Source organism: Rhizobium sp. C104, assembly GCF_022354505.1.
In the GTDB taxonomy this organism is placed as follows: domain Bacteria; phylum Pseudomonadota; class Alphaproteobacteria; order Rhizobiales; family Rhizobiaceae; genus Rhizobium; species Rhizobium redzepovicii.
This window is the reverse complement of sequence record NZ_CP092348.1, coordinates 117,843-172,933: the sequence shown is the minus strand read 5'-3', so window position 1 is coordinate 172,933 and position 55,091 is coordinate 117,843. Positions and strand designations below refer to the sequence as shown.

Below are 55,091 nucleotides of genomic sequence, written 5' to 3'. Positions count from 1 at the left end.
GCGATTATGGAAAAGACCTCCAAGGCCGCTGTCGTCCCCTCGCCGTTCAAATGGTCGGACATGGGAAGCTGGGATGCCGTTTGGAAATCTGGCGTGCGTGATGACAACGGCAATGTCGCTGCCGCAAACACCACCGTCGTCAACACGCGCAACTCGTTGGTCATGACCCACGGCGTGCATCTTGCAGTACAGGGCATGGAGGATGTGGCCGTCATCGCCAGCGAGGACGCCGTCTATGTCGGACCGCTCAAAGACAGCCAGAATGTCGGGCAATTGGTCAAGATGCTGGCCTCCTCTTCCGCCACGGCGAAATTCACCGAAACCCATCCGACATCCTATCGTCCCTGGGGCGGCTATACCTCGATCTTCAACGGCGATCGCTTCCAGGTGAAGCGTATCTTCGTGACGCCGGGCAAGAAGCTCTCGCTGCAAAAACACCACCATCGCTCCGAACACTGGGTCGTCGTCAAGGGAACCGCCGAGGTGACGGTCGGAGAAACCGTGCGGATGCTGCGCGAAAACGAGAGCGTCTATATTCCGCTCGGCGAAGTCCATCGTCTGGCCAACCCCGGCAAGATCCTCCTCGAACTGATCGAGGTGCAGACGGGCTCCTATCTCGGCGAGGACGACATCATCCGCATCGTCGATGAATTCGGAAGAACGTGACGTCGCCGCCGGACTGGCGGCCCCAAACAATGCCGCCTTTTCCGGCGCGACCGCCATCGCTGTTGAATTCTCTATCGGACTTCTCGTAGAATGGACGCACCGAGAGACATGACCGGAGATATCCCCTGATGCGCATCCTGCCCGCCCTCGCCGGATTTCTTTTAATCATGGCCCCGGCAATGGCGTTTGCCGAAGCCGGAAAGATGCGAACCGCAAGCGAAGCTGAAATCCGCGAGCACCTGCCGGGCACGTCGGAGCTGAAAGAAAGCAGCAACGGTTACGAATATCGCCAGGGCAACAGCAATGGCTACAAGATAACCAATGGCCAAGTGTGCGTCCGGTTTGCCAATAAGTCGACCGACTGCGTCAGTGTGAAGACCGACGGCGAGAAATTTCAGATGATCGACAAGAAAGGCGGCAGGACGAAGTTTTGACTTTGACCGGCAGCTTATTTTGCCGGTGAAGTTTCACCGTCCCTGTCGAGAACGAATTCTGCGATCAGACCGGAATGGTTCGAGCCAAGATTGTCATCGAGATGTTTCAGCGATGTCAGATGAAGCGGCGCGCGCGCAAATATGTGATCGATGGCGATCCCCAATGAGCCGGCAGCAATCGGCCATGTCGCCGGTTCGGGCACGATTGTCTTCAGTCCCTGTTTGCGCAGGAAAGCCTGGATGCTCGGGGCAATCGACGAAGAGTTGAAATCGCCTGACAGCACCACAGGGCCGTCGATCGAGCCGAGCGTTTTCGCGAGATCTTCCAATTCAGCCATCTGGAAATCGTCGAAATATGGTTTGCTCAGATGCGCCGATACCAGATTGACGGTTTCGCCGCCGAAGTCGACGCTCGATATAACCAGCCTGTTTTTCCGCAGACTGCCCATGCTAACGACCTGCTGGTTGAGGAATGGGCGTTTGGACAGCACCAGCGTATCGCACGTATCCTTCCCGGTGTCGCAACCGATATGATAGGGATAGGCCTTGAACAATTGCTGCAGATGGAAGGCCAGCGGCTTTGCTTCAAGCAAATTGACGACATCGGCATTCGACGCGATCACCATGTCGGTAATGGCAGTCGAGTTTTTCCAGTTGTCGATCGCGATGTTGAACGACATCAGACGAAAAAGCGGCGGCCTGTCCGTGCCTCTACCGCCCTCCGAAAACTCGCCCAGCATGATGACGCCGTGAGCGATGAGAAGAAGCGAGACGAACAGAAGGACGAAGCCGTAAATCTGTCGCCTGACAGCCAGAATCACAAGGCTGGCGGCAACAAAGAGGACACCGAGGTGAAGCTGAAAGCTGTAGAGAAAGGACAGCAGCCAGAAGTTCGTGACATAGCGCAAGGATACGATCGCGATTGCAACGGTCAGAAACGCGCAGAGAATCCAATAAATTATCTCTCTCATCGATCCTGACCTGCTTGCAGACGACCCGCCGGCCATAACATGCAGGCCGGGATGTTGCAACGCAGCATAACGGCCGATGGCCGCGGCCGGGCTTTGGACGATACCGGCGGCCCTGCGTCATCCTGCAGGGCAGCGGGCAAAATGCCGTCAACCGCAGCAAAGGCCGCTGCCGCCTTCTCTTTCAAAGATCTATCGACTCGGCGTCTTCTTATCTTGTAAGTGGGGTCACGCGATACGGAATCGGCTTTTGCCGTCGGCAGCGAGCCGAGAGAAGGTGGGAATGCGCTACTTCATTACCGGGACGGCCGGCTTCATCGGTTTTCATCTGGCCAGGCGCCTGCTGCAGGAAGGCCACGAGGTCACCGGCTTCGACGGCCTCACTCCCTATTACAACGTCAAGCTCAAGGAGATGCGCCATGCAGCACTCTCCCAGTTCCCGGCCTTCAAACCGGTCATCGCTATGCTCGAAGATCGCGAAGCGCTTGAGGCAGCGGTTGTCGCGGCCAAGCCGGACATCCTGATCCACCTCGCCGCCCAGGCCGGCGTGCGATACAGCCTGGAAAATCCCGAGGCCTATCTTCGATCGAACGTCGAAGGCTCGTGGAACATCATGGAAATCGCCCGGCGCGTCGAAATCCGTCACCTGATGCTGGCCTCGACGTCATCGATCTACGGCGCCAATGCGACCGTTCCCTTTCACGAGACCGATCGCGCCGACGAGCCGCTGACCATCTATGCGGCGACGAAGAAATCGATGGAACTGATGGCGCACAGTTATGCCCATCTGCATAAAATCCCGACGACGGCCTTTCGCTTCTTCACCGTTTACGGGCCGTGGGGCCGTCCCGACATGGCGTTGTTCAAATTCACCAAGAACATGCTTGAGGGACAGCCGATCGAGATCTACGGCGAAGGCAATATGAGCCGTGACTTCACCTATATCGACGATCTCGTTGAGGGGATCGTCAGGCTGTCGGCAATCGCCCCTGGTGAGGATAACCGTCTGGACAACGTGGCTGTCGAAACGCTTTCGCGCCAGGCGCCCTTTCGGGTCGTCAATATTGGCGGCGGCCAGCCGGTCAGCCTGATGGATTTCGTCGAAACGGTGGAGAAGGCACTCGGCCGTCCGGCCATCCGCAAGATGCTGGCGATGCAGAAAGGCGACGTGCCGCGCACCTTCGCGGCCCCCGATCTGCTAGTTGCGCTGACGGGTTACAAGCCGGATACGACTTTGGATGTCGGCGTCAAGGCCTTCGTCGACTGGTATCTCGACGTCCGCGGCCAACTCGACGCCTAATTGGGTTACCTCAACGCCGACCCGAATTGTTCCCATAACCGGGAATATCAGGGGAGAAACGTCACCGCCGCAACCGCGTCGACCGCCTTCGAAAACACATAGTCGACGACAACGGTCAGCTTCTGCGAGCAGGTCTTGAGCTGATAACCCTCGCCTCCGATTTCAGCAGGGCTGCGCAGGACGAAAGGAACGCCCGGGCGCACGAAACCGGCGCGTGTCGTCAACGGAATTTCCGGCGAATGGCCAATGGCGGAGGTGTACATCAGGTCGCGGCCGAGGCTGGCGGGGCCGATGGCGAGCGCCGGCCCGGCAGCAGTGATGCTCAGAGTCAAAGCGATGGTGGCAACAATTTTGTGCATGTCGAAGTCCCCGTTTGCGGATCGGCGGGCTTCGCTTTGCCCGTCTCCAAACGATCGACGCGTCTGTCCACGCTTCGGTCGCTTTCATGAGACCACTCTACACATCAGTATTTGCAGGGCTTTTAAGCGGATCAGTCAAATTTTATGAAATTCGGCTTTCTGTCCCGATAGGGCACACGTGAAACGCCCCGAGGTCGCCAAGGCAAGATCGGCGGAATAACGAGGGACGCTGACCGCAATCTAGAGAACGCGATCCAGCTTCTTGTTGATATGCAGATTGGGCATCAATCCCGCACTTTGCGCGGCATGATAGGATTCGCGCGCCGCATCGAACGAGATCGACCACATGATGGCGCTCAGGAGCAGCGCAATAATATAAATTTGAATACGCATCTCATCGGCGATACGGAAAGAGCAAGGCAGTTTTGTGTCAAAAAATGACCGCGAAAATAGAAAAAATCGGCGGGCTTTTTCCCCGCGCGTTTGGCATCAGACATATTAGTATCGCGCGAATTTTGGCTACTGTTAGCAGCCAACCCCGAGGCTCGAGAGCCCTCGGAGGTCCCTCCGCCAGGGGCCTCTTTGCTTTTTTACCGACATTTACCGCAGGCGGCTGACATCCCCGATATATCGAGCTTGGCGAAAAATATATCAATCGATTGACTTATTTCGCGATCGGCGTTATAAAACTGTCATGAGTCAGGAACACGACACCCAAAACCCGCCAGCATCCGCCCGCGCCGAGGCCGCGCGCCAGAAGATGTTGGCCGCCGCTCTCGACGTCTTCGGCCGCTACGGTTTTGACGGCGCCTCGACACGGCAGCTGACCGAAGCCGCCGGCGTCAATCTGCAGGCGATCCCCTATTATTTCGGCAGCAAGGAAGGCCTCTATATCGCCACCGCCGAATATCTGATGGCCCGCATCGATACCCATGTCGGCGACATGAGAGCGCGCATCGGCACGCGCCTCATGGCGCTCGACGCCGCCGGCGAAAGGCTTGGCGAAACGCAAGCCCGTCTGTTCCTCACAGAAATTCTCCAGACGATGGTGACGCTTTTCGTCGGCAAGGAATCGGAATCCTGGGCGCGCTTCCTGATCCGCGAACAGATGGAGCCGACCGAAGCCTTCGCACGGATCTATCAGGGCATCATGCGGCCGATGATCGAGATGGGCCGGCGGCTGATCGGCGCCATCCTGGGTGAAGATCCCGCCTCGGAACACGTGCGCCTGCGCGCCTTCAACCTTATCGGCAGCATCCTTGTGTTTCGCGTCACCCACGCGGCCGTGCTTGCCCAGATGGAATGGGACGCCGTTGGTCCGAAACAGGTGGAAACCTTGCGCGGCCTCGCCGCCGAACTGGTCGATATGCTCGGTCCATCGACGAAGGGAGGCGTAGCATGAAACGCCTCGTCTTCGTCGCCCTCCTTCTCCTCGTTGCGGCAGGCGCCGCCGCCTGGTGGTACGGCCTGCCTGAAAAGTTCGGCTGGCTGCCCGAGACCCGCCGCGAATTCGTCCTTTACGGCAATGTCGATATCCGCCAGGTCTCGCTCGGCTTCCGCGTCAGCGGCCGCCTCGCCGAACTCGGCGTCGACGAAGGCGATGTTGTCAAGAGCGGTACGGTGCTGGCGAAGCTCGATGCCGCACCCTATGAATTCGCCGTCCGTTCGGGCGAGGCCAACGCCGCGGCCCTTCGGGCGACGCTCGACAAGCTGAAGGCGGGTCCCCGCCCAACCGAGATCGCCCAGGCGCGCGCCGCCTATGACGAAAGCCTCGCCGATCTCGAAAATGCCAACCTCGCCTATGACCGAGCCCGCCAGCTTCGTCCGCAGGGCACGATTTCCGAAGCGACGCTCGACCAGGCGACCGCTGCAAAGGCAATGGCCGCCGCCCGCTCCGAGTCCGCCAACGAGGCGCTGAAACTGCTGCAGGAAGGTTCGCGCGTCGAGGATATCGCCGCCGCCGATGCACAGCTGAAGGCTGCGGAGGCAACGCTGGCCTCGGCCCGCACATCGCTTGCCGATACCGAACTGCGCGCACCGAACGACGGCGTCATCCTCTCGCGTGTGCGGGAGAATGGAGCCATCGTCTCGCCGGCCGATACCGTCTTCGTGCTCTCCCTGACCGAGCCCGTCTGGGTGCGCAGCTATGTCGCCGAGCCCGATCTCGGCCGCATCCACCCCGGCATGAAGGTTTCCGTCGCTTCCGATACGGCGCCTGACAGGCCGTATGACGGCACGATCGGCTTCATCTCGCCGGTCGCCGAATTCACCCCGAAATCGGTGGAGACACCGGAACTCAGGACTGATCTCGTCTATCGCCTGAGGATCGTCATCGACAAACCAGGCCCGGATCTGCGCCAGGGCATGCCGGTCACAGTGCGTCTTCCGACACGTGCGGCAGACGGACGATGACCGCCGCCGAAACCGCCCCCCAGACAGAGCGGGACGACAGGCCGCTCGTCCGGATCGACGGCGTCACCAAACGCTTCGGCGAAGCGCCCGCAGCCCTCGACGCCGTCTCCGGCATCATCGGTGGCGGTGCGATCACCGGCCTCGTCGGCCCTGACGGCGCCGGCAAGACGACGCTGATCCGTCTGATGACCGGGCTGATGCTGCCCGATGCGGGGACAGTGGAGGTTCTCGGCTTCGACACCAGGAAGAACGCCGCCGGCATCCAGGCGGCAATCGGCTACATGCCGCAGCGCTTCGGCCTCTATGAGGATCTCTCGGTGCAGGAAAATCTCGATCTCTATGCCGATCTGCGCGGCCTGCCGAAAAGCGAGCGCGCCGGCGCCTTCGACGAACTGCTGACCTTCACCGACCTCAAGCGCTTCACCGGCAGGCTCGCCGGCAAACTCTCCGGCGGCATGAAGCAGAAGCTCGGCCTTGCCTGTGCGCTTTTGAAGAAGCCACGCCTGCTGCTGCTCGACGAGCCCGGCGTCGGCGTTGACCCGATCTCGCGCCGCGACCTCTGGAAGATGGTCGAGAACCTGACGAAGGAAGGCATCGGCGTGCTGTGGTCGACCGCCTATCTCGACGAGGCGGAAGCCTGCGACCATGTCCTGCTGCTGAACCAGGGAAAGCTGCTCTTCTCGGGAAAACCCGCGGAGATGACCGAGCGCGTCAACGACCGGGTCTTCAGGGTGTCTGATGTCGCCGGGCGCCGCCGGCAGGTGCTTGCCGAGCTCCTGCAGGCCGATGGCGTCATCGACGGCGTGATCCAGGGCGAAGCGATCCGCCTGGTGGCCGCCAAGGACAAAAAGCCCGATATCGGCAAGGCGGGCGATGGCGCATCGCTTAGCCCCGCCCCGCCTCGTTTCGAGGATGCCTTCGTCGACATGCTTGGCGGCGGCCCCGGCGGCCGCTCCAGCCTTGCCGAGGCGCAGGAGCCGCTCACGGCTGAGGGCGACCGGCCGGTGATCGAGGCCAAGAGCTTGACGAAACGCTTCGGCGATTTCACCGCCGCCGAGGATATCAGCTTCGATATCCGCCGCGGTGAGATCTTCGGCTTGCTCGGCCCGAACGGCGCCGGCAAATCCACCACCTTCAAGATGCTCTGCGGCCTGTTGAAGCCGACCGGCGGCGAAGGCCGCGTCGCCGGCTTCGACCTTCGCCGCGATGCCGGAAAAGCCCGCAACCAGCTCGGCTACATGGCGCAGAAATTCTCGCTTTACGGCGATCTCACCGTCATGCAGAATCTCGAATTCTTCGCTGGTGTCTATGGCCTGCGTGGGCAGCGCAAGCGCGAACGAATCGCGCTGATGGCCGGCATTTTCGATTTCGGCCGCCACGCCCGCGAGCCCGCCAAGGACCTGCCGCTTGGCCTGAAGCAGCGCCTGGCGCTTGCCTGCGCCGTCATGCACGAACCGCGCGCTCTCTTCCTCGATGAACCGACATCGGGCGTCGATCCGATCACCCGCCGCGAATTCTGGACGCATATCAACGCACTGGTCGAAAAGGGCGTCACCGTGCTCGTCACCACGCATTTCATGGACGAGGCGGAATATTGCGACCGAATCTCGCTGATCTATCGCGGCCGCTCGATCGCGCTCGGCTCGCCGGATGAATTGAAGGCGCGCGTGGCAACGAGAGAGCAACCGGACCCGACGATGGAGGATGCCTTCATCGCCCTGGTGCAACAATCGGAAGCGGAGGATGCCGCATGAGCGCCTCTTCCGGTCGGCGTCGGCGTCTTTTTGCCCTCGTGCGCAAGGAGAGTTTCCAGGCGATCCGCGATCCGAGCAGCATCCTCATTGCCTTCGTGTTGCCGCTGATCCTGCTCTTTCTCTTCGGCTACGGCGTCTCGCTCGACACGACCCGCACCCGCATCGGCCTCGTGACCGAGGAACTGACGCCGCTGACACAGGACCTGTCGGCGAGCTTCCAGGCCTCGCGCTATTTCGATGTTGCAATGGGCCGCGACCGGCGACTGTTCGAGGAAGATCTCGTACTCGGCAAGGTGCGCGGCATCGTCGTCATCCCGGCCGATTTCACCACGCGTTACACTGCAGCCAACCGTCCCGCCATCCAGGTGATCGTTGATGGTTCCGACCCGAACACCGCCAATTTCGTCCAGAACTACGCCCAGGGCGCCGTCGCCAACTGGGAAGAGCAGCGGCAGGCCGACGTCGCCTCCCGTAGTCCCGCCATCGCGGTCGAGCAGCGCTTCTGGTTCAATCCGGAGCTCAAGAGCCGCAATTTTCTCGTGCCCGGCTCGATCGCCATCGTCATGACGCTCGTCGGCACGCTGCTGACCTCGCTCGTCGTCGCCCGCGAATGGGAACGCGGCACCATGGAGGCGATGATGGCGACGCCGGTGACAGCGGTCGAACTGCTCACCGGCAAGATCCTGCCCTGATTTCCTGCTCGGCCTCACCTCGATGACGCTCTGCGTGCTACTCGCGGTCTTTCTCTTCGGCGTGCCGTTCCGCGGCTCCGTCGCCGCCCTTTACGCGCTTTCGGCCGCCTTCCTGATCCCGGCGCTGGGGCAAGGCCTGTTGATCTCGACCGCAACGAAGAACCAGTTCCTCGCCTCGCAGCTGGCGCTGATCTCAGCCTTCCTGCCGGCCTTCCTGCTCTCGGGCTTCCTGTTCGAGATCAATTCCATGCCGAGGATTATCCAGTGGATCACCTTCATCGTGCCGGCGCGTTACCTGATCCCCAGCCTACAGACAGTGTTTCTCGCCGGCGATATCTGGCCGATGTTCGCAAAGGCAATCGCCGTCATGCTGGCGATCGGAGCCGTCATGTTCGTGCTTGCGGCCCGCAGCACCCGGAAGAGGATCGGCTGAGATGGGATGGACAAGGCTCTACGCCCTCATCATCAAGGAGCTGCTCGCCGTGCTGCGCGACCCCAAGGGCCGCGCCATCCTGATCGGCCCACCGATCGTCCAGCTTCTGGTCTTCTCCTATGCCGCCACACTCGAAGTGCGCAATGTCGACGTGATGATCCTCAACCGCGACAGCGGTCACTGGGGCCAGGAGCTGATCGAGCGTATCGACGGCTCGCCGACCTTCCGCCGGATCGCGATGGCGGGAAGCCAGGCGGATATCAGGATGGCGATCGATAACCAGACGGCCATCGCGGCAATCGAGATCGGCCCGGACTTTTCGCGCAATATCGAGGCGGGAACGCCTGTTGATCTGCAGGTGGTGCTCGACGGTCGCCGTTCCAATGCCTCACAGATCGTCGCCGGCTACCTCTCGCAGGTCGGCGGCGCCCTTGCCGCCGAAACACCGGCAGGCAGACGCGCCGGCGCCGGCATTGTCTCGTCGGTGCCGCGCAACTGGTTCAACCCGAACCTCACCTACCAATGGTTCATGGTGCCGAACCTGATCGCCAGCATCGCGCTCTTGATTGGCCTGATCGTCACGGCCTTGTCGATCGCCCGCGAGCGCGAGCTCGGCACATTCGACCAGTTGATGGTCTCGCCGCTGCGCCTGCACGAAATCCTGATCGGCAAGCTGATCCCGCCGATGATGATCGGCCTCTTCCACATCACCGTCTATATCCTGGCCGCCGTCTTCCTGTTCGAGGTGCCGCTCCGCGGTTCGCTATTCCTGCTTTACGGCAGCGCGGTTTTCTATCTCGGCTCGGTCGCCGGCCTCGGCCTCTTCATTTCGGCGCTGTCGATGACGCAGCAGCAGGCGATCCTCGGCGCCTTCCTGTTCATGGTCCCGGCCATGCTGCTCTCGGGTTTCGCGACGCCGATCGAGAACATGCCGGCATGGCTGCAGCCGGTGACGCTGATCAACCCGCTGCGTTATTTCCTGGTGATCGTCAAAGGCGTTTTCCTCAAGGATATCCCCCTGAGCGAGGTTGTGAACCAGACGATCCCGCTGGCGCTGATCGCCGGCGTCACACTCAGCGCTGCCGCCTGGCTCTTCCGCCGGCGCCTGGAATAATCCAATACCGCCACATGCTTCGGTCGCCTCACAGAATGTGAACCGGCCTGCCAAAGCGTGATTCTCCTGCCGGAACCTCGGATTGGCGTGGTCGTTACCCAAACGCAACCCCAGCAAAGGAGAAGCAAAATGTACAAGATCCTACTTGTCTCCAGCGCCCTTGCGCTGTCGTCTTTTGCCACCAATGCGTTCGCTGATGGCGCCGTGACCGGTGCAGCCGGCGGCGCCATCACCGGCGCGATCGTCGGTGGCCCCGTGGGTGCTGCCATTGGCGGCGTGGCCGGCGGTGTCGCCGGTGCCGTTGTCGATCCGCCGCCGCGCGAGGTCGTCACCTATGTCCAGCAGCAGCCTGCCCCGACCGCCTCGGTGGTGGTCCAGGAGCCCATCGTCGTCGGCAAGCCGCTTCCGGCTGATGTCGTCGTGACGCCGGTGCCCGACAATCCGAAATATGCCTACACCGTCATCAATGATCGCCATGTGATCGTCGAGCCGCGCACCCACCGTGTGGTTCAGGTGATAGAATAATCAAGCAACCGAAGCCGCCTGCTGCGGCTCGGCAACTTCCGGCCCCGCCTCGGCGGGGCCCTTTTTCGTGAGATTGCGGAAACGCATTAATGCTTGTCGCCGGTTCATGCCCTGTAAGCGACGAGCACGGCGCCGCCGGCGATCATGATAACGCCGAGCCAGTTGGGAAGCGTCAGGCGTTCACCCAGGAAGAGCACCGCGAAGACGGCCACGAAGACGACGGATAGCTTGTCGATCGGGGCGACCCGCGCAGCATCCCCGAGCTTCAGAGCCCGGAAATAGCAAATCCAGGATGCGCCGGTGGCAAGGCCGGAGAGCACCAGGAAGAGCCAGCTCCTGCTCGACACCGAAGACGGTTCCTGCCAGTGATGGAGACCATCATTCCCGCCGCCAGCAGGATAACGATGGTGCGAATGAAGGTCGCGAAGTCGGAATTGACGTTCTCGACGCCGACCTTGGCGAAAATCGCCGTGAGCGCTGCAAACCCCGCGGAAAGAAGCGCCCAAAGCGGCCAGCTTGTCAGAAGGCTTTTCATCCCGCTTGTCCTTGCCCCGTTGCACCTCATCCTAAGGCAAATCAGACCTTCAGCTCGCGCCGCTCGCGCTCGGTCACCATGGCGAGATCCAGCACCTTCTGCAGGTTGGCGGCGTGGCGGAAGTTCGGGTCCGGCTGGACACCGGTTGCCACGGCCTCGGCAAAACGCTCGTAGTTGGTCGCCACCGGTTCAACCTCGATCTGCGTCCAGGTGGCGGTTTCGACACCCTCCCCAAGGCAGCCATGCAGTTCCGAACCGCTGGGGCGGTGGATGACCTCAAGGCTGCCTTTTTCGCCGTAGATGCGCAACTTCAGCTCGTTCAGATGACCTGTCGCCCAGCGGCTGGCGTGGATGACGCCGAGTGCACCATTGGCGAAATCGACCGACATGGTGAAGCTGTCATTGGCATCCAGCATATATTCGCCGATCTGTCCGCCCGGCGCCTTATTGAAGGTCTTCAATCGTGCAAAGACGTGGTCGATGTCGGTCGCTGCGCCATAGGCGGCGAAATCGAGGATATGGATGCCGACATCGCCAAGCACGCCGTTCGAGCCGTGGCCGGTGGAAAGCCGCCACAGCCAGGTCGATTCCGTGCGCCAATCGCCCCAGGCACGCGACACGAGCCAGCTCTGCAGATAGGAGGCTTCCACATGCCTGATCGTGCCGAGCTCGCCTGATAGCACCATCTCGCGGGCGCGCTGCAACGGCGCGACATTGCGATAGGTCAGGTTCACCATGTTGATGACGCCGGCCTTTTCCGCCGCCTCCGTCATCTCCAGCGCCTTCGCATAGTTCTCCGCCAGCGGCTTTTCGCAGAATACATGTTTGCCGGCAGCAATCAGCGCCATGGTCGTCGGGTGGTGGATCCGGTCGGGCGTGACATTCGTCGCCGCATCGAATTCACCCCAGGCGATCGCCTCGTCCAGTGAAAGAAACCGTTTTTCGATATTGAACTTGTCGGCGAAGGCGGAAAGCCGTTCGGGATCGGTGTCGACGGCGCCGACCACCGTCACGCCGTCGATGAGAGAGAAGCGGGCAAGCTGGTTTTTCGCCATCACTCCGGTGCCAAGAACGAGTAGTCGCATGGATGCTCCTCAGCGGTAACCGGCTTCGCCGGCCTGATGCAGTTTCGGGCCGCGTTCGACGATCGGCTCCAGGGCCCTTTCTACCGGCACATTTGGGGCGTCGGTAATTCCAGTCAACGACCCTTGCGGGTTGTACGCCCATTTGACGCCGTTGATCAGCACCTTCTGGATGGTGGCGTCGTGATAGGTCGGATAGGTCTCGTGGCCGGGCCGGAAGTAGAAGATGTTGCCGGCGCCGCGCCGCCAGGTCAGGCCGGAGCGGAACACTTCGCCGCCCTGGAACCAGGAAATGAACACCGTTTCGAGCGGCTCCGGCACCGAGAACTGCTCGCCATACATCTCCTCGTTCTCGAGCTCGAAATGCTCGCCGATGCCGGCGGCGATCGGATGGCGCGGATTGATCGTCCACAGCCGCTCACGCTCGCCCGCCTCGCGCCATTTCAGCGCGCAGGGCGTGCCCATCAGCCGTTTGAAGATTTTCGAGAAATGGCCCGAATGCAGCACAAGCAGGCCCATGCCTTCCCAGACGCGCTTGGCGACGCGCTCGACGACGACATCGGAGACAGCGCCGTGATCCTTATGGCCCCACCAGGTCAGCACGTCGGTTTCGGCAAGCCGGGCTTCACTCAACCCGTGTTCCGGCTCCTGCAGCGTCGCCGTCGTCGCCGAAATGCCGGGATCGGTGTTCAGCGCATTGGCGATCGTCGTGTGCATGCCCTCGGGATAGATCCCCCGGACGATTGCATTGGTAGTCTCGTGGATATTCTCTCCCCAGACGACGGTGCGAATGGCCATGATGTGCTCCTGCAGAAACTGGAAGTATCGATAGGCGGGAAGGCGGGATTCAAAGCGCTTTGGAAAACAGCGCTGGCTGCGCCTCGTCTCCTCCACGTCTCAGCAACACATAGACCTTTGTCAGGAATTTGACAAAGGGGAAAATTTATCGGTGGGATTCTGGTAATGCTGCACGCAATATCACAGCAATATCAATGGGAAACGGATTTGGAAAAGAGATTGACGACGACCACCCCTGAAATGATCAGTCCAAGCCCGACGATCGCCGGCAGATCAAGACGCTGCTTGAAGAATACCAGACCGACCGAGGAAATCAGCACGATTCCCAAAGCGCTCCAAATCGCATAGGCGATGCCGACGGGGATGCTTTTCAGCGTCAGCGACAGGCAATAGAAGGCGGCCGCATAACAGGCGACGACGAGCGCCGTCGGCCCGATTCGGGTAAACTGCTGCGACAGCTGCAGCGCGGTCGTGCCGATGACCTCGAGCACGATGGCAGCAAACAACAGCCCGTAGACGGCGGTTTGGCTCATGGCGAAATTCCTTCGGATTATTTCCCGGTCAGTTCGATAAGGCGATCGATGAGATCCCGTCTCAGAACGCCGTCGATATCATGGCTTTCCAGCGTATCCGCAAACCACAGCCCATCGGCGGCGAAACGCACGAGCTGTGCGTCGAGGGAAGAATCGGTGCCCACATATTCCTCCGCCCGCGCCTGCACCCATCGGCGCCAGCGAAGGCGTAGCCGGGGTTCGGCAAGAAGCGCGATCGTCACCTGCGTCCAACTCCTGGAATCCTCGGGACGATCCCTGAGACCGGATACGGCCCTCACATAGGCGCGGGTGAAGCGGCCCTGCGGCAGCGGATCGCCGCGCATCAGTTCCTCTATATCGGCGTCGAACTTTTCAAGCAGGCTCTCGAACAGGGCATCAAGCAGCGCATTCTTCGTCGGGAAGTGATGCAGCAGCCCGCCCTTGCTGACGCTGGAGGCGGCGGACACCGCATCGAGCGTGACGGCGGCCATGCCTTCGCTGGCAGCAAGGCGCGCCGCGACATCCAGCAACTGCTGGCGCACAAGGACGGGTTGCTTCTTGCGATGGTGAGCGTTCGACATGCGATTAAAAGATACCGTCCGGACGGTTTTGTCAAGGAGAATCGGTCGAAACCCCTGTGCTATAGGCATTATGTGCAAAATGCCGCGGCAGCTTGATGACAGTTGCGATCATTTTACCCCCGGTGCATGAAAGAGATTGTGTGGGGAATGACATTTGGGATGGTTTCGTGACGGAGAAGGTCACCACCCTATATGAAGCGATCGGCGGCGATCCCGTGGTGCGGGCGCTGACGCACCGTTTCTACGAACTGATGGACAAGCTGCCGGAGGCAGGCAACGTCCGCGCCGTGCACCCGCCGAGCCTTCACGGCAGCGAAGAGAAATTCTACGAATATATGAGCGGCTATCTCGGCGGCCCGCCGCTCTATACCGACAAGCGCGGCCATCCACGCCTGCGCAGTCGCCATTTCGTCGCCGAGATCGGCCCCGTCGAGCGCGACGAGTGGCTGCTTTGCTTCCGCCGCGCTCTCGACGAGACGATATCAAGCCAGGCGCTGCGCGACCTCATCTGGGCGCCGGTGGAGCGGCTCGCCTATCACATGCAGAACAAGGAATGACCATGAGCCTGAATGCGCGCCTGGAGCCAGTGCTCTATCTTTTTGCCGGCCTGTTCGGCGTCGCCGGCGTGGCTCTTGCTGCACTTGCCGCCCATGGCGGCGGCGAAGCCAACCTGGCGGCATCCGCATCCGCCATGTGCCTCGCGCATGCTCCTGCGCTGCTGGCATTGGCTCTTGGCACCGCCAAGCTCAAAACCGCCTGGCTGGCCGGTTTGCTCATGATTGTCGGAACGCTGCTCTTTGCCGGCGACCTCATGACCCTGCGTTTCACCGGCGCCGGCCTCTTCTCCTATGCCGCCCCGACCGGTGGCTGGGCGATGATGCTGGGGTGGCTGGCCGTTGCCGCCGGCGCCGTCTTGCGCGAACGGCGTTGAGGAAGTTGGGAAGCTTGACTTCCCGGTTCTGAGGATGGGCCACATCAGAGTAGCCATCCGCAAATTTGGCGGCTGTCGGGAAGCCCTACCTCTCCTCCCTGATTCCTGTGCTTGTCACAGGAATCCAGTGCGCCCAAGTCTTTGGGCGCGGGAGACCCAATTCAGGTCCTATATCATTCACGGCGCGGACGCGTCGTGGCTGGATTCCTGTGACAAGCACAGGAATGAGGGAGGGTGAGGAATGCCTCGCCTTCCCCTGCAAAATCGCTCGAACCCCGTTATATGCCCTCGACGACGTTGAAACCTTCGAAAACAGGCGGGCCCTTGTACATGGCCTTGCGGTCGCCGGCATTGCGGTGCGCCGCGCGAAAATTCTCGGACTTCGTCCAGTTCTGGAAATCCGCTTCGCTCGTCCAGACCGTGTGCGAGGAATAGAGCGTATAGCCCCCCTCTTCGCTGGCCTTGCCGCGCAGCAGGCGGAATTCGACGAAACCGGGTACCTTGGCCAGGCTGGAATCGCGATTGCGCCAGACTGTCTCGAAATCACCTTCGTTCCCGGCTGTGACCTTGAAGCGGTTCATTGCGATATACATGCGATCTCCTTACGCCTTCCTCTTGCCGGCCCTTGCCGCATACGAGGGAAAGGCGACAACATTATCGCCGTGTGCCGCCGCCGGGCCAAGCGGCCTCGTCGCCGCTTCTCCGGGCATGCGCGCTTCCCAGGTCGGGAACAGCGCCACATTCTGGTAGATCTCCTGGCGTTCGGCATGCTGCCGGAAAAGTTCGTGGAGCTCGGGCACGAGGCCCTCGCCCGTCTGCGCGGCAAGCTTGTGCAGGCCGATCATGGTGAAGCCGTCGGGACGCTGATCGCTCATCGGGAATTGTCTCGCTCGTTCATCGTCTGCAGCGCACGCTCAAGGCTGGACTTGCTGCCGTTGCGCAGCGGGATAAAGGCCTTGCCGAACTTTTTGCAGCCGGTCTTCACGCGCAGGCAGGCATCGTGGCTGATACAGTCGATCGGGCAGAAGACGCAGTCGACCGAAGGCAGCACGGTATCGATTCGGGACACCGCTTCGCGCAGGCCGCCGTCATGATGAAGGAGTTCGGCGCCAAAATTGCTGGCGATCTGGCGAAGATGCGCCACCTGGCAATCACGCCCGCCGACATAGAGGAAACTGCGGCCATCCAGTTTGGAACGCCCGGCGGACGCCTGAGCAACGCCCTCGCCCGCGACGTCGCGGACCTCCCGGTTCGATCCCTTCTTGCCCTTGCGAGCCATATACCCCCCAGTTCACTCGTTGATCGTCACACGATTCCTGCGTGTGCGGGTGGACCTTATTAAACTTGATTTTTGGAGTAAAGTATAAAGTTGATTATTTTTATCATATTTATCGCGAGGTGACCTGAACCTCCTGGATAAAGCTCCAACTGGCCTTACCCCACTCAGGCGGCAACGGCGGAAACGGCGCGGCGCGGCGCACACCATCGAGAGCAGCCTTGTCCAAATCTGGAATACCCGAGCTGCCGGCGACGGAGACTGACGACAACCTGCCGGTTCCATCGATCGTCAATCTGAGACGCACCGAAATCGCCTCGCCCATCCTCTTGTATTCGTCAGGCACTCGAACTGCGCGGCGAATACGCTTCTGCACTTTGCCAGGATAATTGGCTACAGCGGCGCTTCCAACGCCATCACCTCTGCCTGATGTCGTTGACATGCCATTAAATTCAGGCGCGTCCTGACCAGTCGTTACGCCTCTATCCGAATCCCGCCGGTCCGTGCCGTTTTTTCCACCTGTAGGCTCCGCCTTTTTCCGAGACGGCTTTTTTTCATCCGGCTTCGGCTTTTCGACCTTCTTGGGTTTCGGCTCCGGCTTTTCTTCGGGTTCGGGAGAAACTTCGGCAGTCTTGACGGGCTTCACTTCCTCTGGTCGAACTTCAGTTGGCGGCACCGCAACCGCCGTCTGTTCTGGTGCCGCAGTCGGCAAGATATCGGGCACCGGCTGTTCCGGCACCACCGTTGCCATGGGCTGAGCGACGAAAGTGTCGGCGGGATTCTGAGAAACAAGAATCTCCGGCTCCGCAGCCACAGCTGACTCAGGCGAAACACGCGTTACTTCTTGAGCAGGCTGAATCGCTTCTGCAGACTCGATCTTAACTGGTTGTGCCTGCTCGGGCTGCATCTCTGTCGGCTGAAGTTCGTCAGTCTCAGTCGTCGATTGAACCGTCTCCGGCTTGACTTCCTCCGCGGCAATTTCATCTGGCTTCAATTCCAGCTCTGGATCACCTGCCGAAGTCTGATCGACATCGGAGTCGCCATACACGATGACGCTGACGGCCTCCCCGGCGTCTTCAATCACTTCGGTCGGTGGCTGCGGCATGACCAAGGCAAGAGCGACCACCAAACTTACATGGAAGATCAGGGAGCAGATGCAGGTCAGCGTCAGCCGCCGTCGCACCGGCTTCTTCTCGTCATCCTGCTTTTCCACCGCCGCATCCATCGGCGGCGCGGAGAGCGGAGCGACCGGTGCGGTTTCCGGATGGTCGGGAAAGGAGGATATCTGCGCAAAACGCGTGTAGTGGATCACCGTTTCGCCGGCTGGCTGCAGCTGCGCATTGCGCAGTTCGGAAAGCTCATGGCCAGGATGCATGCCGGGCATATTGTCGTTCAGGCTACTATCGGCGTCCGCCTCCCCGATGAGCACCTGTCTCGATCTGGACTTCGCTGAAATCGCCATTGTGTACGCCTTAGACAGCCTGAAACATGTCCGCCGGAGATCATCCCCGGCGTTATCTTAGCCCTCGAAGGGAACCGAAATCTGCGAGCGGGTGACGAGACCCTTCATGCATTCGCCCGCAGCCGGCCCGTCGCAGACTGGCGTGTCGTTGATCAGGATGCGGGTCACGCTCTCGCATTTGACATTCGGCATATCGAACTGGCGCACGCGCTTCTTGCCCTGCGGCAGATCGCGGAAATCGAGCACGGTGATGCGGTCGACGGCATTCTTGTCGTTGAAGAAGGCTAGCTCGAAGGAGACCTTGTTGATGGCGGCGGGCAACTGATTCAGCGCCACGAAGGTCATCATGCAGCCCTTTTGCGAGGGCGCGAGCGCATTGAGTTCGACATCGAGGGAAGATGCCGGTGCCGCCTCCTGCGCCTGACATACGCTTGAAATCGCCATCGCCATGCCGGCTGCAACAGCCGCAAACCTACCTGTCATAAAACCTTCTCCGTCATCGGCCCGAGCCGCCCGCAGGCAGCTCCTATCAGCAATTTCGAAAACTTGACCGTAATAGTATCCTATTGCGTCTTTAAAAAACTATGAGTAAGAAAGTCAAGATAAATGTCATCGCAACCGGGCCTCAGATCCCCGGCCTCACGGAATTGCCAACCGAAATGATGGTTGAAAAGCCAGATAACTTTAAGCACGTGCCGCTGCCGAGCGAGCCCGCGGCGCAGCACCGGATCCTCGAAAGCGCAGATCTTTTCCGCGGCACGAACGAGATCATGATCAGACACGAGGGCGTGACCTATCGCCTGAAGATCACCCGTCAGGGCAAGCTCATTCTCAATAAGTAAGGCCAATAGTAGGTAAGACATGACCGAACAGACAAGACCGGCGCCAGCCGAAATCCGGGCGTTTCGCGCCAAAAATCCGAAGATGCGCGAGCGCGATATCGCCGCCCAGCTGAAGATTTCCGAGGCGGCCCTCGTCGCCGCCGAAACCGGCATCAGCGTCACCCGCATCGATGGCAGTGCGCTGAAATTTCTCGAACGCGTCGCGAGCCTCGGCGAAGTGATGGCGCTGTCGCGCAACGAAAGTGCCGTGCACGAAAAGATCGGCGTCTTCGAAAACATCAAAAGCGGCATACAGGCCGCAATCGTTCTCGGCGAGAATATCGACCTGCGCATCTTCCCGAGCCGCTGGGAACATGGCTTCGCCGTATCGAAGAAGGATGGCGATCAGCTGCGCCTTAGCCTGCAATATTTCGACAAGGCGGGCAACGCCGTGCACAAGGTGCACCTGCGCCCCAATTCGAATGTCGAGGCCTATCACGCGCTGGTCGCCGCGTTGAAGCTGGAAGACCAGTCGCAGGACTTCGTCGAGGCCGAGACCTCAGAGACCGTCGATGAAACCGCCGACGTCAGCCGCGACGAGCTGCGCGACAACTGGAGCAGGCTCACTGACACGCACGAGTTCTTCGGCATGTTGAAGCGCCTGAAGATCGGCCGCCAGGCGGCCGTGCGCAGCGTCGGCGACGACTATGCCTGGAAGCTCGATAACAGCGCGACCGCGGAGATGATGCATGCCTCGGTGAAATCCGGCCTGCCGATCATGTGCTTCGTCGCCAATGACGGCATCGTCCAGATCCATTCCGGCCCGATCTTCAACGTTCAGGCCATGGGCCCATGGATCAATATCATGGACCCGACCTTCCATCTGCATCTGCGCCAGGATCACATCGCCGAGACTTGGGCGGTGCGCAAGCCGACCAAGGACGGCCACGTCACCTCGCTTGAGGCTTACAATATGCAAGGCGAGATGATCATCCAGTTCTTCGGCAAACGGAAGGAAGGATCCGACGAACGCGCCGAGTGGCGCGAGATCATGGAAAACCTGCCGCGGGCAGCAAGTGTCGCCGCATAAAGGATTGCAACGATGACGATGCGTAACAATCTGCGCCGGATCCGCCCTTGGCAATTGGCCCTGACGGCGGCCGTCATGGCACTGCCGCTGATCCCGTCGGCACCGGCGCTCAAAGGCCTCGCCTTCGTCCGCCCCGCCCACGCCGAGGAAAAGAAGCTCGACACCTCGCGCCTGGTTTCCGTCGGCGGCGATATCACCGAGATCGTCTATGCGCTCGGCGAGGAAAGCCGGTTGATCGCCCGCGACACGACGAGCACCTATCCGGAGGCGGCGCTGAAGCTGCCCAACGTCGGTTACATGCGGGCGCTCTCGCCTGAAGGCATCCTTGCCATGAACCCGACGGCGATCATCGCCGTCGAGGGGTCAGGCCCGAAGGAGGCGCTGGCCGTCCTGAAAAATGCCAGCGTGCCCTTCGAGACCGTGCCGAGCCCTTTTACCCGCGATGGCATCATCGCCAAGATCGATCGCGTCGGCGCGCTGCTTAACGTGCCCGAAAAGGCGAAGACGCTTGAGGAAAATGTAGCGGCTGATCTCGATGCGGCGATCACTGAGGCCGAAAAGCGCCCGGAGGCCGAACGCAAGCGCGTTCTCTTCATCCTCAGCGCCCAGAACGGCCGGATCATGGCATCGGGCACCGGCACGGCGGCCGATGGCATCGTCAAGCTCGCCGGCGCCATCAACGCCATCGGCGCATTCCCAGGTTACAAGCCGCTGACGGACGAAGCGATCATCGAAGCCAAGCCCGACATCATCCTGATGATGAACCGCGGCGATGGCGCCGGCACCACGAACGAGGACTTGCTGGCTCAGCCGGCGATCGCGTTGACGCCGGCTGGCGAGAAGAAGGCGATCATCCGCATGGACGGCATCTACCTGCTCGGCTTCGGCCCGCGCACCGCAGCCGCCGCGCGTGAGCTCAACGCGGCGATCTACGGGGGCTGATCATGGCGCTGCCGCAAGCCATGATGGAACAAAGGCGACCACTGCCGATGGCGGAGGTCAGCGCAAACCGGCAGGCGGGCGACAGAACGAGGCTCTCCTCTTTGGTCATCGTGTTGCTCGTTATCGGCTCGGTCTTCTCGATGCTGTTTTCGGTAACGACGGGCGCCTCGGATGCCTCGATCCTCGACGTTGTCGGCAACATGGCCGGTTCCGAGGCAGCACTGAGCACACGTGACCGGATCATCATCTTCGACATCCGTCTGCCAAGAGCGATCCTCGGCTTCCTGATCGGCGCCTCGCTGGCCGTTTCCGGCACGGTGATGCAGGGGCTGTTCCGCAATCCGCTAGCCGATCCCGGCCTCGTCGGCGTCTCTTCAGGCGCAAGCCTCGGTGCGGTCACCATGATCGTGCTCGGCGGCAGCCTTGCAGCGCCGCTTCAGGCACTTCTCGGCATCTATGCCCTGCCGGCGGCCGCCTTTGGCGGCGGTCTCTTCACGACGCTGCTGCTCTACAGGATCGCTACACGTCACGGCCAGACCTCGGTGGCGACGATGCTGCTGGCCGGCATCGCGCTCGGCGCGCTCACGCTCGCCCTCACCGGCCTGCTGATCTACCTGGCCAACGACCAGCAGCTGCGCGACCTGACATTCTGGAGCATGGGATCGCTGGCCGGCGCCACATGGACGAAGATCGCCGCCGCCGTGCCGATCATCCTGTTGTCTTTCACCGCCCTGCCCTTCATGGCTCGCGGCCTCAATGCCATCACGCTCGGCGAGGCCGCCGCCTTTCATATGGGCGTGCCGGTGCAGCGGCTGAAGAATGTCGCTGTCGTCGGCGTCGCCGCAGCGACCGGTGCGTCCGTCGCCGCCAGCGGCGGCATCGGTTTCGTCGGCATCGTCGTGCCGCATATCCTGCGTATGGCGATCGGCCCGGACCATCGTTTCCTGCTGCCGGCCGCAGCTCTGCTCGGTGGCTCTCTGCTGATTTTCGCCGATGTCCTGGCGCGCACCTTGGTCGCCCCGGCCGAGCTGCCGATCGGCATCATCACCGCGGCAGTCGGCGGGCCGTTCTTCCTGTGGATTCTGCTGAGGCAGCGTTCGCGCCTTGCCCTGTGAGCGCTGTCGTGAGTGACGAGATGATCGAAGTGTCCGGCCTCTCCGTGCGCCTTTCCGGCAAGACCATCATCAGCGACGTCACTTTTACGGCCAAGGCCGGCGAGCTGACGGCGATCGCCGGGCCGAACGGGTCCGGCAAGACGACGACGATGAAAGCCATATCGGGCGAGCTTACCTATGGTGGCTCGGTGCGCATCGGCGGCGACGAGGTGAAGGAGCTGAAACCCTGGCAGCTTGCCGCCATTCGCGGTGTGCTGCCGCAGGCAAGCACCATCTCCTTTCCCTTCACCGTGCGCGAGATCGTCCGCATGGGCCTCACATCGGGCATCAACCTCAATCCCGACAAGGCCGAGCAGACGGCAGCCGCCGCACTTGCATCAGTCGACTTGACCGGCTTCGAAGGCCGTTTTTATCAAGAACTATCCGGCGGCGAGCAGCAGCGCGTTCAGCTTGCCCGCGTGCTCTGCCAGATCGCCGAGCCTGTCGTCGACGGCAAACCTTGCTGGCTGCTGCTCGACGAGCCGGTCTCAAGTCTCGACATCAGCCACCAGCTAACGATCATGACGCTTGCCCGCAATTTCTGCGAACGCGGCGGCGGCGTCATCGCCGTCATGCATGATCTCAACCTGACAGCGCTCTTCGCCGACCGCATCGTGCTGATGAAATCCGGCCGCCTCGCCGTTGCCGGCGGCATCGGTGACGTTTTGAGGGACGAGAACATGCTCTCGGTATTTGGCTGCGCGCTACGAATCAACCAGGTGCCGGCCGACGGCACGCCCTTCATACTCGCCCACAGCGCCGTTTCCCAGCGCTGACCGCCCGCGCGGCGGAACTTTTGCCCGCCCGGGACGTTTTTCGGCAGTGATTTGGGTCAATGCCGCGCGATATCTTTCATGCAACGGACGGTGGTGACCCCAGTGCGAAATAGGCGGGCTTGCGCGCGCCCCAGCCAATGGAGACAGCCATGAGCTATTCTATCTTCCAGTCCGGCCGCAGCCGCCGCAACGGCACCTTTCACAATCTGGAATCCGGCATCGAGGAGCAGGTCGAGGCGCTGCGCGACGAACTCGCGGAACTGACGCGCCTGGTCGGCAAGAATTCACGTCACCAGAGCGAGAAAATCCGCAGCCAGGCTGGCGCCGGTTATGAGGAACTGCTCAGCCGCAGCGAGGATCTCTTACGCGAATTGCAGCACGGCTATGAGCGCGGCACGACCGAAATGCGCGACACCGTGCGCAAACATCCGCTGGCAACCCTCGGTGCGGCAGCCGCTTTCGGCCTCGCCATCGCCTTCCTAGCCCGCCGCTGAGGAAGCGCAATGCTGTCGATCCTCAGTCTCGTGACGGGCGCAAGCGTGCACCGAACCGTTGCACGCGCCAAGCGCAATAGCATCATCGTCGCGCTCGCCGCGCTTTTTCTCCTCACCGCCTATGCGCTGGCTGTGACCGCCGGCGCCATCTGGCTCGCCGGCATCTACGGCGCGTTAGGCGCGGTTCTCTTTCTCGCCGCCTGCGCACTGCTGATCGCCATCATTGCGCTAGTGGTGATGGCGGTTATCAATACCCGGGAAAAGCGTCGCGCCCGCGAGCGCCGCGCCGCACTGGAATCGATGGCAGCAGTCGGCCTCGGCCTAATCCGCGCCCAGCCGCTCCTGACCGCCGGCGTACTGGCGGCCATCGTCGCGGCCAATCTGGTGGGGACGAAGCGGGAGGATTGACGGCTGGGACAAGGCGTCCACCCTGACCCCTTTGCCAAAACCAGGGAGAAGACCACTCAATTGGTATGGGATGGATGCTTTAACGGTTCATCCCATCTCTCCAGCCTTCAGTTTCCTGCTGTCCGGAGCGGCGCGCGAAGTCCACTCATGCGTCGGCCGTTGAGCATCAAGCCGGAGGAGTCTGGGGCAGGCCAGAGCCGGATAGCTGCTCTACACTCCGATTGCCAGCCCCTCGGGAGAGTTTTATCTCGAGTGGGTATTGGCTATGCCACGTTGTATGCGGTTTAACAGTTCGTGGAGAACTGCTCATGAACGCCGGTACTCCTCCTCGTGCGCCAGTGAAAAAATAGGCAAGGACGGTCAGCCCATCCTCCCTCATTCCTGTGCTCGTAACAGGGATCCAGCCACGGAGCGTCCGCGCCGTGAATGAATTGATCACCGAAAAAAGTCTTTCGCGCCCAAGGACTTGGGCGCGCTGGATTCCTGTGACGAGCACAGGAATTAGTTGGAGAGGGAGTGCCCTGATGGCGTCGGCCAAGCAGATGCTCGTTCTGCTCGGCAACCGACAACGCCAGAAAAGCCGGAGCCTAACAGGGCAACCGGCTTGCTCAAAACGCAAACGCCTTCGACGTCAGCGGTGCAGAGGTAGCATCCGGGCCGAAATCGGCTTCGCCTGAAATCTGCAGCAATTCCTGCAGCCGCTGGCGGGCGCGGTTGACGCGGCTCTTGATGGTGCCGACGGCGCAGCCGCAGATTTCGGCCGCTTCCTCGTAGGAAAAACCCGAGGCACCGACGAGGATGATCGCCTCGCGCTGATCCGGCGGCAGCTGGTCGAGCGCCTTCTTGAAGTCCTGCAGATCGAGGGCGCCGTATTGCGAGGGGTGCATCGCCATCGATTCCGTGAACAGCCCGTCGCTGTCTTGGATCTCGCGGCCGCTCTTGCGCATCTGGCTATAGAGTTCGTTACGCAGGATCGTGAAGAGCCAAGCCTTCATATTGGTGCCCATCTCGAAATGATCCTGCTTGGCCCAGGCCTTCATGATGGTGTCCTGGACGAGATCATCGGCACGATCATGCCGCCCGATCAGCGAAATGGCGAAGGCGCGGAGACTTGGGAGGGCCGCCAGCAGTTCCCGCTTGAAGCTGGGTTGCGCTTTATCTTCCATGCGCATGATCCTATTCGGCCATCTTGGCAGAAGCCATCATTTCGGCATGGTCAAGCTTTTCGAGAAGGTCGAGGAAACGATCGGGAATCGCCTCCTCCTGCGCGGAGGCATAGAGCGACCGTAGCCTGACGCCGATCTGATTGTTCGGGTCCAGGATATCGCTTGCCCGCAGCTCCAGCTTGCGCTGATCGGCTGCATCTTTCTTGCGTGTCGTCATCAATTCGTCTTCTCGCCGGTTGTCTGTTGGGGCGCGCACGGGGCTGATCGCGATTTCAACCATCGACACCGAGCCTTCGCTTGTCGATGTCGCTGGCATATTTTGCTGGATGGGTCAAAACGCTACGCCCTTTCTTCGTCGGCTTGATAATGCGGCGCGACAAAAAAGTTCCTGCCGTTCCGGAACTTTTTTATCAAGGCGGCGTTAATCGGTCATTGGAGCCAATGACCGGCCTGCATACGGGAGCCCTTAATGACACTTTCCACTCGAATTGCGCCGCACCTGCCTTATCTGCGCCGCTATTCCCGCGCCCTTACCGGCACTCAGACTTCGGGCGACGCTTATGTCGCCGCCGTCCTCGAAGCTATCATCGCCGATCTCACCATTTTCCCGGATACGGCGAATGACCGGGTGGCACTCTACAAACTGTTTACACAATTGTTTGGTTCCACCGCCGTCCAGATTCCAGAGCCGACTTCGCCCTATGCCTGGGAACAGCGCGCCACCCTGAACCTATCCAAGGTTTCGCCGGGCGCCAGACAGGCCTTCCTGCTTGCCTCCGTGGAGAATTTCCGCGTCGCCGAGATCGGCGAAATCCTGGAACTCGACGAACAGGACGTCATGCGTCTGCTCGACATGGCCTCGCAGGAGATTTCCCGTCAGGTCGCGACCGACATCATGATCATCGAGGACGAACCGCTGATCGCCATGGATATCGAGCAAATGGTCGAAAGCCTCGGCCATCGCGTCACCGGCATTGCCCGCACCCATGCCGAGGCAGTGGCGCTCTACAACAAGACCAAACCGAGCATGGTGCTGGCCGACATCCAACTGGCCGACGGCAGCTCCGGCATCGACGCCGTCAACGACATTCTCAAGACCTCGAGCGTGCCGGTGATCTTCATTACCGCCTTCCCGGAAAGGCTTCTGACCGGCGAGCGCCCGGAACCGACTTTCCTTGTTACCAAGCCGTTCAACCCAGACATGGTCAAGGCGTTGATCAGCCAAGCTCTTTTCTTCAACGAATCGACCAGAGTGGCCGCCTGAGACGCAATTTTCCGGCCTTCGGAACCAAATCGCCAAAGCAGACGTTCCGGTGCTACCGGGACGCTCCGCTGCTTTAACGGTTTTTGCAGCGCTTTGTTCTAAAGTTGACGGGCGGCGTCTCTATGGGCGCTTCCTTCAGCAACGTTCAAGATGTCACAAGGAAAGGCGGCCGAGTGAGTACGACTGAACCATTGTCCGGCATGCCTTTTACCTTCGAGGGCAAAGCCGCAATGATGGAGCGCGCGCTCGGCAGCGCCGGGATTTCAATCCTCTGCCAGGATGCCCGGCTGGCAATCTTCTATGCCGAAAATCTGCCGCCTCATTTCGCTGCACTTTTCACGCCCGGCGACGGTGATGCTGCCCTGTTCGGCGACGCGCACGGCCGGTATCTGACGGCGCTGAAATACAAGGTGCTGGAAACCGGTATGCCCAACAATGCCGAGGTCGAAATCGACGTCGACGGCGAAATGCGCACCTATGAGTTGAAGATCCAGCGCACCGGCAAACGCGGCACCCATGGACTTCTGTCGGTGATGGCGGAAGTCACCGAAAGCCGGCATCGTGAAAAAGTCCTGAAATCGCTGTTGCGCGAACTTTCGCACCGCTCCAAGAACCTTCTCGCCATCATCCAGGGCATCGCCACGCAGACGGCGCGCAACACGCTCTCCCTCGACAGCTTCCTGCTCAAATTCCGCGGACGGCTGCAATCGCTGTCCAACTCGCAGGATCTGATCACCGATTCAAGCTGGCGCGGTGCCTATCTCTTCGAACTAGCCGAAAAGCAATTCGCTCCCTACTGGCCGGAAACGGCCGGCTCCATGCCGATCTACGGCATCAATGCCCATCTGACACCGAATGCCGCCGTGCATCTCGGGCTCGCCCTCCACGAACTCATCGTTAACTCCGCCTCCTATGGCGCGATATCCGGTGGCGCCGCCTCGATCACCTTGAATTGCCGCGACGCCATGATCGGCGACAGGAAGGCGATTGAAGTCACCTGGGCCGAGGTGCTGCAGAACCAGGCGGAAGTCCACGAATTCAGCGACAACAGCTTCGGCCGCACCGTGCTCGAGCGTGTCGTGCCCTCGTCGGTCAACGGCAAGGCGGAGCTCAATCTCGTTCCCGGCCGCATCGAATATCGTCTGACTATTCCGGAAACCGAATTCGAAATCTTCAAGCGCGTGTGAAAGCCTGACGCCTAAAGCGCGTCGCGTCAAATTTGATCATGCGACGCGCTTTAGCTCTTTGTTTTTACGCATCTCGTTGCCGCAAAACCGCTGCACACTTTTGCGCGACATGCTCCAGGAAACGGGACTGCCGAACGGAAAAACAGCCGGTGCGAGGGCGGCGCACCGGCTGTCTTCACTCACCGGGAGGGGACCGTGAGTACGTCCGGATAGTGGGTTGGGGGCGCGCATGTTGGGTCGATGCGATCACCATCCGGATATCGCAATAACGACGACCTCCGACATTGGTTCCCTCCACCGACAAAAATATTCGACTTTTTTGAATCTTTTTTCGGATGTGCTTCTGCCGCCGCCCGCGCAATCATTTTACCGATAGGCACGTGCATAAATTAAGGCGATAAAACAGATACTTGCCTCGATGCGTCGAAGGCAAGTCCGTCAAAATTTTACCGTTTGATAAATTTTTAAACCTGAGTTACGCTTCCCTCACAGGCCGTTTACCAATAATGAGGGAACTTCAATGGAACGACTGGAAACTGGGATTCATGCCGGCCGGCTTTCGCCCGCCGAGTATGAGGCTAATTTTTCCGATCTTCATCCGCGCCTCGACAATCACGAGGCGCTGGTCGCCGCCGACCGCTGTTATTTCTGTTATGACGCGCCGTGCATGACGGCCTGTCCCACCTCGATCGACATTCCGCTGTTCATCCGCCAGATTTCGACCGGCAATCCGATCGGCTCGGCCAAGACGATCTTCGACCAGAACATCCTCGGCGGCATGTGCGCCCGCGTCTGTCCCACCGAAGAGCTGTGCGAACAGGCCTGTGTGCGCAACACGGCCGAAGAACGCCCTGTCGAGATCGGCCGCCTGCAGCGTTATGCGACCGATACCGCCATGCAGGCCGGCAGGCAGTTCTACGCCAGGGCCGAAGCATCAGGCAAGACGATCGCCGTCGTCGGCGCCGGACCGGCCGGCCTTGCCGCCGCCCATCGACTGGCCGTGAAAGGCCATTCCGTCGTCATCTATGATGCCAGGGAAAAATCCGGCGGCCTCAATGAATACGGCATCGCCACCTATAAGACGGTCGACGATTTCGCCCAGGCGGAAGTCGACTATGTGCTTTCGATCGGCGGCATCGAGGTTCGCCACGGCGCCCTTCTCGGCCGCGATTTTTCGCTTGCCGATCTGCAGGCGCAATATGACGCCGTCTTCCTCGGCATCGGCCTTGCCGGCGTTAATGCGCTGCGCATCGACGGCGAGAACCTCGCCGGCGTCGACGACGCCGTCGATTTCATCGCCGCACTGCGCCAAGCCGAAGACAAGAGCCAGATCGCCATCGGTCGCCGTGTCGTCGTCCTCGGCGGCGGCATGACGGCGATCGACGCTGCCGTCCAGGCCAAGCTGCTCGGCGCCGAGGAGGTGACGATCTGTTACCGCCGTGGCAAGGAGCACATGAACGCGTCGGAATATGAGCAGGATCTGGCAAGCTCCAAGGGTGTCATCATCCGCCACTGGCTGGCGCCGAAATCGATCCTTTCGCAGGACGGCAAGGTCGCCGCCATCGAGGTGGAATATACCAGGATCCTCGAAGGTCGCCTCATCGGCACCGGCGAAACCGGCGTGATCGCCGCCGACCAGATCTTCAAGGCGATCGGCCAGAGCTTTGATGCCTCCGGCCTCGGTTCGCTGCGCATGGAATCCGGCCGCATCGCCGTCGATGCCGAAGGCCACACCTCGCTCGACGGTGTCTGGGCCGGCGGCGACTGCGTCTTCGGCGGCGACGATCTCACGGTTTCCGCCGTCGCTCACGGCCGCGACGCGGCTGAATCCATCCATCGCACCCTCACCGCAGCAGCCGCTCCGGCTGTCGCGGTTGCCTGAAGGGGAGAATGAAAAATGGCTGATCTCCGCAATAATTTCGTCGGCATCAAGTCGCCTAACCCGTTCTGGCTGGCCTCCGCGCCGCCGACCGACAAGGCTTATAACGTCGAGCGCGCCTTCAAGGCCGGCTGGGGCGGTGTGGTCTGGAAGACGCTCGGCGAGGAAGGCCCGCCCGTCGTCAACGTCAACGGCCCGCGCTACGGCGCGATCTGGGGCGCCGACCGCCGCCTGCTGGGCCTCAACAATATCGAGCTCATCACCGACCGCGACCTCTACACCAATCTCAGGGAAATGAAACAGGTCAAGATGAACTGGCCTGATCGGGCGCTGATCGCCTCGATCATGGTGCCCTGCGAGGAACAGGCCTGGAAATCGATCCTGCCGCTCGTCGAAGAGACCGGCGCCGACGGCGTCGAACTCAATTTCGGCTGTCCGCACGGCATGTCGGAGCGCGGCATGGGCTCCGCCGTCGGCCAGGTGCCGGAATATATCGAGATGGTCGTGCGCTGGTGCAAGCAGTACACCCGCATGCCCATCATCACCAAGCTGACGCCGAATATCACCGATGTCCGCCGCCCCGCCCGCGCCGCCAAGGCCGGCGGCACCGATGCCGTCTCGCTGATCAACACGATCAATTCGATCGTCTCGGTCGATCTCGACAACTTCGCCCCAAACCCGACAGTAGGCGGCAAGGGCAGCCATGGCGGCTATTGCGGCCCGGCGGTCAAGCCGATCGCGCTGAACATGGTGGCCGAGATCGCCCGCGATCCCGAAACCTACGGCCTGCCGATCTCCGGCATCGGCGGCATCACCACCTGGCGGGACGCCGCCGAATTCCTCGTTCTCGGCGCCGGCAACGTCCAGGTCTGCACCGCGGCGATGACCTACGGTTTCAAGATCGTGCAGGAGATGATTTCCGGTCTTTCCGACTGGATGGACGAAAAAGGCCATCGCAGCCTCGACGATATCACCGGCCGCGCCGTACCTAACGTCACCGACTGGCAGTATCTGAACCTCAACTATATCGCCAAGGCGAAGATCGACCAGGACGCCTGCATCAAATGCGGCCGCTGCCACATCGCCTGCGAGGACACCTCCCACCAGGCGATCACCAACGTCGTCAACGGCCTGCGCCATTTCGAAGTGATCGAGGAGGAATGCGTCGGCTGCAATCTCTGCGTCAACGTCTGTCCGGTCGAGAACTGCATCACCATGGAGCCGCTTGCCGCCGGCACCCTCGACAAACGCACCGGCCGTACTGTCGACCCGAACTACGCCAACTGGACGACACACCCGAACAACCCGATGGCCCGCCAGGCGGCGGAGTGATCGGTCTGACACGCCGCGGAGAAAACCACTCCGCGGCGTTGCCCGGAGCCGGTAATAGAGTTAGGGGGTTCATGCTGCACGATCGCAGCGTGTAACCGCAGAGGAGGCAGCCATGGCTCGCAAACACCTCACCGACTTCAGCTTTTGAGGTCACGTCGAAACGACGTAAATCCTTCCCGTCCGAAGCCCGGGTCAAGACCGGCTCGCAGATCATTCATGGCGACGTTGAACTGATCGAAAAACTCGGCCGCAACGATCCCTGCCCCTGCGGTTCCAGGAGGCGGCTTCAAGAACTGCTGCCTACGATCCGGCCGCTTTGACGGCATCGAAAGGGATCACTATTTTTAGAGACCGCGATTGAACGTGGACGGCGCCCTCCATCGAAGGGCGCCGTCTATTGCCGCGTTCAGGTCGCGAAGTGAGACAGAAATGCAAGCGTGAGGTGGGTCAAAGACCGAACGACCGCCTGTAAGCGCTCGGGCTCGTCCCGAGCCGCTTGCGAAAATGATGCCGCATCGTCGCCAGCGTGCCGAAGCCGCTTGATATCGCGATGTCGTCGAGCGACACCGCAAGCTCTTTCTCGAGAAGGTCACGGGCATGGCGCAGCCGCTCCTTCAGCAGCCATTCGCCGACACTGAGACCCGTCGTCGCCTCGAACCGGCGCTGGAAGGTGCGCATGCTCATGCCCGCTCTTTTCGCAAGCAGGCTGATCGGCTGCTCCTTAGAAAGATTTCCACGCATCCATTCGATCAGCGGTCCCAAGCGAATGCCCTCACGCTCTTCAGGAACCGGCGCGCTGATGAACTGCGCCTGTCCGCCTTCGCGGTGCGGCGGCACGACAAGGCGGCGGGCGACGCTGTTTGCCGCCTCCGCGCCGAAATCGCCACGCACCACATGCAGGCAGAGATCAATGCCGGCAGCACTGCCCGCGGCCGTCAGCAGGCTGCCTTCATCGATGTAGAGAACGCCGGCATCGAGCGCAATATCGGGATAACGCGCGGCGATCGGAGCGACGTAGCGCCAATGCGTCGTCGCTTTGCGGTTGGCAAGCAGTCCGCATCCGGCCAGAACCGCAATGCCGGAGCAGAGCGACATGATGCGCGCGCCGCGCTGATGCGCTGCCCTCAGCGCTGCGGCGAGCGGCTCGGGCACCGGCGCATCTATCGCCCGCCAGCCTGGCACGACGATCAGATCCGCCTCATCAAGCACCTCCAGGCCATTGTTGACCCCGACCGTCAGCCCTCCTGCAGCGCGAAGCGGCCCGGGCTCGATGCCGCAGACAAGAAAACGATACCAGCCTTCGCCCATCTCCGGGCGCGGCAGGCCGAAGACCTCGTAGGCGATGCCGAATTCGAAGGTGCAGAGCCCGTCATAGGCAAGGGCTGCGACCAACGGTCCTGTCGTCTGCTGTGGTGAAAAGTTTGGCATGATCTTTACGCTGTCGGTCATGATGGCCAATTTCGCAAAGCTCTAGCATCGGCGATACCAGGCGGCAACTCCAACATGGAAAGGAAAGACCGATGCCAAGCCCCGTCGCCGAAATCCCTGCCGCCGAGCCTGATCTCGCAGCATCCCACTATGCCGCCAAGCTCGCCTTCGAAACCGATTGCTCGGATGTCCACGCCGCCTTTGCCGGCGCCAAAGTCGATTTCATTCTCCTCGACGTGCGCTCGCCGGCACTGTTTGCGCAGTCCCACCTGCCGGGAGCGGTCAACCTGCCGCACGGCAAGATGACCGCGCACCGCATGTCGGAATGGGCAAAGGACACCCTCTTCGTCGTCTATTGCGCCGGTCCCCATTGCAACGGCGCCGACAAGGCCGCTTTCCGCCTCGCCAGGTTGGGCCTCAAGGCCAAGCTGATGATCGGCGGCATGACCGGCTGGGCCGACGAGGGTTTCGCCTTCGAAAGCCAAGCCGTTGCCGCCGAATAGAAAACCGCTCCCCTCTGAGGGAAGGGAGCGCATTCTCAGAACTCGATGACGACCTTGCCGAACGGGCCGCGATAGAGATGATCGAGCGCCTGCGGCAATTCCTCGAAAGAATAGCGCCTGTCGATCGCGGGCTTCAGCCCGGTCTGATCGACAGCCCGCACCATATCCTCCAGCGCCCGGCGATGGCCGACGGTAATTCCCTGCACGACAGGCGCTTTGAGAAGCAATGGCGCCACGGGAGCCGACACTTCGAAACCTTCGAACACGCCGATCACCGAAATGCGGCCGTTGACCGCCACAGCCTTCAGCGCCTGGCCGAGATGCGGCCCGCCTACGATTTCGAGCACATGGTCGGCGCCATAATCGCCGGTCAGTTGATAGAGCTGCTCCACCCAGTTGCCCTCGTGCCGGTTGATCAGATGATCGGCGCCGAGGGCCGATGCACGTTCGAGCTTTTCGCCGCTGCCTGATGTGATGAAGACTTCGGCGCCATGCGCCTTGGCAATCTGCAGACCGAAGAGCGCTACACCGCCGGTCCCTTGGACCACCACCTTGTCGCCAGCCTTGAGCTTGCCGCATTCGACGAGCGCAAACCAAGCCGTCAGTCCAGCGCACGGCAATGTGCTTGCTTCGGCCGCATCGAGCGTTTTCGGTGCAAGCGAAAACCATTCCTCGGAAAGCACCGTGTGCTCGGAAAGTACACCAGGATAAAAGCCCCCGCGCGTCTGGTAAGGCGGGTTGCGGGCAGTACCAGGCCCGCGTCCGTCGATCCAATCCGGGGAAAAGGTGGAGATCACCCGATCGCCGGGTTTGAAGCGGGTGACCTCAGGCCCGACGGCATCGACCACGCCTGCCATGTCCGAGGCCGGCACGAAGGGGAATTGCAATGGCAGACCCATGCCGCTCTCAAGCACCAGCCTGTCGCGGAAATTGAGGGAGACGGCCTGCGTGCGCACCCGGATCATCGCGCCTGACACCTCGGGAATTCTACCCTCGCCGATCTTCAGATTGGCCAGCGGGCCGATGGCATCGGTCTGCCATTGTCTTGTCTTCTGCATTTTTATGCTCCTTCTCGATGGGCGGAGCAGCAGATATATCGTTGAATATTCCTCTCTAGTTGCGATATTAAATCGTCAGAATGGTGCCGTTTGGGAAACAAAGATGGAGCAGTTGAAGGGAATTTCGATTTTTGTCGAGACTGTCGAGGCTGGCGGTTTCTCTGCCGCCGCCGACCGGCTCCATCTCACCCGCTCGGCGGTCAGCAAGACGATTGCAAGGCTGGAAGAACGGCTCGGCGTCCGGCTCTTCAACCGCACGACCCGTGCCCAGAACCTGACTGACGAAGGCCGATTCTTCTACGAGCGCTGTCTGAGAGCGGTCGAGGAAATCCGCATCGGCGAGGCCCAGCTTGAATCGGGCAAGCGCGAAGTCCGCGGCCGTCTGCGCGTATCGATGCCGATGCTGTTTGGCCGCCATTGCGCCGCCCCGATCCTGGCCCGCCTGCTCGAAGACCATCCGGATCTCGAACTTGACCTCTCCTTCAGCGATCGCGTCGTCGATCTTCTGGAAGACGGTTTCGACCTCGCCGTTCGCAACGGCCCGCTGAAAGACAATCCCGACCTGATGGCGCGGGCGATCGCCCGACAGCCCATGACCGTCTGCGCTTCGCCCGCTTATCTGGAAAAATACGGGGTGCCGCAAACATTGGACGATATCGCCCATCACCAGGGCATCGTCTATCGCCGGGGTGATAACGACAAAGCTTGGACCTTTCCAGCTGTCGCGGGGCCTGCACGCGAAATTCTGCCGAAATCGCGACTGCGGCTCGACGATCTCGCCTCGATAGCCGACGCCGCTGTCGCAGGCCGAGGGCTTGCCTGGCTGACTTGCTGGCTGGTGCGCGACAGGGTCTTGTCGGGCGAACTTGTGCGGGTTCTGACCGATAGGCCGCCAAGCATCTTCGACGCCTATGCCGTCTGGCCGAGATCGCCCGTCATGCTGCCGAAGGTGCGCCTAGCCATCGATATGCTGGCGGCCGATCTACCGCGCCTGATGGGCTGACGTCCGGCTGCGCCTTTTCAACATTCGAAGGAGGCGAACAACGAGCTGCGAAGAAGAGGGGAAGCCCATGTTTTTCTATGGGTTTGTCTGGAAATACAGCGATGCTGCAATATATCGCCAATTTGCCATCCGGCATGAACGGCATCCTATGCCATATTCCTTAGAACACGGTCCGCATGTCACTTCGCAGCGTACTCCGCGCACAAACAGCAGATTGCCACGCCGAGGTAGACAGGCTTTTCGGCACGTTCGATCTCTCCCATAGACAGCAATACAGGACATTCCTTCGCGCCCATGCCCGGATCGTGCCGGCCACCGAAGATGCCCTTGAGGATGCGGGGATCATCGGCCTGCTGCCCGACTGGCCGGAACGACGGCGCACGCAGCTGCTGTTGGCCGATATCCGGAAACTCGGCGATCCGTTGCCCCCGCTCCTTCCGCCGCCGGCATTGCACGGCGAGGCAGCGCTCTGGGGCGCCCTCTACGTGCTCGAAGGCTCCAAGCTCGGGGGCGCCCTGCTTGCCAAATCCGTGCCCGACCACCTGCCCGGCAGCTACCTCACACCGCAAGGTCCGAAGGGCGCCACGAGGATCTTCATGGATCGTCTCGATGCCAGCGGCATAGACGATCCCGCGGCCGCCATTTCCGCTGCCCGCGATGTTTTCGGCCTCTTTTTCAAAGCCGGGCAACTCGAACTGGAATCCGTCCCATGAGCGGCACGTTTGAACCGGTCGACCTCACCAACTGCGACCGCGAGCCGATCCATCAGCTCGGCGCGGTTCAGCCCTTCGGCTTTCTGCTGGCGATATCCTCGGACTGGATTGTCACGCGCGCCTCGGCAAATCTGGCGGAGTTCCTCGGAATTACCCAGGCCGACGCGCTCGGTCGTCCTGTCACCTCGCTGATCACGCCAGAGTCGCTCCACACAATCCGCAACAAGCTGACCACGCTGCGCGGTTCCGACGTCGTCGAGCGCATTTTCGGGATCGCCCTGACATCCGCTCATGACAGGTTCGATCTTGCCGTGCACATGAGTGACAGCGGGGTCATCATCGAAGGCGAGCGCTGTCAGGAAGACAGGCACGACGCCCCCTCCCTTTCCATGCGCAGCATGATGTCCCGTCTCGACCACACGGAAACGATGGAGGCTTTCTTTCGCGACGGGGCAAGACAGGCGCGCGCCCTGACCGGCTTCGATCGGGTCATGGTCTATCGCTTCGACGACAGCGGCTCCGGCGAAGTCGTGGCCGAAGCCGCCCGGGCCGGCATCGGTTCGTTCCTCGGACTGCACTATCCGGCATCCGACATTCCGGTGCAGGCGCGGGCGCTCTATCTGCGCAACCTGTTCCGCATCATTGCCGATGTCGACGCCGCTCCGGTCCCGATCCTGCCGCAACTCAACGAGAACGGACAGCCGCTCGATCTCTCTATGTCGGTATTGCGTTCGGTCTCGCCGATCCACATCGAATATTTGAAAAACATGGGCGTCGGCGCCTCGCTCTCCATATCGATCGTCGTTGACGGTAGGCTCTGGGGCCTGTTTGCCTGCCATCATTACGGTCCGCGCCTGCCCTCGGCCCAAAGCCGCTCGACCGCCGAACTGTTCGGCCAGATGTTTGCGTCGCGACTTGAAAGCCGCGAACGGCGGCTGGCGCTTGACTATGAGACCAAGGCACGCCGGATCGCCGACCGGCTTCTTACCTCCGTGGCCGACAATGCCAGCTTGCTCGACGATCCGGCCTGGCTGATCGAAGCGCTTGCCGACGCCATTCCTGCCGACGGCATCGGCGTCTGGATCAACGGCCGGCTGGCGCTTGCCGGCATCGGGCCGAATGAGAAAAGCTTCGCGGCCCTTGTCCGCCATCTCAACCGCAATGCCGCCGGCCGCATCTATTCCGTCGACAGGCTCGCCGAAACCTATCCAGATCTCGACCTCGACGAAGCGGTGGCAGGCATGCTCGCCATCCCGATCTCGCGCTCGCCGCGCGACTATGTCGTGCTTTTCCGCCAGGAGCTGGTGCGCACCGTCCGCTGGGGCGGCGACCCGCATAAGCCGGTGGAGTATGGTCCCAATGGCCCGCGCCTGACGCCGCGCAAGAGTTTCGAAGCCTGGTCGGAACTGGTGCGCGGCCGCTCCCTGCCTTTCACGGAGGCCGAGCGCCGGGTCGCCGAAACGATCCGCATCACGCTGATCGAAGTGGTGTTGCGCCTCACCGACGAGGCCAGCATGGCGCGCCAAGCCGCCAACGAGCGCCAGGAACTGCTGATCGCCGAACTGAACCATCGTGTCCGCAACATACTGAGCCTCATTACCGGCATCATTCGGCAATCGCAGGCGACGTCGGTCAGCGTTGGCGATTACATCCGCCAGATCGAGGGCCGCGTCCAGTCGCTCGCCCGCGCTCATGACCAGATCACCCGCGATCATTGGGCGCCGGCTTCGCTGCGGCAATTGCTGCTGGCCGAAACGGCCGCCTATCTCGGCAAGAACGCCCAACGTATTCAGTTGAGCGGAACGGACGTGCTGCTGGAACCGCAGGCCTTCTCCACTGCAGCCCTTGTTTTCCATGAACTGATGACCAACAGCGCCAAATATGGCAGCCTTTCCGGCACCGGCAGCGGCACCGTCCAACTCGGTTGGCACCGCGACGACGAAGGCAATCTGCACATTACCTGGCGGGAAAAGAACGGTCCGCCGGTCGTCGAACCCAAACGCCACGGTTTCGGTTCGACGATCATCCGCCGCTCGATTCCCTATGACCTCGGCGGCAAGGCGGAAGTTCGCTACAACAGAAATGGGGTCGAAGCAGATTTCTCTATTCCGGCCCGATATGTTGTCACAGCGACGAGCGAACGGTCAGATCCGGCTGCGACCGGCGCGGCCGATCATAAGACGATTGCCGGCGATCATCGACCGCTCTCCGGCCTGAACGTCCTGCTGGTGGAAAACAACCTGATCATTGCCATGGATGGAGAGGACATCCTGCGCCGCCTCCGCGCCGACGTGGCAACGGCGCCCAGTGTCGCCGAGGCGATGGAGATCCTGGCCGGCCAGTCCTTTGACCTGGCGCTTCTCGACGTCAATCTCGGCGATGAGACGAGTTTCGGAATAGCCGACCGACTGGCAGCTGAAGGCGTGCCCTTCGCTTTTGCCACAGGCTATGGGGAAGGCATTGCCCAGGCAAACAGCCACTCGGACGCGCCCGTGCTGCAGAAGCCCTATACGATGGACGGTGTGACAGACACCCTCGCCCGTCTGCCGCTTCTGAAAAAGCAATAAACGTCAACTCTCGGAGCGATCCGGGCGGAGCCCGCCGATGAAGAGCTGTTCCAGAAACCGCGCAGCATCCTCGAAGCGCCCCTCTCCGGAATGCTCCTGTCCGAGCACGGCACGCACCTGGACGTCGAAATCCGCGTAATGCTGCGTCGTCGACCAGATGGAGAAGATCAGGTGGTAGGGATCACATTTGGCGATCTTGCCTGATTTCGTCCAGGCGCGGATGACCTCCGCCTTCTCGTCGACCAGTTCCTTCAGCGGCCCCTTCAGCTCGTCCTCGATATGCGGAGCGCCCTGCAGCACCTCATTGGCGAAGAGCCGGCTTTCACGCGGAAAATCGCGGGCCATCTCCAGCTTGCGTCTGATATAGCTGCGGATTTCCTCTTCCGGATTGCCTTCGGCGTCGAAGGCGCGCAGCGGCTCCAGCCAGGTGTAGAGCACGCGATCGATCAGCGCCCGGTGCATCGCTTCCTTGGTGCGAAAATAATAGAGCAGGTTGGGTTTCGACATGCCGGCCACTTCGGCGATCTGGTCAATGGTCGAGCCGCGAAAGCCGCTTGCCGAAAACACGTCGAGCGCCGCCTCCAGGATCTGCTCTTCCTTCTCCTCCTGAATTCGCGTCCGCCTCAGGGTTTTCGCTGCTCTCGGTATGGTCACAGGCTGTCGTTTCCCCTTGAAATTCAACTTCTTCGCTCAAGTTTTAGCAGGAGGAACCCCTGCCGCTTTCTTGAGCAACTGCCCGTATTTTTATCGGCAATTTTCGTGATTTTCGTCTTGAGCCCGGCGGTGGAAGTTGTAATGTTTACCAATCGGTCAAATTATCCGCCAGATGAAAAACAAAGGCAACTGGCGATTTTCCGGCGCTCGACAAAACCAATAAGAGGCGTTGGAATAGACCACGGGAACAGGCGGGCATGCCACTTCACATGGCTGCCGCAAACAGGTGAGGGCTTGAAGAATGGTGGCAGCACCAGGCGAGAACATGCGCGTCAATGGCGACCGTCTCTGGGACAGTCTCATGGACATGGCGAAGATCGGCCCCGGCATTGCCGGCGGCAACAATCGTCAGACGCTGACGGATTCGGATGCCGAGGGCCGAAGCCTTTTCAAGACATGGTGCGACGACGCGGGCCTCGCCATGGGCATCGACCAGATGGGCACGATGTTCGCTACCCGCCCCGGCACTGATCCCGATGCCCTGCCCGTCTATGTCGGTTCGCATCTCGACACCCAGCCGACCGGCGGCAAATATGACGGCGTGCTCGGCGTGCTGGCTGCCCTCGAAGTCGTGCGCACCATGAACGATCTCGGCATCAAGACCAAACATCCCATTGTCGTCACCAACTGGACGAACGAGGAAGGCGCGCGTTTTGCCCCTGCCATGCTGGCCTCAGGCGTCTTCGCAGGCGTGCACAGCCTGGACTTTGCCTATAATCGCAAGGATCCCGAGGGCAATCTCTTCGGCGACGAACTGAAACGCATCGGCTGGCTCGGTGACGAAGAGGTCGGTGCCCGCAAGATGCACGCCTATTTCGAATATCACATCGAGCAAGGCCCGATCCTTGAGGCCGAAGACAAGCAGATAGGCGTCGTCACTCACTGTCAGGGCCTGTGGTGGCTGGAATTCACGCTAACCGGCAAGGAAGCCCATACCGGCTCGACGCCGATGAACATGCGCGTCAATGCCGGTCTTGCCATGTCGCGCATCCTGGAAATGGTTCAAGGCGTGGCGATGGGCGAGCAGCCGGGCGCCGTCGGCGGTGTCGGCCAGATGTTCTTTTCGCCGAACTCCCGCAACGTGCTGCCCGGCAAGGTCGTCTTCACCGTCGACATCCGCTCGCCCGACAAGGCCAAGCTCGACCGCATGCGGGCAAAGATCGAGGCCGAAGCGCCTGGCATCTGCGATGCGCTGGGTGTCGGCTGTTCCGTCGAGGCGATCGGCCATTTCGCGCCTGTTACCTTCGACGAAAAGCTCGTCACCGCAGTTCGCTCCGCCGCCGAACGCCTCGGCTACACCCACATGAACCTCATCTCCGGCGCCGGCCACGACGCCTGCTGGGCCGCCAAGGTCGCGCCTGCGACCATGGTCATGTGCCCCTGCGTCGGCGGCCTCTCGCACAATGAAGCGGAAGAGATTTCCAAGGAATGGGCGACGGCGGGCGCCGACGTGCTGTTCCATGCGGTCGTGGAGACGGCGGAGATCGTGGTGTGATGTCTAACGTCGCGCCCGGAGCCCCCTCATCCGCCCTTCGGGCACCTTCTCCCCGAGGGGAGAAGGGGGAAGCCGCAACGTCAGCCGCTCCCCTCTCCCCAGCGGGGAGACGGTGGCCCGAAGGGTCGGATGAGGGGGCTCCGGGCGCGACTAGAATTATCAAACAGGATATCCGTAAACATCGCCCAGCGAATACCGGACAAGCCCGCCAGCTTCGCCGCAACGAAACCGAAGAGGAATACCACCTCTGGGGTGACTTACGCGCACGACGCCTGAACCGCTACAAATTCGCGCGACAAGTTCCGGTCGGCCCCTTCATCGTCGATTTCCTCTGTCGCGAAGAGCGGATGATTGTAGAAGTCGATGGCTTCCAGGATGCCGAGAGCGCGACCGATCAACGCCGAACGGAATGGCTCAATACCAATGGTTATTCCGTGCTGCGCTTCTGGAATCAGGAAATCTCGCGTGAGCGGCGCTGGGTCCTGGAAACAATCCTGGCAGCACTGCAGGGCCGACTCGAACTCAAGCTCCGAATTGCCGAACTTCTATTTCGCCAGCCGCTTCACAGATCAAGGATAGGGAACGATCATGACAACAGTCATCAAAAACGGCACCATCGTCACGGCCGACCTCACCTACAAGGCTGACGTCAAGATCGACGGTGGCAAGATCGTCGAGATCGGTCCGAACCTCTCGGGCGACGAGACGCTCGACGCCTCCGGCTGTTATGTCATGCCGGGTGGCATCGATCCGCACACCCATCTCGAAATGCCCTTCATGGGCACCTATTCCTCCGACGATTTCGAGAGCGGTACGCGCGCGGCGCTTTCCGGCGGCACGACCATGGTGGTCGATTTCGCCCTACCCGCTCCCGGCCAGTCGCTGCTGGAAGCGCTGACCATGTGGGACAACAAGTCGACGCGGGCCAATTGCGATTATTCCTTCCACATGGCGGTCACCTGGTGGAGCGAGCAGGTCTTCAAGGAGATGGAGACCATCGTCCGCGACAAGGGCATCAACACCTTCAAGCACTTCATGGCTTACAAGGGCGCGCTGATGGTCGACGACGACGAGATGTTCGCCTCGTTCCAGCGCTGCGCCGAACTCGGGGCGCTGCCGCTGGTGCATGCCGAAAACGGCGACGTCGTCGCCTCGATGTCGGCAAAGCTGCTTGCCGAGGGCAACAACGGCCCCGAAGCGCATGCCTATTCCCGCCCCGCCGAGGTGGAGGGCGAGGCCACCAACCGCGCCATCATGATCGCCGACATGGCCGGCTGCCCGGTCTATATCGTCCATACCTCCTGCGAGCAGGCGCATGAAGCGATCCGCCGTGCTCGCGCCAAGGGCATGCGTGTCTACGGCGAACCGCTGATCCAGCACCTGACGCTCGACGAGAGCGAATATTCCAATCCAGACTGGGACCACGCCGCCCGCCGCGTCATGTCGCCGCCCTTCCGCAACAAGCAGCACCAGGACTCACTCTGGGCCGGGCTTGCCTCCGGCTCGCTGCAGGTGGTCGCCACCGATCACTGCGCCTTCACCACGGCGCAGAAGCGTTTCGGCGTCGGTGATTTCACCAAGATCCCGAACGGCACTGGTGGCCTTGAAGACCGCATGCCGATGCTTTGGACCCGCGGCGTCAACACCGGCCGGCTGACGATGAACGAGTTCGTCGCCGTCACCTCGACCAACATCGCCAAGATCCTCAACATCTACCCGAAGAAAGGCGCGATCCTCGTCGGCGCCGATGCCGATATCGTCGTCTGGGATCCGAAGCGATCGAAGACCATCTCGTCCAAGAGCCAGCAGTCGGCGATCGACTACAACGTCTTCGAAGGCAAGGAAGTGACCGGCCTGCCGCGCTACACGCTGACGCGCGGCGTCGTCGCGATCGAGGAAAGCACCATCAAGACCCAGGAGGGCCATGGTGAATTCGTCCGGCGCGAACCGGTGACGGCCGTCAGCAAGGCACTCTCCACCTGGAAGGAGATCACCGCCCCCCGCAAGGTGACGCGCAGCGGCATTCCTGCGACCGGCGTGTGACGATGCTCCATGACCAAACCGCCATCAACCGGAGAACGGCGCCTTCATGTCGATGACCTCATGCCGGCACCAGCGCATCCAACTCCGGCAGCAGCACGACGCTTTCCTGCTCGTTCGGATCGGTGCGGGCGATGATCGCCGTGCACGGCGTGCTGCTGAGGTTTGCCGGCATATGCGGCACGCCGGCCGGGATGTAGAAGAGTTCGCCGGCATGGACGATAACGTGCTGCTCGAGCCGGTCTCCGTACCAGGTATGAGCCTCGCCGGAGAGCATGTAGATCGCCGTCTCATGCGCCTCGTGCAGATGCGCCTTGGCGCGCACGCCGGGCGGGATCGTCAGCAGGTGCATGCAGATGCCCTTGGCGCCCACCGTCTCGGCCGCGATCCCTTGGAAATAGCTGAGCCCCTGCTTGCCGTCATAGGCATGGTTGGGCCGAACGATGTGGCAGGTGGGTTTTGATGTCGCGTCCATTCTCTTCCTCCATAAAATGTGCCGCCGGCATGGCCTGCGGCGATGGTAACATGCAAACCGCCTCCCCGCGGCGAAAACAAGAACGGTCGCATTGATGCAAGCACCCTCCGTCGTATCCGCCAAGGATCTCTGTCTCACCTACCAGGCGAATGACGGCCCGGTGCGGGCTCTCAGCGATGTCAATCTCGATGTCCGCAAGGGCGATTTCGTCTCTTTCATCGGCCCCTCCGGCTGCGGCAAGACCACCTTCCTGCGTGTCATCGCCGATCTCGAAAAGAGCACTTCGGGCGAGATTTCGATCAACGGCATGACGCCGGAAGAAGCCCGCAAGGCCCGCGCCTACGGCTACGTCTTCCAGGCACCGGCGCTCTATCCCTGGCGCACCATCGAAAACAATATCGCCCTGCCGTTGGAGATCATGGGTTATTCCGGCGCCGACCGGACGAGGCGCATCGCTGAGGCGCTCGATCTTGTCAGCCTCACCGGCTTCGAGAAGAAATTTCCCTGGCAGCTTTCCGGCGGCATGCAGCAACGCGCCTCGATCGCCCGCGCGCTGGCCTTCGACGCCGACCTGTTGCTGATGGACGAGCCCTTCGGCGCGCTCGACGAGATCGTCCGCGACCATCTCAACGAAGAACTCCTGAAACTCTGGGCCCGCACCAACAAGACCATCTGTTTCGTCACCCATTCCATCCCCGAGGCGGTCTACCTCTCGACCAAGATTGTGGTGATGTCGCCGCGCCCCGGCCGCGTGACCGACGTAATCGACTCGACGCTGCCGGCCGAGCGCCCGCTCGATATCCGTGACACCCCGGAATTCCTGGAGATCGCCCATCGTGTCCGCGAAGGGTTGAGGACGGGGCATAGCCATGAGGTTTAGGCGGTTGAGTTCGAGGCTTACCCTCCTCTGCCCTGCCGGGCATCTCCCTCACAAAGGGGGAGATCGGCAAGAGGATAGCACGTCGGTCGTCACTGATTCCACGCTGGATCAGGGGCCCTTCGTTGTTTGGAGAAGCCGTTTCCGCATATCGATCTCCCCCCTTGTGGGGGAGATGCCCGGCAGGGCAGAGGGAGGTGGCTACGCATTCGACCTCAAATGGGGGCAGTCGCTATGACACCCGACACCCTCAAAAACAAGATTGTCCCCGTCACCACCATCCTGCTTGCTCTTATCGCCATCTGGTATGTCGCAGCCGTTCTCATGAATGCGCCGTTCCAGCGCGATATGGACAGCCGCACCGGCGCCACACCGACGACGCTCGAATTCATCGGCAAGACGCTGGCGCAGCCGAAGCCGATCTTGCCGGCGCCGCATCAGGTGGCGCAGAACGTTTATGAGAACACCGTCCTGCGCAGCCTTTCGAGCAATCGCAGCCTCGTCTATCACAGCTGGGTGACGCTCTCCTCCACCCTGCTCGGCTTCGGCTTCGGCATGCTGCTCGGCATTCTTCTTGCGGTGCTGATCGTGCACAACCGCGCCATGGACCGCTCGCTGATGCCCTGGCTGGTGGCGAGCCAAACCATCCCGATCCTCGCCATCGCGCCGATGATCGTCATCATCTCCTACAATGTGCTGACCGGTGACAATGCGCTTGCGCATCTGTTAAACCTCGATTCCGACGCCTCCCGCCTCGTCTCCAAGGCGCTGATTTCCACCTACCTTTCATTCTTTCCCGTCGCCGTCGGCATGGTGAAGGGCTTGCGGTCACCTGAGATCATGCATCTCGACCTGATGCGCACCTATTATGCGAGCCCGATGCAGACCTTCTGGAAGTTGCGGGTTCCGGCCTCGATCCCCTTCCTCTTCACCTCGATGAAGGTCGCGATCGCCGCCAGCCTCGTTGGCGCCATCGTCGGCGAACTGCCGACAGGTGCGGTTGCCGGCATCGGCTCGAAGCTGCTGGCCGGCTCTTATTACAGCCAGACCATCGATATCTGGGCGGCTCTCGTCGCCGGGTCGCTGCTGGCAGGCATCCTGGTTGCGATCGTCGGCCTTGCGGCGAAGATCGTCGACCGTGCCATGGGCGGGAGGCCGGCATGAGACATCTGACCTTCTCTTGGCAGGGCGTGACCGCCCTCCTCTTCTGCATGGCAGCGCTTGTCACCCTGCCGCTTTTGGCCGAAGGCGCGGCGCAGCCCTTCACCGACGGCACGGCAAGCCTTGTCTTCACCATCGTCATGGCGGCTGCCCTGCTGTCCTTTGCACCGCAGCCGCCGGCCTATCGCGCCACCGTGCTGTTCATCGGCGCGCATGGCGCCGCCTGGATGCTGCTTTCCGCTCTCTCCGGCAATGAGGGCATGGCAACGCGGGCTTATTTCCTGCTGTTGTTTTCCTGCTGGCTGCTTGCCTGGCGATGCGTAACCGAGCTGTCGAAACTGCAGCCCGTCACTGCTTTGGGCAAATCGGCGCTCCAGTTGCTGATCCCGGCGATCTTCGGCGCCTGGATCCTCATCCTCTGGGAAGCCGCGACGCGCGGCGCCGGCATTCCCTTCATCATCCTGCCGCCGCCGAGCGCCATCGGCGCCCGTATCATGGCCTCTCTGCCGATCCTCGGTGCTGATGTCAGGCAGACGATCTTCAAGGCGGTGCTGATCGGTTATATCGTCGGCTGCCTCAGCGGCTTTGCCGTCGCGGTGCTGGCCGACCGCATCACCTTCCTGCGCCGTGGCCTGCTGCCGATCGGCAACATGGTGTCGGCCCTGCCGATCATCGGCGTGGCCCCGGTCATGGTCATGTGGTTCGGCTTCGACTGGCCGTCGAAAGCAGCCGTCGTCATCATCATGACTTTCTTCCCGATGCTGGTGAATACCGTCGCCGGCCTTGCCGCCTCCGGCAGCATGGAGCGCGACCTGATGCGCACTTATGCCTCGAGCGACTGGCAGACGCTGCTCAAGCTCAAGCTTCCGGCCGCCATGCCCTTCATTTTCAACGCACTGAAGATCAACTCGACGCTGGCGCTGATTGGTGCCATCGTTGCCGAATTCTTCGGAACGCCGATCGTCGGCATGGGCTTTCGCATCTCCACAGAGATCGGCCGCATGAATGTCGACATGGTTTGGGCGGAAATCGCTATCGCGGCGCTGGCCGGATCGATCTTTTATGGCATCATCGCCCTGACCGAACGGGCGGTGACGTTCTGGCATCCGTCTATCCGTGGTGGCTAGGCGCGCCCGGGCTTCGCAAATGGGGTACGGGCATAACTTCAGAGGGTAAGGATAAGAAAATGAAAAAGTTGATGGTTGCAATGATGGCGAGCGCGATGACGCTTGCCGCTGCCCAGGCGATGGCCGCCGACAAGGTGGTGCTGCAGCTGAAATGGGTCACGCAGAGCCAGTTCGGCGGTTATTACGTTGCCAAGGACAAGGGCTTCTACAAGGAAGAAGGCCTCGACGTCGATATCAAGCCGGGCGGCCCCGATATCGCCCCTGAGCAGGTGATCGCCGGCGGCGGCGCCGATGTCATCGTCGATTGGATGGGCGGCGCCCTGGTTGCCCGCGAAAAGGGCGTTCCGCTCGTCAACATCGCCCAGCCCTACCAGAAATCGGGCCTGGAGATGATTTGCCGCAAGGATGGCCCGGTCAAGACCGAAGCCGACTTCAAGGGCCACACGCTCGGCGTCTGGTTCTTCGGTAACGAATATCCTTTCTTCGCCTGGATGAACAAGCTGGGTCTGTCGACGGAAGGCGGCGCGAACGGCGTCACCGTGCTGAAGCAGAGCTTCGACGTGCAGCCGCTCGTCCAGAAGCAGGCTGACTGCATCTCTGTGATGACCTACAATGAATACTGGCAGGCGATCGATGCCGGCTTCAAGCCGGAGGAACTGACGGTCTTCAACTATACCGAGATGGGCAACGACCTGTTGGAAGACGGCCTCTATGCGATGGAAGACAAGCTGAAGGACCCGGCCTTCAAGGAGAAGATGGTCAAGTTCGTCCGCGCCTCAATGAAGGGCTGGAAATATGCGACCGAAAATCCGGACGAAGCCGCCGAGATCGTCATGGACAATGGCGGTCAGGACGACAATCACCAGAAGCGGATGATGGGCGAAGTCGCCAAGCTGGTCGGTGACGGCTCAGGCAAGCTGGACGAAGCGCTCTATGCCCGCACCACAAAGGCGCTGCTCGACCAGAAGATCATCAACAAGGAGCCCTCCGGCGCCTGGACGCACGACATTACCGACGCCGCAGCCAAGTAATCGCGGCAAACAATGCGAAAACGAAACGCGCGGGAGATCTCCGCGCGTTTCTTTTATCCACCTGATAAAAAACACCTTGCAACTGTCGCATTTGTCGGGCGTCAAACGTCATAGGGGAACAGGATCAATCATCGTCATGTTCACATAACCCTCCGGTGATTGATTCAGGTTTCGATGGTAATTATTATCGGCTCATGGGGAATTGTTTTCTGCCGGGCTTGCATATCGAGCAAATCGATACCAATTAAAAGCCGATTTGCCGGCGAGGGACGAAGACGGCAATGATGTGCGGATACCCCTGAGAATGCAGGAAAGGCAGTGGCCTGGTCGCGAGCTGAGTGGCAGACGCGCGAGTTCGGCTAAGCTTGTTACAAGATTGGACGAAGACGCATGGCACGCAAGCCGATTGAAATTCTAGGCGCCGCTACCTTTTTTGCAGCAGCTCTCGCTGCATCCACGGCATTTTCGCAGGAAAAGCCGGTCGAAAAACCGCAGCAGAATCTGCCGGCGATCGTCGTCACCAAGGCTGTGAATCGCACGCTCGTCGACCGTGTCATCGGCACGGGAACGATCAAGCCCGTCGAGGAAGTTTATATTCAACCGCAGGTCGAAGGCCTGTCGATCCGTACGTTGAAAGCCGATGTCGGCGACAAGGTTGAGGCGGAAAGCACGTTGGCGACGCTCAACGACGACGCGCTGGTGCTGGAGAAGAGCCAGATGATGGCGACGAAAGCCAAGGGTGAGGCAAGCCTCGCCCAGCTGCGCGCCCAGCTCATCGAGGCGCAGGCCAATGCCGAACAAGCAAGGCAGCAGCAGGCCCGCGCCCAGGAAATGGTCAAGAAGGGTACGGTTTCCACCGCTCAGGTCGAGCAGGCCGATGCGACGGCCGCCGCCGCCAATGCCCGCGTCGTCTCCGCCGAACAGGCGATCGAGGTTGCCGAGGCCGATCTCAAGGTCTTCGACAGCCAGATCGCCGATGCGGATCTGAAGCTGGCGCGCACCGATGTGAAGACGCCGGTGGCCGGCACGGTCTCGGCGAAGAACGCCAAGGTCGGCGCCATTGCCGCCGGCAACGGCGACCCGCTGTTCACCCTCATCCGCGACGGCGATGTCGAGCTTGTCGCAGAGGTCGCCGAAAGCGACATCGTCAGGGTCGTGGCCGGCCAGAAGGCAGCGATTTCGCTTTCCGGCAGCCGCGAGAAGCTATCTGGCGCCGTGCGCCTGGTATCGCCGACCGTCGATCCCACCACCCGCCTCGGTCTCGTCCACATCTCGATCGACGACGACAGCAAGGCGCGCTCCGGCATGTATGGCAGCGCCGAGGTCATCGTTCGCGAGACGGAGGGCGTATCGCTTCCGCTGACCGCCGTGCTCACCGGCAACGAAGGCTCGTCGGCCCGCAAGGTCGAGGATGGCGTGGTGAAATTCGCCAAGGTCGAGACCGGCATCCAGGACGGTGCCTATGTCGAGATCGTCGATGGATTGAAGAGCGGCGACGAGGTCGTGGCCAAGGCGGGCGCTTACGTCCGTGACGGCGACCACATCACGCCGGTGCGTGAACAGCCCCCGGCTTCCAACTAAAGAGACCATCCGATGAATTTTTCAGCCTGGTCCATTCGAAACCCGATCGCGCCGCTGCTGGCCTTCTGCCTGTTGATATTCATCGGCATGCAGTCCTTCAATAAGCTGCCGATCACGCGCTTCCCGAACATCGACGTTCCGCTTGTTTCGATCAGCGTCACGCAGAGCGGCGCTTCGCCGGCCGAACTCGAAATGCAGGTGACGAAGGAGATCGAAGACGCAATCGCCTCCATCACCGGCATCGACGAAATCCAGTCGACGGTGACCGACGGCAGCTCGCAGACCAACGTCATGTTCCGCATGGAAGTGCCGACGGAACAGGCCGTGCAGGACGTCAAGGATGCGATCGACCGCATTCGCAGCGATCTGCCGGCGACCGCCGAGGCACCGATCGTCACCAAGGTCGATGTCGAGGGCCAGGCGATCCAGACCTTCGCAGTGTCCTCTCCCGACATGTCACTGGAAGAACTCTCCTGGTTCGTCGACGATACTGTCAAGCGTGCGTTGCAGGGTCAGGCCGGCATCGGCCGCGTCGACCGTTACGGCGGCGCCGAGCGCGAAGTGCGCATCGAACTCACCCCCGGCAAGCTCGATGCACACGGCATCACCGCCGCCAGCGTCAACCAACAGCTGCGCGGCACCAACGTCGATCTCGGCTCCGGCCGCGGCCAGGTGGCCGGCAGCGAACAGGCAATCCGCGTTCTCGGCGACGCCCGCAACGTCGCCGAACTTGCCGATACGACCATTGCGCTGCCGAACGGCCGTTTCGTCAAGCTGTCCGATCTCGGCGTCATCAAGGACACCTACGAGGAGCCGAAATCCTTCTCGCGCTTCAACGATACGCCTGTTGTCACCTTCGGCGTCTTCCGCTCGAAGGGCGCCAGCGAAGTCAGCGTCGCCGAAACCGTCGCGCAGAGCCTCGACAAGGTCCGCAGCGAAAACCCGAACGTGAAGATCGAACTGATCGACGATTCGGTTTATTTCACCTACGGCAACTACGAAGCCGCCATCCACACGCTGCTCGAAGGCGCGCTGCTTGCGGTCATCGTCGTTCTGCTGTTCCTCCGGAACTGGCGCGCGACGCTGATTTCGGCCATCGCCCTGCCGCTGTCGGCGATCCCGACCTTCTGGGTCATGGACATGATGGGCTTCTCGCTGAACCTCGTCAGCTTCCTCGCCCTGACGCTGGCGACAGGTATTCTGGTGGACGACGCGATCGTCGAAATCGAGAACATTGCCCGCCATATCAAGATGGGCAAGACGCCCTACCGGGCGGCGATCGAGGCGGCCGATGAAATCGGCCTTGCCGTCATCGCCACCACCTTCACCATCATCGCCGTCTTCGTGCCGGTTTCATTCATGCCGGGCATTCCCGGCCAATACTTCATCCAGTTCGGCCTGACCGTCGCCTTCTCCGTCTTCTTCTCGCTGATGGTCGCACGCCTCATCACCCCGATGATGGCCGCCTATCTGATGCGTGCAGAAGATGGCGTCGACGACCATCATGACAATGACAGCCTGCTGATGCGTGGATACACCCGACTCATCCGCGGCACGACGGGGCGCTGGTACACGCGTTATGCGACCTTGCTTGTCGCGTTTGGCTTCCTGATCGGCTCGGTTTTGCTGCTGATGCAGGTTCCGGGCAGCTTCCTGCCGCCCGAAGACGCTTCACGAATCGTTCTCTCCGTCGAATTACCGCCCAATGCAAGGCTTGACGACACCGAGAAGACGACGGATGCGATCTATGACAGGGTCAAGGATATCAACGGCGTCGAAAGCGTCTTCGTCCTCGGCGGCGCATCTCCGAAGGGCGACCTCGAACTGCGTCGTGCAACCATCACGCTGGCACTCCATAAGCTCGACCAATCGCTGATCAAGAAGATGGTCAACGACGGGCTCGGCCACATCCCCCTCATCGGCCCGATGCTGCCGAAAGTGGAAGTCCACGGCCGCGAGCGTCCGCAATGGAATATTGAAAAGGAAGTCTTCGCCAAGCTGCGCGACATTCCCGACGTTCATATCCTGAAGCTTAACGACCGCGGCGAACGCGACCTCTCCTTCAACTTCCTTTCCAAGAACGAGAAGGACCTGAACGACGCCGTCGGCATCCTGGAATCCAAGCTCCGCGCCGATCCGCTGCTTGCCAATGTCAGCGCCGACGGCGCCCTGCCTCGTCCGGAACTGCAGGTATATCCACGCAAGGACGAAGCCGCACGCCTCGGCATCACGCCGCAGCAGATTTCCGAGACGATCCGTGTCGCCACCATCGGCGATGTCGATGCCGCCCTTGCCAAGATCTCGCTCGACGATCGCCAGATCCCGATTCGGGTGCAGGCGGCAGTTGACATGCGCCGCGATCTCTCAGCCATCCGCGCATTGAAGATCCAGACCGCCAGCGGCGGCACCGTTCCGCTCGCGAGCGTCGCCAATATCGACTACTCCGAGGGCGTAAGCTCGATCAAGCGCAACAACCGTTACCGCGTCGTCTCAATCGGCTCCGATCTGCCGCAGGGTGTAGCCCTCGACACGGCTTCGGCCCGTTTCCGCGAGATCGTCAAATCAGCCAACATCCCGGCCTCCGTGCACCTTGCCGAAAGCGGCGACACCAAGGTGCAGACCGAGATGCAGCAGAGCTTCGTCAACGCCATGTTGATGGGTCTGTTGCTGGTGTTGACGGTGCTGATCCTGCTTTTCAAGGACGTGATCCAGCCCTTCACCATCCTGTTCTCGCTGCCGCTTGCCATCGGCGGCGTCGCGGCGGCTCTGATCATCACCAGCAATCCGCTGTCGATGCCCGTCATGATCGGCATTCTGATGTTGATGGGTGTCGTCACCAAGAACGCCATCCTGCTCGTCGATTTTGCGATCGAGATGCGCCATCAGGGCATGGCTCGTGTCGAGGCCATGGTCGAAGCCGGCCGCAAGCGCGCCCGGCCGATCATCATGACCTCGATCGCCATGTCGGCGGGCATGCTGCCTTCGGCGCTCGGTGTCGGCGAAGGCGGCTCGTTCCGCGCGCCGATGGCAATCGCGGTGATCGGCGGCATCATCGTCTCGACGGTGCTCTCGCTGGTCGTCGTGCCTTCCTTCTTCCTGATCATGGACGATCTGTCCCGCCTGCTCGGTTGGATGTTCGGACGCTTGGTCGGCCGGAAAGACGAGGAGGAGCTGCCGCTGTCGCGCGAGGATCTCACCCGTGTTACCCGCGAAAACCGCGAAGACATCGACTCGCTGGAGGAGCGGCTGACCGCGATCGAAAAGCCGGAAAGCAAGCGCAAGAGCGCCAACGACACCAACGTGCTCCGCTTGCCGCCTTTCGCAGCAGAATGAGCAAAACTCAGAACATGAACGGGCCGGGAGTGATCTCCCGGCCCGTTTCATTTTGCCGTTCGCGCCGCCATCCGCAGCGTCGGTCGACAGCGGCAGGTCTTCTCGTCAGAGCCCGCCCTGCTCCCTGATAAAACTGACGATCGAGCTAACGCCGTCACCGCGTTTCATGTCGGAGAAGACGAAGGGGCGGCTTGCGCGCATGCGCGTCGCATCCCGGTCCATTACCTCGAGATCGGCACCGACATAGGGCGCCAGATCCTTCTTATTGATGACGAGAAGGTCCGACCGGGTGATGCCGGGCCCGCCCTTGCGCGGGATTTCCTCGCCCTGGCAGACGGAGATGACATAGATGGTGATATCGGCAAGATCGGGCGAAAAGGTCGCCGCCAGATTGTCGCCGCCGGATTCGATGAAGACCACGTCGAGATCCGGGATCCGCTGGTTGAGGCCGGCGATCGCCTGAAGATTAATCGTCGCATCCTCGCGAATGGCGGTGTGCGGGCAGCCGCCGGTCTCGACGCCGACGATCCGGTCCGAAGGCAGTGCCTGCATGCGCACCAGCGCCTCGGCATCCTCGGTCGTGTAGATGTCGTTGGTAACAACGGCGACGGAATAGTCGTCGCGCATCGCCTTGCAGAGCTTTTCGGTCAGCGCCGTCTTGCCCGAACCGACCGGTCCGCCGATGCCGACCCGCAGAGGTCCGTTTCTTGATTTCATATGCCTTACTCCAATCGAACCCGATGATAGCGACGCCGAGGCCACACGCCACCGTCAAATGACGCAGATGCTCGGATAATTTACGCCATCACGAACGGAACAGCCGCGTCGCCTGCGTCTCATGCCGCAGGCCGGCAATATCGGCCTGCACCGTCGCCGAGCCGAGATCGTCGAGCGACGAGACCGCTGCCCGCCGCGCGACCTCGGTGATGCTCTCTTCAAGACCGGCGAGCACGGCAACACCGTCCTTCTGACCGGTGACGCCGAGGCGGATGCCTGAGGAAACCGCCTGCGAGGCATAGGCATGCAGGAAGACGGCGAGCGCCTTCTCAGCCCCGATGCCGTGCGCGCCGGTGACAGCCCCGACCGCGACGGGATAGGCCGCCTTGTCAGGCAGCCTTTCGAACACACCATCCGGCCAGGCGCGTGCCGCCGCCAGGAAGGCCTCGCCGAGCAGCATAGTTTCCTGATGGCGCTCGCGCGATCCGGCCAGCGCCTCCGCGAGCGCAGCGATCTCGGCAAGGCGCTCTGGCTCTTCCTGCCACCTGTGGCTTTCGGCCAAAAGTACCGCATCGTTCCAAACCGAGCCATGGCCGATCAGCGTGCCGATCCAGGCCGCCAGCGAGGCGGCATCGGTGACCAGCCCGTCGGCCACCGCCCGCTCCAGCCCGCCCGAATAGGCAAAGCTGCCGACCGGAAAGGCCGGCGAAAGCCATGCCGTCAGGCGCAACAATGCCTGCAGCTCACAATCTCCAGTCATCGAGCCTCAGTCGTGTTTATGGTCGTGATGATGCCCGTGATCGTGGTCATGGTCGTGATCACATCCCGGCCCATGCACATGCTCGTGGCCGTGATCATCTTTGTGCTCATGCCCGTGGTCATGAGCCGCATGACCTTGATCGCGCGAATGCGCGTCATGGGAATGATAGGCGCCGCGCGCCGGCTGGAAGGGTTCGTCGATGTCGAGGACGGTAGCGCCGAGCCCCTGCAGCATGCTGCGGATGACGTGGTCGCGCAGGATGACGATACGGCCTTCCTCGATCTGCGCCGCGAGATGGCGGTTGCCGAGATGCCAGGCAAGCTCGACCAGATGTGTGCGATCGCGGCCGCGAATTTCGAAGAGCTTCTCATCGGCCGCGAGAATCTCGATCAGTTCACCGTCGTCGCGCACCAGCAGGTCGCCATTGGCGAAAAGCACCGGGGCCTTGAGATCGAGCATGACCATCTCGCCATTTTCCAGATGCAGCAGCTTGCGGCGCAGATGGCGCAGATCGTGCGGCAGCTTGACCTGGGCGATCGGATGGGAGGACGGGGTTCCGGCGGGAAGATAGGAGGTAACGCGCTGCATGATATGTCCGTTTTGCTGAGGCGACCATGCAAAATAGCCTTTCCAGATGCAAGCACCAATGGCCTTTGTGCCCGCTTCGGGCTTTTATATTCCGTAAGCCTGCATCACGTTGTCGCTCTCGGTTCCCCTGCCCTTGGCCTCGAGGCCACTATCGGCGAGCCCGTGCCAGGCATGATGCAGGCCTTCCCGCTCGTGTACGACGCGATTGCGCCCGAGCGCCTTGGCGAGATAGAGCGCGCGGTCTGCCGACGCATAGACCGCCTGCTTGTTGCGGCCGGCGGCGAGATCGGCAACACCGCCGGAAACGGTAATACGGATATCGTGCCCTTCGGCCGCGATGGCGCCGCTTGCGATCCGGGCCCGGACACCTTCGATGCGTTCCATCCGCGCCTCCAGCGGCTTGCCGGAGATGATGATGCCGAACTCCTCCCCGCCCAATCTTGCGACGACGGACATTTCATCGAAGGCGGATATGAGTATGGCCGAGACCGCGGTGATGACGGCATCGCCGCAGCCATGGCCGAAGCGATCGTTGATCGCCTTGAAGCGGTCGACATCGAAAATAACAAGCGAGGCGTCGCCTTCGGTGTACTCGAGCGCCTCTGTGAAAGCGCGCCGGTTCAAAAGTCCCGAAAGCGTGTCCGTTCGGCTGAGCTTTTCGAACTCCGCCCGCGACAGCGTCAGTTCGTGCAGGGCAAAACCGGCGGCCAGCGACAGCATGCCGGAAACCGTCCCGCCGACAAGCCAGGAAAAAATGACGCCGAAGCCGATCGCGTTCGAAAGCGTCACCGGCAGCAGCCCGAGAAAATCGAGCGGCGGGATCGTCACTGCCATGATGATGCCGGAGAGAAGGACTGTCAGAAAGCTCATCTTCAATGCAAAGACATAGACGTTCCCGCGATATTGGAAATTGCCGAAATCGGCCTGCAGCGACATCCAGTTTCTCATGAGAATCGACCTTCCTGCCCGGCGTTTCAAGGCATTGATAGGAGCCAAATTGCTGCGGGTGTCTTAATCGACTCGTTAAAATTCGAACGGTTTCGGACCTTTCGGTGGACAGATTTTTTCTAGCAGGAGATGCAGCCCTCCAATCCCTGAATCGGACAGGGCGACGAGACAGTTAGCCGTTTGATTTAAAACAGCTTTATTAACCAGGAAGATGGGGCTGTTCCAGAATGGCCTAACTGAGGAAAATACCGGCTTTTCCACCGATTTTTACAACCGATCGGAGAGTATGATACACAATTCACTTTAAAGAGGGGATCGCCTGGCGATTGGCTCAATTGTAGACACCGAGAGACAATCGCAATGATTGTGGAAGCGGATTCCATAAGCCGGTCCTAAGTCCCGCCGAGCGGAGCGCGGCAGCCGTCCACGTGTTGCAGCCGAAGAGCGCGTTGAAATATCCGTTGGCCTCGAAGAACCGGTCGATCTCGCCGTAACCCGCATCCGGAATGCCCGCCACCACGCCCCCATTTCGAACGAAGCTGTCCGCGATGAAATTCCGCAGCCGCGCCATTTGATCGTCGCCGATATCGAACGCCGCAACGGC

At 61.3% G+C, this 55,091-nt stretch carries 58 protein-coding genes and 2 pseudogenes (2 of these 60 cut by a window edge); 36 read left to right on the top strand and 24 right to left on the bottom strand.

Translation table 11 applies throughout. The features are described from left to right. Together MF410_RS01930 and MF410_RS01925 are read left to right on the top strand one after the other, a co-directional pair. Positions 1-666 carry the final stretch of a mannose-1-phosphate guanylyltransferase/mannose-6-phosphate isomerase gene (locus MF410_RS01930; protein WP_097626360.1) on the top strand. The gene continues 762 nt to the left of window position 1, outside the view, so the window shows 666 of its 1,428 coding nt (coding positions 763-1,428); the start codon falls outside the window, past its left edge; its stop codon occupies positions 664-666. A 128-nt stretch (positions 667-794) separates the two neighbouring features. Beyond that, a complete protein-coding gene (locus MF410_RS01925) occupies positions 795-1,100 on the top strand; it encodes a hypothetical protein (RefSeq protein ID WP_003590675.1) in 306 nt (101 codons plus the stop codon). 14 nt (positions 1,101-1,114) lie between these two features. Here MF410_RS01925 and MF410_RS01920 read toward each other — a convergent pair whose 3' ends face one another. Further along, complete coding sequence (locus MF410_RS01920; protein ID WP_097626358.1) at positions 1,115-2,071, bottom strand: endonuclease/exonuclease/phosphatase family protein; 957 nt, start codon at positions 2,069-2,071, stop codon at positions 1,115-1,117. 280 nt (positions 2,072-2,351) lie between these two features. On the opposite strand from MF410_RS01920, the gene MF410_RS01915 reads away from it, so the two are divergent. Further along, a complete protein-coding gene (locus MF410_RS01915; RefSeq protein WP_097626356.1) occupies positions 2,352-3,368 on the top strand; it encodes an NAD-dependent epimerase/dehydratase family protein in 1,017 nt (338 codons plus the stop codon). Between the two features lie 47 nt (positions 3,369-3,415). Here the strand turns inward: MF410_RS01915 and MF410_RS01910 are convergent, their stop codons facing one another. Next, positions 3,416-3,727 carry a hypothetical protein gene (locus MF410_RS01910; protein WP_097626354.1) on the bottom strand — a complete coding sequence of 104 codons (312 nt, stop codon included), beginning with the start codon at positions 3,725-3,727 and terminating at the stop codon, positions 3,416-3,418. 240 nt (positions 3,728-3,967) lie between these two features. Further along, on the bottom strand, positions 3,968-4,120 hold the full coding sequence (locus MF410_RS01905; RefSeq protein WP_003581757.1) for a hypothetical protein: 153 nt from the start codon (positions 4,118-4,120) through the stop codon (positions 3,968-3,970). A gap of 301 nt (positions 4,121-4,421) precedes the next feature. Here MF410_RS01905 and MF410_RS01900 point away from each other — a divergent pair, with 301 nt between their 5' ends. The 6 genes and pseudogenes from MF410_RS01900 to MF410_RS01875 all read left to right on the top strand — a co-directional run bounded on the left by MF410_RS01900 (position 4,422) and on the right by MF410_RS01875 (position 10,657). Further along, on the top strand, positions 4,422-5,129 hold the full coding sequence (locus tag MF410_RS01900; protein ID WP_239620111.1) for a CerR family C-terminal domain-containing protein: 708 nt from the start codon (positions 4,422-4,424) through the stop codon (positions 5,127-5,129). Continuing rightward, complete coding sequence (gene hlyD / locus MF410_RS01895) at positions 5,126-6,139, top strand: secretion protein HlyD (RefSeq protein ID WP_097626350.1); 1,014 nt, start codon at positions 5,126-5,128, stop codon at positions 6,137-6,139. The genes MF410_RS01900 and hlyD overlap by 4 nt, the downstream gene beginning before the upstream one ends. After that, on the top strand, positions 6,136-7,893 hold the full coding sequence (locus tag MF410_RS01890) for an ATP-binding cassette domain-containing protein (RefSeq protein WP_097626348.1): 1,758 nt from the start codon (positions 6,136-6,138) through the stop codon (positions 7,891-7,893). Before hlyD ends, MF410_RS01890 begins: the two co-directional genes overlap by 4 nt. Then, a pseudogene (locus MF410_RS01885) lies at positions 7,890-9,018 on the top strand (ABC transporter permease). The gene MF410_RS01890 and the pseudogene MF410_RS01885 overlap by 4 nt, the downstream one beginning before the upstream one ends. Before the next feature lies 1 nt (position 9,019). Beyond that, complete coding sequence (locus MF410_RS01880) at positions 9,020-10,132, top strand: ABC transporter permease (RefSeq protein WP_239620109.1); 1,113 nt, start codon at positions 9,020-9,022, stop codon at positions 10,130-10,132. 129 nt (positions 10,133-10,261) lie between these two features. Continuing rightward, positions 10,262-10,657: a DUF1236 domain-containing protein gene (locus MF410_RS01875; protein ID WP_097626342.1), complete on the top strand. Its 396-nt coding sequence runs from the start codon at positions 10,262-10,264 to the stop codon at positions 10,655-10,657. 104 nt (positions 10,658-10,761) lie between these two features. Here the strand turns inward: MF410_RS01875 and MF410_RS01870 are convergent. The 5 genes and pseudogenes from MF410_RS01870 to MF410_RS01850 all read right to left on the bottom strand — a co-directional run bounded on the left by MF410_RS01870 (position 10,762) and on the right by MF410_RS01850 (position 14,186). Continuing rightward, positions 10,762-11,192, bottom strand: a pseudogene (locus MF410_RS01870) (EamA family transporter). 41 nt (positions 11,193-11,233) lie between these two features. Then, on the bottom strand, positions 11,234-12,277 hold the full coding sequence (locus MF410_RS01865; RefSeq protein WP_097626338.1) for a Gfo/Idh/MocA family oxidoreductase: 1,044 nt from the start codon (positions 12,275-12,277) through the stop codon (positions 11,234-11,236). Between the two features lie 9 nt (positions 12,278-12,286). Further along, complete coding sequence (locus MF410_RS01860; protein ID WP_131711329.1) at positions 12,287-13,072, bottom strand: ThuA domain-containing protein; 786 nt, start codon at positions 13,070-13,072, stop codon at positions 12,287-12,289. A gap of 191 nt (positions 13,073-13,263) precedes the next feature. Beyond that, positions 13,264-13,605: an SMR family transporter gene (locus tag MF410_RS01855; RefSeq protein ID WP_097629078.1), complete on the bottom strand. Its 342-nt coding sequence runs from the start codon at positions 13,603-13,605 to the stop codon at positions 13,264-13,266. A 17-nt stretch (positions 13,606-13,622) separates the two neighbouring features. Then, positions 13,623-14,186, bottom strand: coding sequence for a TetR/AcrR family transcriptional regulator (locus MF410_RS01850; RefSeq protein ID WP_097629079.1), 564 nt, complete (start codon positions 14,184-14,186; stop codon positions 13,623-13,625). A gap of 167 nt (positions 14,187-14,353) precedes the next feature. Between MF410_RS01850 and MF410_RS01845 the strand changes: the two genes are divergently transcribed. Both MF410_RS01845 and MF410_RS01840 read left to right on the top strand, forming a co-directional pair. Further along, positions 14,354-14,743: a group II truncated hemoglobin gene (locus MF410_RS01845; RefSeq protein ID WP_097629190.1), complete on the top strand. Its 390-nt coding sequence runs from the start codon at positions 14,354-14,356 to the stop codon at positions 14,741-14,743. Between the two features lie 2 nt (positions 14,744-14,745). Next, on the top strand, positions 14,746-15,117 hold the full coding sequence (locus tag MF410_RS01840; RefSeq protein ID WP_097629191.1) for a DUF423 domain-containing protein: 372 nt from the start codon (positions 14,746-14,748) through the stop codon (positions 15,115-15,117). 278 nt (positions 15,118-15,395) lie between these two features. Here MF410_RS01840 and MF410_RS01830 read toward each other — a convergent pair whose 3' ends face one another. The 5 genes from MF410_RS01830 to MF410_RS01810 form a co-directional block, all read right to left on the bottom strand. Further along, complete coding sequence (locus MF410_RS01830) at positions 15,396-15,710, bottom strand: antibiotic biosynthesis monooxygenase (protein ID WP_239620106.1); 315 nt, start codon at positions 15,708-15,710, stop codon at positions 15,396-15,398. A 9-nt stretch (positions 15,711-15,719) separates the two neighbouring features. Continuing rightward, the gene (locus MF410_RS01825; RefSeq protein ID WP_097629081.1) at positions 15,720-15,992 is read right to left on the bottom strand and encodes a hypothetical protein; all 273 of its coding nucleotides are present in this window, start codon (positions 15,990-15,992) and stop codon (positions 15,720-15,722) included. After that, positions 15,989-16,396, bottom strand: a complete 408-nt coding sequence (locus MF410_RS01820; protein ID WP_003590644.1) for a DUF2325 domain-containing protein — start codon at positions 16,394-16,396, stop codon at positions 15,989-15,991. Before MF410_RS01820 ends, MF410_RS01825 begins: the two co-directional genes overlap by 4 nt. Before the next feature lie 109 nt (positions 16,397-16,505). After that, complete coding sequence (locus MF410_RS01815) at positions 16,506-17,855, bottom strand: TonB family protein (protein WP_097629082.1); 1,350 nt, start codon at positions 17,853-17,855, stop codon at positions 16,506-16,508. 57 nt (positions 17,856-17,912) lie between these two features. Next, the gene (locus tag MF410_RS01810) at positions 17,913-18,338 is read right to left on the bottom strand and encodes a hypothetical protein (protein WP_097629083.1); all 426 of its coding nucleotides are present in this window, start codon (positions 18,336-18,338) and stop codon (positions 17,913-17,915) included. 176 nt (positions 18,339-18,514) lie between these two features. Here MF410_RS01810 and MF410_RS01805 point away from each other — a divergent pair, with 176 nt between their 5' ends. The 7 genes from MF410_RS01805 (at position 18,515) to MF410_RS01775 (ending at position 23,540) form a co-directional block, all read left to right on the top strand. Further along, complete coding sequence (locus MF410_RS01805) at positions 18,515-18,697, top strand: hemin uptake protein HemP (RefSeq protein ID WP_097629192.1); 183 nt, start codon at positions 18,515-18,517, stop codon at positions 18,695-18,697. Positions 18,698-18,716: 19 nt separating this feature from the next. Beyond that, on the top strand, positions 18,717-19,766 hold the full coding sequence (locus tag MF410_RS01800; RefSeq protein WP_097629084.1) for a ChuX/HutX family heme-like substrate-binding protein: 1,050 nt from the start codon (positions 18,717-18,719) through the stop codon (positions 19,764-19,766). 12 nt (positions 19,767-19,778) lie between these two features. Further along, entirely contained in the window at positions 19,779-20,708 is a 930-nt protein-coding gene (locus MF410_RS01795) for an ABC transporter substrate-binding protein (RefSeq protein WP_097629085.1), read from the top strand. 2 nt (positions 20,709-20,710) lie between these two features. Then, positions 20,711-21,823 (top strand): iron ABC transporter permease, encoded by a 1,113-nt coding sequence (locus MF410_RS01790; RefSeq protein ID WP_097629086.1) that lies wholly within the window; start codon positions 20,711-20,713, stop codon positions 21,821-21,823. A 20-nt stretch (positions 21,824-21,843) separates the two neighbouring features. Beyond that, positions 21,844-22,638, top strand: coding sequence for a heme ABC transporter ATP-binding protein (locus tag MF410_RS01785; protein WP_097629087.1), 795 nt, complete (start codon positions 21,844-21,846; stop codon positions 22,636-22,638). A gap of 149 nt (positions 22,639-22,787) precedes the next feature. Next, positions 22,788-23,132, top strand: coding sequence for a DUF883 family protein (locus MF410_RS01780; RefSeq protein ID WP_003590628.1), 345 nt, complete (start codon positions 22,788-22,790; stop codon positions 23,130-23,132). 9 nt (positions 23,133-23,141) lie between these two features. Continuing rightward, positions 23,142-23,540 carry a hypothetical protein gene (locus tag MF410_RS01775; protein WP_097629088.1) on the top strand — a complete coding sequence of 133 codons (399 nt, stop codon included), beginning with the start codon at positions 23,142-23,144 and terminating at the stop codon, positions 23,538-23,540. A 608-nt stretch (positions 23,541-24,148) separates the two neighbouring features. Here MF410_RS01775 and MF410_RS01770 read toward each other — a convergent pair. After that, complete coding sequence (locus MF410_RS01770) at positions 24,149-24,706, bottom strand: RNA polymerase sigma factor (protein ID WP_003565924.1); 558 nt, start codon at positions 24,704-24,706, stop codon at positions 24,149-24,151. A 10-nt stretch (positions 24,707-24,716) separates the two neighbouring features. After that, positions 24,717-24,923, bottom strand: a complete 207-nt coding sequence (locus MF410_RS01765; RefSeq protein ID WP_097629193.1) for a NepR family anti-sigma factor — start codon at positions 24,921-24,923, stop codon at positions 24,717-24,719. Positions 24,924-25,175: 252 nt separating this feature from the next. Here MF410_RS01765 and MF410_RS01760 point away from each other — a divergent pair, with 252 nt between their 5' ends. The 5 genes from MF410_RS01760 to MF410_RS36560 all read left to right on the top strand — a co-directional run bounded on the left by MF410_RS01760 (position 25,176) and on the right by MF410_RS36560 (position 30,688). Continuing rightward, a complete protein-coding gene (locus MF410_RS01760) occupies positions 25,176-25,970 on the top strand; it encodes a response regulator (protein ID WP_003581798.1) in 795 nt (264 codons plus the stop codon). Positions 25,971-26,161: 191 nt separating this feature from the next. Next, positions 26,162-27,157 (top strand): sensor histidine kinase, encoded by a 996-nt coding sequence (locus tag MF410_RS01755; RefSeq protein ID WP_179867179.1) that lies wholly within the window; start codon positions 26,162-26,164, stop codon positions 27,155-27,157. Between the two features lie 520 nt (positions 27,158-27,677). Next, complete coding sequence (locus tag MF410_RS01750) at positions 27,678-29,039, top strand: NAD(P)-dependent oxidoreductase (RefSeq protein ID WP_097629089.1); 1,362 nt, start codon at positions 27,678-27,680, stop codon at positions 29,037-29,039. Between the two features lie 15 nt (positions 29,040-29,054). Beyond that, positions 29,055-30,368, top strand: coding sequence for an NAD-dependent dihydropyrimidine dehydrogenase subunit PreA (gene preA / locus MF410_RS01745; protein WP_097629090.1), 1,314 nt, complete (start codon positions 29,055-29,057; stop codon positions 30,366-30,368). A gap of 209 nt (positions 30,369-30,577) precedes the next feature. Continuing rightward, on the top strand, positions 30,578-30,688 hold the full coding sequence (locus MF410_RS36560; protein ID WP_312865334.1) for an SEC-C metal-binding domain-containing protein: 111 nt from the start codon (positions 30,578-30,580) through the stop codon (positions 30,686-30,688). Positions 30,689-30,815: 127 nt separating this feature from the next. Here the strand turns inward: MF410_RS36560 and ftrA are convergent, their stop codons facing one another. Next, a complete protein-coding gene (gene ftrA, locus MF410_RS01740) occupies positions 30,816-31,817 on the bottom strand; it encodes a transcriptional regulator FtrA (protein WP_097629091.1) in 1,002 nt (333 codons plus the stop codon). A gap of 71 nt (positions 31,818-31,888) precedes the next feature. On the opposite strand from ftrA, the gene MF410_RS01735 reads away from it, so the two are divergent. Continuing rightward, positions 31,889-32,299: a rhodanese-like domain-containing protein gene (locus MF410_RS01735; RefSeq protein ID WP_097629092.1), complete on the top strand. Its 411-nt coding sequence runs from the start codon at positions 31,889-31,891 to the stop codon at positions 32,297-32,299. A gap of 35 nt (positions 32,300-32,334) precedes the next feature. On the opposite strand, the gene MF410_RS01730 is transcribed toward MF410_RS01735, so the two are convergent. Continuing rightward, positions 32,335-33,357, bottom strand: a complete 1,023-nt coding sequence (locus MF410_RS01730) for an NAD(P)-dependent alcohol dehydrogenase (RefSeq protein WP_097629093.1) — start codon at positions 33,355-33,357, stop codon at positions 32,335-32,337. A 103-nt stretch (positions 33,358-33,460) separates the two neighbouring features. On the opposite strand from MF410_RS01730, the gene MF410_RS01725 reads away from it, so the two are divergent. The 3 genes from MF410_RS01725 (at position 33,461) to MF410_RS01715 (ending at position 37,640) form a co-directional block, all read left to right on the top strand. After that, a complete protein-coding gene (locus MF410_RS01725; protein ID WP_097629094.1) occupies positions 33,461-34,360 on the top strand; it encodes a LysR family transcriptional regulator in 900 nt (299 codons plus the stop codon). A 176-nt stretch (positions 34,361-34,536) separates the two neighbouring features. Then, entirely contained in the window at positions 34,537-35,073 is a 537-nt protein-coding gene (locus tag MF410_RS01720; protein WP_097629095.1) for a biliverdin-producing heme oxygenase, read from the top strand. Beyond that, a complete protein-coding gene (locus MF410_RS01715) occupies positions 35,070-37,640 on the top strand; it encodes an HWE histidine kinase domain-containing protein (protein WP_239620104.1) in 2,571 nt (856 codons plus the stop codon). The genes MF410_RS01720 and MF410_RS01715 overlap by 4 nt, the downstream gene beginning before the upstream one ends. A 3-nt stretch (positions 37,641-37,643) precedes the next feature. Here MF410_RS01715 and MF410_RS01710 read toward each other — a convergent pair whose 3' ends face one another. Beyond that, the gene (locus tag MF410_RS01710) at positions 37,644-38,321 is read right to left on the bottom strand and encodes a TetR family transcriptional regulator C-terminal domain-containing protein (protein ID WP_003590606.1); all 678 of its coding nucleotides are present in this window, start codon (positions 38,319-38,321) and stop codon (positions 37,644-37,646) included. A gap of 274 nt (positions 38,322-38,595) precedes the next feature. On the opposite strand from MF410_RS01710, the gene MF410_RS01705 reads away from it, so the two are divergent. The 3 genes from MF410_RS01705 (at position 38,596) to hydA (ending at position 41,892) form a co-directional block, all read left to right on the top strand. Further along, a complete protein-coding gene (locus MF410_RS01705) occupies positions 38,596-39,849 on the top strand; it encodes a Zn-dependent hydrolase (RefSeq protein WP_097629097.1) in 1,254 nt (417 codons plus the stop codon). Positions 39,850-40,004: 155 nt separating this feature from the next. Then, a complete protein-coding gene (locus MF410_RS01700; protein ID WP_239620402.1) occupies positions 40,005-40,496 on the top strand; it encodes a DUF559 domain-containing protein in 492 nt (163 codons plus the stop codon). Further along, on the top strand, positions 40,438-41,892 hold the full coding sequence (gene hydA, locus MF410_RS01695; RefSeq protein WP_097629099.1) for a dihydropyrimidinase: 1,455 nt from the start codon (positions 40,438-40,440) through the stop codon (positions 41,890-41,892). Before MF410_RS01700 ends, hydA begins: the two co-directional genes overlap by 59 nt. Positions 41,893-41,950: 58 nt before the next feature. Here hydA and MF410_RS01690 read toward each other — a convergent pair whose 3' ends face one another. Further along, a complete protein-coding gene (locus tag MF410_RS01690) occupies positions 41,951-42,364 on the bottom strand; it encodes a cupin domain-containing protein (protein WP_012558715.1) in 414 nt (137 codons plus the stop codon). 94 nt (positions 42,365-42,458) lie between these two features. Here MF410_RS01690 and MF410_RS01685 point away from each other — a divergent pair, with 94 nt between their 5' ends. The 6 genes from MF410_RS01685 (at position 42,459) to MF410_RS01660 (ending at position 51,474) form a co-directional block, all read left to right on the top strand. After that, positions 42,459-43,244: an ABC transporter ATP-binding protein gene (locus MF410_RS01685; RefSeq protein ID WP_097629100.1), complete on the top strand. Its 786-nt coding sequence runs from the start codon at positions 42,459-42,461 to the stop codon at positions 43,242-43,244. Between the two features lie 231 nt (positions 43,245-43,475). After that, positions 43,476-44,405: an ABC transporter permease gene (locus MF410_RS01680; protein ID WP_097629102.1), complete on the top strand. Its 930-nt coding sequence runs from the start codon at positions 43,476-43,478 to the stop codon at positions 44,403-44,405. Then, positions 44,402-45,529: an ABC transporter permease gene (locus MF410_RS01675; protein WP_097629103.1), complete on the top strand. Its 1,128-nt coding sequence runs from the start codon at positions 44,402-44,404 to the stop codon at positions 45,527-45,529. The genes MF410_RS01680 and MF410_RS01675 overlap by 4 nt, the downstream gene beginning before the upstream one ends. Before the next feature lie 59 nt (positions 45,530-45,588). Next, the gene (locus MF410_RS01670; protein ID WP_097629104.1) at positions 45,589-46,560 is read left to right on the top strand and encodes an ABC transporter substrate-binding protein; all 972 of its coding nucleotides are present in this window, start codon (positions 45,589-45,591) and stop codon (positions 46,558-46,560) included. Positions 46,561-46,950: 390 nt separating this feature from the next. After that, positions 46,951-48,141, top strand: a complete 1,191-nt coding sequence (locus MF410_RS01665) for an efflux RND transporter periplasmic adaptor subunit (protein WP_097629105.1) — start codon at positions 46,951-46,953, stop codon at positions 48,139-48,141. 12 nt (positions 48,142-48,153) lie between these two features. Next, a complete protein-coding gene (locus tag MF410_RS01660) occupies positions 48,154-51,474 on the top strand; it encodes an efflux RND transporter permease subunit (protein ID WP_097629106.1) in 3,321 nt (1,106 codons plus the stop codon). 105 nt (positions 51,475-51,579) lie between these two features. Here the strand turns inward: MF410_RS01660 and ureG are convergent, their stop codons facing one another. The 5 genes from ureG to MF410_RS01635 form a co-directional block, all read right to left on the bottom strand. Beyond that, on the bottom strand, positions 51,580-52,191 hold the full coding sequence (ureG, locus tag MF410_RS01655; RefSeq protein WP_097629107.1) for an urease accessory protein UreG: 612 nt from the start codon (positions 52,189-52,191) through the stop codon (positions 51,580-51,582). Between the two features lie 88 nt (positions 52,192-52,279). Then, positions 52,280-52,951 carry an urease accessory protein UreF gene (locus MF410_RS01650; protein WP_097629108.1) on the bottom strand — a complete coding sequence of 224 codons (672 nt, stop codon included), beginning with the start codon at positions 52,949-52,951 and terminating at the stop codon, positions 52,280-52,282. Positions 52,952-52,957: 6 nt separating this feature from the next. Further along, positions 52,958-53,539: an urease accessory protein UreE gene (locus tag MF410_RS01645; protein ID WP_097629109.1), complete on the bottom strand. Its 582-nt coding sequence runs from the start codon at positions 53,537-53,539 to the stop codon at positions 52,958-52,960. A gap of 84 nt (positions 53,540-53,623) precedes the next feature. Next, positions 53,624-54,487, bottom strand: a complete 864-nt coding sequence (locus tag MF410_RS01640; protein WP_097629110.1) for a GGDEF domain-containing protein — start codon at positions 54,485-54,487, stop codon at positions 53,624-53,626. A gap of 331 nt (positions 54,488-54,818) precedes the next feature. Next, on the bottom strand, positions 54,819-55,091 hold the end of the coding sequence (locus MF410_RS01635) for a TIGR02117 family protein (RefSeq protein ID WP_097629195.1). The gene runs 399 nt beyond the window's last position; 273 of the gene's 672 nt are visible here — the last part of the coding sequence; the start codon falls outside the window, past its right edge; it ends in the stop codon at positions 54,819-54,821.

What these genes read in the sequence shown, in the direction of transcription:
- MF410_RS01660 (WP_097629106.1), top strand. Translation starts at nt 48,154, where the DNA reads ATGAATTTTTCAGCCTGGTCCATTCGAAACCCGATCGCGCCGCTGCTG.
- MF410_RS01805 (WP_097629192.1), top strand. Translation starts at nt 18,515, where the DNA reads ATGATGGTTGAAAAGCCAGATAACTTTAAGCACGTGCCGCTGCCGAGC.
- MF410_RS01730 (WP_097629093.1), bottom strand. Translation starts at nt 33,357, where the DNA reads ATGCAGAAGACAAGACAATGGCAGACCGATGCCATCGGCCCGCTGGCC.
- MF410_RS01790 (WP_097629086.1), top strand. Translation starts at nt 20,711, where the DNA reads ATGGCGCTGCCGCAAGCCATGATGGAACAAAGGCGACCACTGCCGATG.
- MF410_RS01770 (WP_003565924.1), bottom strand. Translation starts at nt 24,706, where the DNA reads ATGGAAGATAAAGCGCAACCCAGCTTCAAGCGGGAACTGCTGGCGGCC.
- MF410_RS01720 (WP_097629095.1), top strand. Translation starts at nt 34,537, where the DNA reads ATGTCACTTCGCAGCGTACTCCGCGCACAAACAGCAGATTGCCACGCC.
- MF410_RS01645 (WP_097629109.1), bottom strand. Translation starts at nt 53,539, where the DNA reads ATGCAGCGCGTTACCTCCTATCTTCCCGCCGGAACCCCGTCCTCCCAT.
- MF410_RS01785 (WP_097629087.1), top strand. Translation starts at nt 21,844, where the DNA reads ATGATCGAAGTGTCCGGCCTCTCCGTGCGCCTTTCCGGCAAGACCATC.
- ftrA (WP_097629091.1), bottom strand. Translation starts at nt 31,817, where the DNA reads ATGACCGACAGCGTAAAGATCATGCCAAACTTTTCACCACAGCAGACG.
- MF410_RS01890 (WP_097626348.1), top strand. Translation starts at nt 6,136, where the DNA reads ATGACCGCCGCCGAAACCGCCCCCCAGACAGAGCGGGACGACAGGCCG.
- MF410_RS01735 (WP_097629092.1), top strand. Translation starts at nt 31,889, where the DNA reads ATGCCAAGCCCCGTCGCCGAAATCCCTGCCGCCGAGCCTGATCTCGCA.
- MF410_RS01715 (WP_239620104.1), top strand. Translation starts at nt 35,070, where the DNA reads ATGAGCGGCACGTTTGAACCGGTCGACCTCACCAACTGCGACCGCGAG.
- MF410_RS01920 (WP_097626358.1), bottom strand. Translation starts at nt 2,071, where the DNA reads ATGAGAGAGATAATTTATTGGATTCTCTGCGCGTTTCTGACCGTTGCA.
- MF410_RS01760 (WP_003581798.1), top strand. Translation starts at nt 25,176, where the DNA reads ATGACACTTTCCACTCGAATTGCGCCGCACCTGCCTTATCTGCGCCGC.
- preA (WP_097629090.1), top strand. Translation starts at nt 29,055, where the DNA reads ATGGCTGATCTCCGCAATAATTTCGTCGGCATCAAGTCGCCTAACCCG.
- ureG (WP_097629107.1), bottom strand. Translation starts at nt 52,191, where the DNA reads ATGAAATCAAGAAACGGACCTCTGCGGGTCGGCATCGGCGGACCGGTC.
- hlyD (WP_097626350.1), top strand. Translation starts at nt 5,126, where the DNA reads ATGAAACGCCTCGTCTTCGTCGCCCTCCTTCTCCTCGTTGCGGCAGGC.
- MF410_RS01855 (WP_097629078.1), bottom strand. Translation starts at nt 13,605, where the DNA reads ATGAGCCAAACCGCCGTCTACGGGCTGTTGTTTGCTGCCATCGTGCTC.
- MF410_RS01815 (WP_097629082.1), bottom strand. Translation starts at nt 17,855, where the DNA reads ATGGCGATTTCAGCGAAGTCCAGATCGAGACAGGTGCTCATCGGGGAG.
- MF410_RS01865 (WP_097626338.1), bottom strand. Translation starts at nt 12,277, where the DNA reads ATGCGACTACTCGTTCTTGGCACCGGAGTGATGGCGAAAAACCAGCTT.
- MF410_RS01775 (WP_097629088.1), top strand. Translation starts at nt 23,142, where the DNA reads ATGCTGTCGATCCTCAGTCTCGTGACGGGCGCAAGCGTGCACCGAACC.
- MF410_RS01880 (WP_239620109.1), top strand. Translation starts at nt 9,020, where the DNA reads ATGGGATGGACAAGGCTCTACGCCCTCATCATCAAGGAGCTGCTCGCC.
- MF410_RS01905 (WP_003581757.1), bottom strand. Translation starts at nt 4,120, where the DNA reads ATGCGTATTCAAATTTATATTATTGCGCTGCTCCTGAGCGCCATCATG.
- MF410_RS01680 (WP_097629102.1), top strand. Translation starts at nt 43,476, where the DNA reads ATGACACCCGACACCCTCAAAAACAAGATTGTCCCCGTCACCACCATC.
- MF410_RS01915 (WP_097626356.1), top strand. Translation starts at nt 2,352, where the DNA reads ATGCGCTACTTCATTACCGGGACGGCCGGCTTCATCGGTTTTCATCTG.
- MF410_RS01675 (WP_097629103.1), top strand. Translation starts at nt 44,402, where the DNA reads ATGAGACATCTGACCTTCTCTTGGCAGGGCGTGACCGCCCTCCTCTTC.
- MF410_RS01900 (WP_239620111.1), top strand. Translation starts at nt 4,422, where the DNA reads ATGAGTCAGGAACACGACACCCAAAACCCGCCAGCATCCGCCCGCGCC.
- MF410_RS01670 (WP_097629104.1), top strand. Translation starts at nt 45,589, where the DNA reads ATGAAAAAGTTGATGGTTGCAATGATGGCGAGCGCGATGACGCTTGCC.
- MF410_RS01850 (WP_097629079.1), bottom strand. Translation starts at nt 14,186, where the DNA reads ATGTCGAACGCTCACCATCGCAAGAAGCAACCCGTCCTTGTGCGCCAG.
- MF410_RS01910 (WP_097626354.1), bottom strand. Translation starts at nt 3,727, where the DNA reads ATGCACAAAATTGTTGCCACCATCGCTTTGACTCTGAGCATCACTGCT.
- MF410_RS01725 (WP_097629094.1), top strand. Translation starts at nt 33,461, where the DNA reads ATGGAGCAGTTGAAGGGAATTTCGATTTTTGTCGAGACTGTCGAGGCT.
- MF410_RS01705 (WP_097629097.1), top strand. Translation starts at nt 38,596, where the DNA reads ATGGTGGCAGCACCAGGCGAGAACATGCGCGTCAATGGCGACCGTCTC.
- MF410_RS01685 (WP_097629100.1), top strand. Translation starts at nt 42,459, where the DNA reads ATGCAAGCACCCTCCGTCGTATCCGCCAAGGATCTCTGTCTCACCTAC.
- MF410_RS01800 (WP_097629084.1), top strand. Translation starts at nt 18,717, where the DNA reads ATGACCGAACAGACAAGACCGGCGCCAGCCGAAATCCGGGCGTTTCGC.
- MF410_RS01795 (WP_097629085.1), top strand. Translation starts at nt 19,779, where the DNA reads ATGACGATGCGTAACAATCTGCGCCGGATCCGCCCTTGGCAATTGGCC.
- MF410_RS01875 (WP_097626342.1), top strand. Translation starts at nt 10,262, where the DNA reads ATGTACAAGATCCTACTTGTCTCCAGCGCCCTTGCGCTGTCGTCTTTT.
- MF410_RS01765 (WP_097629193.1), bottom strand. Translation starts at nt 24,923, where the DNA reads ATGACGACACGCAAGAAAGATGCAGCCGATCAGCGCAAGCTGGAGCTG.
- MF410_RS01640 (WP_097629110.1), bottom strand. Translation starts at nt 54,487, where the DNA reads ATGAGAAACTGGATGTCGCTGCAGGCCGATTTCGGCAATTTCCAATAT.
- hydA (WP_097629099.1), top strand. Translation starts at nt 40,438, where the DNA reads ATGACAACAGTCATCAAAAACGGCACCATCGTCACGGCCGACCTCACC.
- MF410_RS01840 (WP_097629191.1), top strand. Translation starts at nt 14,746, where the DNA reads ATGAGCCTGAATGCGCGCCTGGAGCCAGTGCTCTATCTTTTTGCCGGC.
- MF410_RS01780 (WP_003590628.1), top strand. Translation starts at nt 22,788, where the DNA reads ATGAGCTATTCTATCTTCCAGTCCGGCCGCAGCCGCCGCAACGGCACC.
- MF410_RS01820 (WP_003590644.1), bottom strand. Translation starts at nt 16,396, where the DNA reads ATGGCTCGCAAGGGCAAGAAGGGATCGAACCGGGAGGTCCGCGACGTC.
- MF410_RS01860 (WP_131711329.1), bottom strand. Translation starts at nt 13,072, where the DNA reads ATGGCCATTCGCACCGTCGTCTGGGGAGAGAATATCCACGAGACTACC.
- MF410_RS01690 (WP_012558715.1), bottom strand. Translation starts at nt 42,364, where the DNA reads ATGGACGCGACATCAAAACCCACCTGCCACATCGTTCGGCCCAACCAT.
- MF410_RS01825 (WP_097629081.1), bottom strand. Translation starts at nt 15,992, where the DNA reads ATGAGCGATCAGCGTCCCGACGGCTTCACCATGATCGGCCTGCACAAG.
- MF410_RS01830 (WP_239620106.1), bottom strand. Translation starts at nt 15,710, where the DNA reads ATGTATATCGCAATGAACCGCTTCAAGGTCACAGCCGGGAACGAAGGT.
- MF410_RS01650 (WP_097629108.1), bottom strand. Translation starts at nt 52,951, where the DNA reads ATGACTGGAGATTGTGAGCTGCAGGCATTGTTGCGCCTGACGGCATGG.
- MF410_RS01810 (WP_097629083.1), bottom strand. Translation starts at nt 18,338, where the DNA reads ATGACAGGTAGGTTTGCGGCTGTTGCAGCCGGCATGGCGATGGCGATT.
- MF410_RS01665 (WP_097629105.1), top strand. Translation starts at nt 46,951, where the DNA reads ATGGCACGCAAGCCGATTGAAATTCTAGGCGCCGCTACCTTTTTTGCA.
- MF410_RS01925 (WP_003590675.1), top strand. Translation starts at nt 795, where the DNA reads ATGCGCATCCTGCCCGCCCTCGCCGGATTTCTTTTAATCATGGCCCCG.
- MF410_RS01750 (WP_097629089.1), top strand. Translation starts at nt 27,678, where the DNA reads ATGGAACGACTGGAAACTGGGATTCATGCCGGCCGGCTTTCGCCCGCC.